The sequence below is a fragment of the Sphingorhabdus rigui genome, from assembly GCF_014196595.1.
In the GTDB taxonomy this organism is placed as follows: domain Bacteria; phylum Pseudomonadota; class Alphaproteobacteria; order Sphingomonadales; family Sphingomonadaceae; genus Sphingorhabdus_B; species Sphingorhabdus_B rigui.
The window spans coordinates 354191-408454 of the sequence record NZ_JACIEA010000002.1 but is presented as its reverse complement, the minus strand read 5'-3'; the positions used below and the strand labels follow the sequence as shown (position 1 = coordinate 408454).

The 54264-nt window shown below is 55.7% G+C and carries 70 protein-coding genes (2 of these 70 only partly in view); 45 read left to right on the top strand and 25 right to left on the bottom strand.

Going from position 1 to position 54264, the window contains the following annotated elements:
- The 28 genes from rplD to rplQ all read left to right on the top strand — a co-directional run.
- Positions 1 to 327: the 3' portion of a 50S ribosomal protein L4 gene (gene rplD, locus GGR91_RS09595; protein WP_183941964.1), read on the top strand. It extends 300 nt beyond the left edge of the window; the window shows 327 of its 627 coding nt (coding positions 301-627); its start codon lies beyond the left edge, outside the window; it ends in the stop codon at positions 325 to 327.
- Positions 320 to 628 carry a 50S ribosomal protein L23 gene (locus GGR91_RS09590; RefSeq protein WP_183941963.1) on the top strand — a complete coding sequence of 103 codons (309 nt, stop codon included), beginning with the start codon at positions 320 to 322 and terminating at the stop codon, positions 626 to 628. Before rplD ends, GGR91_RS09590 begins: the two co-directional genes overlap by 8 nt.
- A gap of 10 nt (positions 629 to 638) precedes the next feature.
- The gene (gene rplB, locus GGR91_RS09585) at positions 639 to 1475 is read left to right on the top strand and encodes a 50S ribosomal protein L2 (protein ID WP_183941962.1); all 837 of its coding nucleotides are present in this window, start codon (positions 639 to 641) and stop codon (positions 1473 to 1475) included.
- A 3-nt stretch (positions 1476 to 1478) separates the two neighbouring features.
- Positions 1479 to 1754 carry a 30S ribosomal protein S19 gene (gene rpsS / locus GGR91_RS09580; RefSeq protein WP_125229583.1) on the top strand — a complete coding sequence of 92 codons (276 nt, stop codon included), beginning with the start codon at positions 1479 to 1481 and terminating at the stop codon, positions 1752 to 1754.
- Complete coding sequence (rplV, locus tag GGR91_RS09575) at positions 1754 to 2134, top strand: 50S ribosomal protein L22 (RefSeq protein WP_183941961.1); 381 nt, start codon at positions 1754 to 1756, stop codon at positions 2132 to 2134. Before rpsS ends, rplV begins: the two co-directional genes overlap by 1 nt.
- A gap of 3 nt (positions 2135 to 2137) precedes the next feature.
- Positions 2138 to 2842, top strand: coding sequence for a 30S ribosomal protein S3 (gene rpsC / locus GGR91_RS09570; protein WP_183941960.1), 705 nt, complete (start codon positions 2138 to 2140; stop codon positions 2840 to 2842).
- 16 nt (positions 2843 to 2858) lie between these two features.
- Positions 2859 to 3293 (top strand): 50S ribosomal protein L16, encoded by a 435-nt coding sequence (rplP, locus tag GGR91_RS09565; RefSeq protein ID WP_125229586.1) that lies wholly within the window; start codon positions 2859 to 2861, stop codon positions 3291 to 3293.
- A gap of 1 nt (position 3294) precedes the next feature.
- A complete protein-coding gene (rpmC, locus tag GGR91_RS09560) occupies positions 3295 to 3504 on the top strand; it encodes a 50S ribosomal protein L29 (RefSeq protein WP_158902179.1) in 210 nt (69 codons plus the stop codon).
- A gap of 10 nt (positions 3505 to 3514) precedes the next feature.
- Positions 3515 to 3778, top strand: a complete 264-nt coding sequence (gene rpsQ, locus GGR91_RS09555) for a 30S ribosomal protein S17 (protein ID WP_183941959.1) — start codon at positions 3515 to 3517, stop codon at positions 3776 to 3778.
- A gap of 4 nt (positions 3779 to 3782) precedes the next feature.
- Positions 3783 to 4151 (top strand): 50S ribosomal protein L14, encoded by a 369-nt coding sequence (rplN, locus tag GGR91_RS09550; RefSeq protein WP_125229589.1) that lies wholly within the window; start codon positions 3783 to 3785, stop codon positions 4149 to 4151.
- A gap of 2 nt (positions 4152 to 4153) precedes the next feature.
- Positions 4154 to 4474, top strand: a complete 321-nt coding sequence (gene rplX / locus GGR91_RS09545) for a 50S ribosomal protein L24 (protein ID WP_125229590.1) — start codon at positions 4154 to 4156, stop codon at positions 4472 to 4474.
- On the top strand, positions 4467 to 5051 hold the full coding sequence (gene rplE / locus GGR91_RS09540; protein ID WP_183941958.1) for a 50S ribosomal protein L5: 585 nt from the start codon (positions 4467 to 4469) through the stop codon (positions 5049 to 5051). Before rplX ends, rplE begins: the two co-directional genes overlap by 8 nt.
- Positions 5051 to 5356, top strand: a complete 306-nt coding sequence (gene rpsN / locus GGR91_RS09535) for a 30S ribosomal protein S14 (RefSeq protein WP_183941957.1) — start codon at positions 5051 to 5053, stop codon at positions 5354 to 5356. The genes rplE and rpsN overlap by 1 nt, the downstream gene beginning before the upstream one ends.
- Before the next feature lie 11 nt (positions 5357 to 5367).
- Positions 5368 to 5763 (top strand): 30S ribosomal protein S8, encoded by a 396-nt coding sequence (gene rpsH, locus GGR91_RS09530; RefSeq protein ID WP_183941956.1) that lies wholly within the window; start codon positions 5368 to 5370, stop codon positions 5761 to 5763.
- On the top strand, positions 5763 to 6296 hold the full coding sequence (gene rplF / locus GGR91_RS09525; protein WP_183941955.1) for a 50S ribosomal protein L6: 534 nt from the start codon (positions 5763 to 5765) through the stop codon (positions 6294 to 6296). The genes rpsH and rplF overlap by 1 nt, the downstream gene beginning before the upstream one ends.
- Positions 6296 to 6649 carry a 50S ribosomal protein L18 gene (rplR, locus tag GGR91_RS09520; RefSeq protein WP_183941954.1) on the top strand — a complete coding sequence of 118 codons (354 nt, stop codon included), beginning with the start codon at positions 6296 to 6298 and terminating at the stop codon, positions 6647 to 6649. Before rplF ends, rplR begins: the two co-directional genes overlap by 1 nt.
- Positions 6650 to 6651: 2 nt before the next feature.
- Positions 6652 to 7341, top strand: coding sequence for a 30S ribosomal protein S5 (gene rpsE, locus GGR91_RS09515; RefSeq protein WP_183942066.1), 690 nt, complete (start codon positions 6652 to 6654; stop codon positions 7339 to 7341).
- A gap of 5 nt (positions 7342 to 7346) precedes the next feature.
- A complete protein-coding gene (gene rpmD, locus GGR91_RS09510; RefSeq protein ID WP_183941953.1) occupies positions 7347 to 7523 on the top strand; it encodes a 50S ribosomal protein L30 in 177 nt (58 codons plus the stop codon).
- A 39-nt stretch (positions 7524 to 7562) separates the two neighbouring features.
- Positions 7563 to 8099, top strand: a complete 537-nt coding sequence (gene rplO / locus GGR91_RS09505) for a 50S ribosomal protein L15 (RefSeq protein ID WP_183941952.1) — start codon at positions 7563 to 7565, stop codon at positions 8097 to 8099.
- Between the two features lie 172 nt (positions 8100 to 8271).
- On the top strand, positions 8272 to 9648 hold the full coding sequence (gene secY / locus GGR91_RS09500) for a preprotein translocase subunit SecY (protein ID WP_183941951.1): 1377 nt from the start codon (positions 8272 to 8274) through the stop codon (positions 9646 to 9648).
- Between the two features lie 35 nt (positions 9649 to 9683).
- Positions 9684 to 10328, top strand: a complete 645-nt coding sequence (locus tag GGR91_RS09495) for an adenylate kinase (protein WP_183941950.1) — start codon at positions 9684 to 9686, stop codon at positions 10326 to 10328.
- Between the two features lie 59 nt (positions 10329 to 10387).
- Positions 10388 to 11095: a hypothetical protein gene (locus tag GGR91_RS09490; protein WP_183941949.1), complete on the top strand. Its 708-nt coding sequence runs from the start codon at positions 10388 to 10390 to the stop codon at positions 11093 to 11095.
- Positions 11096 to 11572, top strand: a complete 477-nt coding sequence (locus tag GGR91_RS09485; protein WP_183941948.1) for an ATP-dependent zinc protease family protein — start codon at positions 11096 to 11098, stop codon at positions 11570 to 11572.
- On the top strand, positions 11569 to 12474 hold the full coding sequence (gene rimK / locus GGR91_RS09480; RefSeq protein WP_183941947.1) for a 30S ribosomal protein S6--L-glutamate ligase: 906 nt from the start codon (positions 11569 to 11571) through the stop codon (positions 12472 to 12474). The genes GGR91_RS09485 and rimK overlap by 4 nt, the downstream gene beginning before the upstream one ends.
- A 174-nt stretch (positions 12475 to 12648) precedes the next feature.
- Positions 12649 to 13017, top strand: coding sequence for a 30S ribosomal protein S13 (gene rpsM, locus GGR91_RS09475; protein ID WP_125229603.1), 369 nt, complete (start codon positions 12649 to 12651; stop codon positions 13015 to 13017).
- 57 nt (positions 13018 to 13074) lie between these two features.
- On the top strand, positions 13075 to 13464 hold the full coding sequence (gene rpsK / locus GGR91_RS09470) for a 30S ribosomal protein S11 (protein ID WP_125229604.1): 390 nt from the start codon (positions 13075 to 13077) through the stop codon (positions 13462 to 13464).
- Between the two features lie 100 nt (positions 13465 to 13564).
- On the top strand, positions 13565 to 14626 hold the full coding sequence (locus GGR91_RS09465; protein WP_183941946.1) for a DNA-directed RNA polymerase subunit alpha: 1062 nt from the start codon (positions 13565 to 13567) through the stop codon (positions 14624 to 14626).
- 112 nt (positions 14627 to 14738) lie between these two features.
- Complete coding sequence (rplQ, locus tag GGR91_RS09460; RefSeq protein ID WP_183941945.1) at positions 14739 to 15152, top strand: 50S ribosomal protein L17; 414 nt, start codon at positions 14739 to 14741, stop codon at positions 15150 to 15152.
- 65 nt (positions 15153 to 15217) lie between these two features.
- Here rplQ and GGR91_RS09455 read toward each other — a convergent pair whose 3' ends face one another.
- On the bottom strand, positions 15218 to 15778 hold the full coding sequence (locus GGR91_RS09455; protein ID WP_183941944.1) for a hypothetical protein: 561 nt from the start codon (positions 15776 to 15778) through the stop codon (positions 15218 to 15220).
- 88 nt (positions 15779 to 15866) lie between these two features.
- Between GGR91_RS09455 and GGR91_RS09450 the strand changes: the two genes are divergently transcribed.
- From GGR91_RS09450 to rarD, 5 genes are all read left to right on the top strand, one after another.
- On the top strand, positions 15867 to 16934 hold the full coding sequence (locus tag GGR91_RS09450; protein WP_183941943.1) for a winged helix-turn-helix domain-containing protein: 1068 nt from the start codon (positions 15867 to 15869) through the stop codon (positions 16932 to 16934).
- A 111-nt stretch (positions 16935 to 17045) separates the two neighbouring features.
- Entirely contained in the window at positions 17046 to 19202 is a 2157-nt protein-coding gene (locus GGR91_RS09445) for a prolyl oligopeptidase family serine peptidase (RefSeq protein WP_407698406.1), read from the top strand.
- Between the two features lie 135 nt (positions 19203 to 19337).
- Positions 19338 to 19892, top strand: coding sequence for a hypothetical protein (locus tag GGR91_RS09440; protein ID WP_246337133.1), 555 nt, complete (start codon positions 19338 to 19340; stop codon positions 19890 to 19892).
- Between the two features lie 143 nt (positions 19893 to 20035).
- Complete coding sequence (locus tag GGR91_RS09435; protein ID WP_183941941.1) at positions 20036 to 20257, top strand: hypothetical protein; 222 nt, start codon at positions 20036 to 20038, stop codon at positions 20255 to 20257.
- 27 nt (positions 20258 to 20284) lie between these two features.
- Positions 20285 to 21181 carry an EamA family transporter RarD gene (gene rarD, locus GGR91_RS09430; RefSeq protein ID WP_183941940.1) on the top strand — a complete coding sequence of 299 codons (897 nt, stop codon included), beginning with the start codon at positions 20285 to 20287 and terminating at the stop codon, positions 21179 to 21181.
- A 9-nt stretch (positions 21182 to 21190) separates the two neighbouring features.
- On the opposite strand, the gene pyrC is transcribed toward rarD, so the two are convergent.
- A complete protein-coding gene (gene pyrC, locus GGR91_RS09425; protein ID WP_183941939.1) occupies positions 21191 to 22234 on the bottom strand; it encodes a dihydroorotase in 1044 nt (347 codons plus the stop codon).
- 38 nt (positions 22235 to 22272) lie between these two features.
- On the opposite strand from pyrC, the gene ygfZ reads away from it, so the two are divergent.
- Positions 22273 to 22995, top strand: coding sequence for a CAF17-like 4Fe-4S cluster assembly/insertion protein YgfZ (gene ygfZ, locus GGR91_RS09420; protein ID WP_183941938.1), 723 nt, complete (start codon positions 22273 to 22275; stop codon positions 22993 to 22995).
- On the opposite strand, the gene GGR91_RS09415 is transcribed toward ygfZ, so the two are convergent.
- Complete coding sequence (locus GGR91_RS09415; RefSeq protein WP_183941937.1) at positions 22992 to 23357, bottom strand: septal ring lytic transglycosylase RlpA family protein; 366 nt, start codon at positions 23355 to 23357, stop codon at positions 22992 to 22994. The two genes, ygfZ and GGR91_RS09415, sit on opposite strands and share 4 nt — an antisense overlap.
- A gap of 82 nt (positions 23358 to 23439) precedes the next feature.
- Positions 23440 to 26025, bottom strand: coding sequence for a DNA topoisomerase (ATP-hydrolyzing) subunit B (gyrB, locus tag GGR91_RS09410; RefSeq protein WP_183941936.1), 2586 nt, complete (start codon positions 26023 to 26025; stop codon positions 23440 to 23442).
- 193 nt (positions 26026 to 26218) lie between these two features.
- On the opposite strand from gyrB, the gene GGR91_RS09405 reads away from it, so the two are divergent.
- Positions 26219 to 27778, top strand: a complete 1560-nt coding sequence (locus GGR91_RS09405; RefSeq protein ID WP_183941935.1) for a class I adenylate-forming enzyme family protein — start codon at positions 26219 to 26221, stop codon at positions 27776 to 27778.
- Positions 27768 to 28277: a DUF2721 domain-containing protein gene (locus GGR91_RS09400; RefSeq protein WP_183941934.1), complete on the top strand. Its 510-nt coding sequence runs from the start codon at positions 27768 to 27770 to the stop codon at positions 28275 to 28277. The genes GGR91_RS09405 and GGR91_RS09400 overlap by 11 nt, the downstream gene beginning before the upstream one ends.
- Here GGR91_RS09400 and coaD read toward each other — a convergent pair whose 3' ends face one another.
- The 6 genes from coaD to GGR91_RS09370 form a co-directional block, all read right to left on the bottom strand.
- On the bottom strand, positions 28278 to 28790 hold the full coding sequence (gene coaD / locus GGR91_RS09395; RefSeq protein ID WP_183942064.1) for a pantetheine-phosphate adenylyltransferase: 513 nt from the start codon (positions 28788 to 28790) through the stop codon (positions 28278 to 28280).
- Positions 28787 to 29692, bottom strand: coding sequence for a polyprenyl synthetase family protein (locus tag GGR91_RS09390; RefSeq protein WP_246337158.1), 906 nt, complete (start codon positions 29690 to 29692; stop codon positions 28787 to 28789). The genes coaD and GGR91_RS09390 overlap by 4 nt, the downstream gene beginning before the upstream one ends.
- A 5-nt stretch (positions 29693 to 29697) precedes the next feature.
- Positions 29698 to 29937, bottom strand: a complete 240-nt coding sequence (locus tag GGR91_RS09385) for an exodeoxyribonuclease VII small subunit (protein WP_183941932.1) — start codon at positions 29935 to 29937, stop codon at positions 29698 to 29700.
- A 53-nt stretch (positions 29938 to 29990) separates the two neighbouring features.
- A complete protein-coding gene (locus GGR91_RS09380) occupies positions 29991 to 30866 on the bottom strand; it encodes a LysR substrate-binding domain-containing protein (RefSeq protein ID WP_183941931.1) in 876 nt (291 codons plus the stop codon).
- 301 nt (positions 30867 to 31167) lie between these two features.
- Positions 31168 to 32472 carry an MFS transporter gene (locus GGR91_RS09375; RefSeq protein ID WP_183941930.1) on the bottom strand — a complete coding sequence of 435 codons (1305 nt, stop codon included), beginning with the start codon at positions 32470 to 32472 and terminating at the stop codon, positions 31168 to 31170.
- Positions 32469 to 32792, bottom strand: coding sequence for an antibiotic biosynthesis monooxygenase family protein (locus tag GGR91_RS09370; RefSeq protein ID WP_183941929.1), 324 nt, complete (start codon positions 32790 to 32792; stop codon positions 32469 to 32471). Before GGR91_RS09370 ends, GGR91_RS09375 begins: the two co-directional genes overlap by 4 nt.
- A 131-nt stretch (positions 32793 to 32923) precedes the next feature.
- Between GGR91_RS09370 and GGR91_RS09365 the strand changes: the two genes are divergently transcribed.
- A complete protein-coding gene (locus tag GGR91_RS09365; RefSeq protein ID WP_183941928.1) occupies positions 32924 to 33550 on the top strand; it encodes a class I SAM-dependent methyltransferase in 627 nt (208 codons plus the stop codon).
- Here GGR91_RS09365 and GGR91_RS09360 read toward each other — a convergent pair whose 3' ends face one another.
- Positions 33551 to 34732, bottom strand: coding sequence for a phospholipase D-like domain-containing protein (locus GGR91_RS09360; RefSeq protein WP_183941927.1), 1182 nt, complete (start codon positions 34730 to 34732; stop codon positions 33551 to 33553).
- A 119-nt stretch (positions 34733 to 34851) separates the two neighbouring features.
- On the opposite strand from GGR91_RS09360, the gene rpoZ reads away from it, so the two are divergent.
- Together rpoZ and GGR91_RS09350 are read left to right on the top strand one after the other, a co-directional pair.
- Positions 34852 to 35196 (top strand): DNA-directed RNA polymerase subunit omega, encoded by a 345-nt coding sequence (gene rpoZ, locus GGR91_RS09355; RefSeq protein ID WP_183941926.1) that lies wholly within the window; start codon positions 34852 to 34854, stop codon positions 35194 to 35196.
- A gap of 87 nt (positions 35197 to 35283) precedes the next feature.
- Positions 35284 to 36372 (top strand): DUF3667 domain-containing protein, encoded by a 1089-nt coding sequence (locus GGR91_RS09350; RefSeq protein ID WP_183941925.1) that lies wholly within the window; start codon positions 35284 to 35286, stop codon positions 36370 to 36372.
- Between the two features lie 50 nt (positions 36373 to 36422).
- Here the strand turns inward: GGR91_RS09350 and GGR91_RS09345 are convergent, their stop codons facing one another.
- The 7 genes from GGR91_RS09345 to GGR91_RS09315 all read right to left on the bottom strand — a co-directional run bounded on the left by GGR91_RS09345 (position 36423) and on the right by GGR91_RS09315 (position 44067).
- Positions 36423 to 36770, bottom strand: coding sequence for a hypothetical protein (locus tag GGR91_RS09345; RefSeq protein WP_183941924.1), 348 nt, complete (start codon positions 36768 to 36770; stop codon positions 36423 to 36425).
- A 77-nt stretch (positions 36771 to 36847) separates the two neighbouring features.
- Positions 36848 to 38794 carry an ATP-dependent zinc metalloprotease FtsH gene (gene ftsH, locus GGR91_RS09340; RefSeq protein WP_183942063.1) on the bottom strand — a complete coding sequence of 649 codons (1947 nt, stop codon included), beginning with the start codon at positions 38792 to 38794 and terminating at the stop codon, positions 36848 to 36850.
- Between the two features lie 113 nt (positions 38795 to 38907).
- Positions 38908 to 39855, bottom strand: a complete 948-nt coding sequence (tilS, locus tag GGR91_RS09335; protein WP_183941923.1) for a tRNA lysidine(34) synthetase TilS — start codon at positions 39853 to 39855, stop codon at positions 38908 to 38910.
- Complete coding sequence (locus GGR91_RS09330; RefSeq protein WP_183941922.1) at positions 39846 to 40805, bottom strand: tetratricopeptide repeat protein; 960 nt, start codon at positions 40803 to 40805, stop codon at positions 39846 to 39848. The genes tilS and GGR91_RS09330 overlap by 10 nt, the downstream gene beginning before the upstream one ends.
- Positions 40806 to 40935: 130 nt before the next feature.
- The gene (locus GGR91_RS09325; protein ID WP_183941921.1) at positions 40936 to 41457 is read right to left on the bottom strand and encodes a helix-turn-helix domain-containing protein; all 522 of its coding nucleotides are present in this window, start codon (positions 41455 to 41457) and stop codon (positions 40936 to 40938) included.
- Positions 41458 to 41572: 115 nt separating this feature from the next.
- Positions 41573 to 43837, bottom strand: a complete 2265-nt coding sequence (gene ptsP, locus GGR91_RS09320) for a phosphoenolpyruvate--protein phosphotransferase (RefSeq protein WP_183941920.1) — start codon at positions 43835 to 43837, stop codon at positions 41573 to 41575.
- Between the two features lie 59 nt (positions 43838 to 43896).
- A complete protein-coding gene (locus GGR91_RS09315; RefSeq protein WP_183941919.1) occupies positions 43897 to 44067 on the bottom strand; it encodes a YdcH family protein in 171 nt (56 codons plus the stop codon).
- Positions 44068 to 44236: 169 nt separating this feature from the next.
- On the opposite strand from GGR91_RS09315, the gene GGR91_RS09310 reads away from it, so the two are divergent.
- On the top strand, positions 44237 to 44434 hold the full coding sequence (locus GGR91_RS09310; protein ID WP_183941918.1) for a YdcH family protein: 198 nt from the start codon (positions 44237 to 44239) through the stop codon (positions 44432 to 44434).
- A 124-nt stretch (positions 44435 to 44558) separates the two neighbouring features.
- Positions 44559 to 45008 (top strand): DUF1465 family protein, encoded by a 450-nt coding sequence (locus GGR91_RS09305; RefSeq protein ID WP_183941917.1) that lies wholly within the window; start codon positions 44559 to 44561, stop codon positions 45006 to 45008.
- Here the strand turns inward: GGR91_RS09305 and GGR91_RS09300 are convergent.
- Complete coding sequence (locus GGR91_RS09300) at positions 45005 to 46723, bottom strand: ABC transporter transmembrane domain-containing protein (RefSeq protein ID WP_183942062.1); 1719 nt, start codon at positions 46721 to 46723, stop codon at positions 45005 to 45007. The genes GGR91_RS09305 and GGR91_RS09300 overlap by 4 nt on opposite strands.
- Positions 46724 to 46983: 260 nt before the next feature.
- Between GGR91_RS09300 and GGR91_RS09295 the strand changes: the two genes are divergently transcribed.
- Together GGR91_RS09295 and GGR91_RS09290 are read left to right on the top strand one after the other, a co-directional pair.
- Positions 46984 to 48219, top strand: coding sequence for a polyhydroxyalkanoate depolymerase (locus tag GGR91_RS09295; RefSeq protein WP_183941916.1), 1236 nt, complete (start codon positions 46984 to 46986; stop codon positions 48217 to 48219).
- A gap of 24 nt (positions 48220 to 48243) precedes the next feature.
- Positions 48244 to 49239 carry a dipeptide epimerase gene (locus GGR91_RS09290; RefSeq protein WP_183941915.1) on the top strand — a complete coding sequence of 332 codons (996 nt, stop codon included), beginning with the start codon at positions 48244 to 48246 and terminating at the stop codon, positions 49237 to 49239.
- Positions 49240 to 49335: 96 nt separating this feature from the next.
- Here the strand turns inward: GGR91_RS09290 and GGR91_RS09285 are convergent, their stop codons facing one another.
- The 6 genes from GGR91_RS09285 to GGR91_RS09260 form a co-directional block, all read right to left on the bottom strand.
- Entirely contained in the window at positions 49336 to 49629 is a 294-nt protein-coding gene (locus GGR91_RS09285; protein WP_183941914.1) for a putative quinol monooxygenase, read from the bottom strand.
- Positions 49630 to 49649: 20 nt separating this feature from the next.
- On the bottom strand, positions 49650 to 50828 hold the full coding sequence (locus GGR91_RS09280; RefSeq protein WP_183941913.1) for an acetyl-CoA C-acyltransferase: 1179 nt from the start codon (positions 50826 to 50828) through the stop codon (positions 49650 to 49652).
- A gap of 24 nt (positions 50829 to 50852) precedes the next feature.
- Positions 50853 to 51311 (bottom strand): MaoC family dehydratase, encoded by a 459-nt coding sequence (locus GGR91_RS09275; RefSeq protein WP_183941912.1) that lies wholly within the window; start codon positions 51309 to 51311, stop codon positions 50853 to 50855.
- Positions 51312 to 51427: 116 nt separating this feature from the next.
- A complete protein-coding gene (locus GGR91_RS09270) occupies positions 51428 to 52588 on the bottom strand; it encodes a mechanosensitive ion channel family protein (protein WP_183941911.1) in 1161 nt (386 codons plus the stop codon).
- A 49-nt stretch (positions 52589 to 52637) separates the two neighbouring features.
- Positions 52638 to 52940, bottom strand: coding sequence for a hypothetical protein (locus GGR91_RS09265; protein WP_183941910.1), 303 nt, complete (start codon positions 52938 to 52940; stop codon positions 52638 to 52640).
- On the bottom strand, positions 52937 to 53143 hold the full coding sequence (locus GGR91_RS09260; RefSeq protein WP_183941909.1) for a hypothetical protein: 207 nt from the start codon (positions 53141 to 53143) through the stop codon (positions 52937 to 52939). Before GGR91_RS09260 ends, GGR91_RS09265 begins: the two co-directional genes overlap by 4 nt.
- A gap of 117 nt (positions 53144 to 53260) precedes the next feature.
- Between GGR91_RS09260 and GGR91_RS09255 the strand changes: the two genes are divergently transcribed.
- Both GGR91_RS09255 and GGR91_RS09250 read left to right on the top strand, forming a co-directional pair.
- Positions 53261 to 53902, top strand: coding sequence for a S24 family peptidase (locus GGR91_RS09255; protein WP_183941908.1), 642 nt, complete (start codon positions 53261 to 53263; stop codon positions 53900 to 53902).
- Positions 53903 to 53942: 40 nt separating this feature from the next.
- Positions 53943 to 54264: the beginning of an MBL fold metallo-hydrolase gene (locus GGR91_RS09250; protein WP_183941907.1), read on the top strand. Its footprint extends 365 nt past the window's final position; 322 of the gene's 687 nt are visible here — the first part of the coding sequence; the start codon lies at positions 53943 to 53945; its stop codon lies beyond the right edge, outside the window.

Below are 54264 nucleotides of genomic sequence, written 5' to 3'. Positions count from 1 at the left end.
AACAAGAAGATCCGCTCATTGGGTCTGAAGATGGCGCTTTCGAGCAAAGCTAAGGCTGGTTCGCTTATCGTTCTTGAAGATCTTGATCTGGCTGCTGCAAAGACTGCGGCGCTTAAGGGTCAGGTTGGCAAGCTCGGTTTCGGCAAGACGACGCTGGTTATCGACGGCGACACCGTAAACGACAATTTCCGTATGGCTTCGGCTAACCTGGTCGGCATCAACGTGATGCCTGCTGTTGGTGCCAATGTTTATGACATTCTGAAGCATGACACGCTGGTCTTGACCCGCGCTGCGGTCGAGAAACTGGAGGCCCGTTTCAATGGCTAAGGATAAAGCAATCGACGTGCGTCATTATGACGTGATCGTTGCACCGCACATCACCGAAAAGGCGACCCTGCTGTCGGAGCACAACGCTGTTGTGTTCAAAGTCACGGGTAGCTCGACCAAGCCACAGATCAAGGCAGCTGTTGAAGCCTTGTTCGACGTCAAGGTCCTGAACGTGAATACGCTCGTGCAAAAGGGCAAAACCAAGCGCTGGAAGGGCAAGCCTTACACGCGTTCGGATGTCAAAAAAGCAATCGTCACTTTGGCCGAAGGCCAGAGCATTGACGTGACCACCGGTATTTAAGGGCAGGATAATGGCACTCAAAAGCTACAAACCAACTAGCCCCGCCCGTCGCGGCCTTGTGCTGGTTGACCGGTCGAGCCTCTACAAAGGCGGTCCTGTTAAGGGACTGACCGAAGGTAAGAGCAAGACCGGCGGCCGTAACAACAAGGGTCACGTGACTTCGCGCGGTATCGGCGGCGGTCACAAGCAAAAATATCGTCTGATCGACTTTAAGCGTCGTAAATGGGATATGCCTGCAACTGTTGAGCGTCTGGAATATGACCCCAACCGTTCGGCCTTCATCGCACTTGTAAAGTACGAAGATGGTGAACTGGCCTACATCCTTGCACCACAGCGTCTTGCCGTAGGCGACGTTGTTGTTGCCGGCGAAAAGACCGACGTTAAGCCAGGCAACGCCATGTTGCTGAGCCAGATGCCGGTTGGTACGATTTGCCACAACATCGAAATGAAGCCCGGTAAGGGTGGCCAGATCGCACGTTCGGCAGGCACATATGTGCAGCTGGTCGGTCGCGACGGTGGCCGCGTTATTGTTCGCCTGAACTCGGGTGAGCAGCGCTACATTCTCGGCACGTGCATGGGTACAGTTGGCGCGGTTTCGAACCCTGACAACTCGAACACGACCCTTGCCAAGGCAGGCCGCAATCGCTGGCGCGGCATTCGCCCGCTGACGCGTGGTGTTGCTAAGAACCCTGTCGATCACCCGCATGGTGGTGGTGAAGGTCGTACATCAGGTGGCCGTCATCCGGTTACACCTTGGGGTAAGCCAACAAAGGGTGCTCGTACCCGCAGCAACAAGTCGACCGACCGGATGATCATCCGTTCGCGGCATGCTAAGAAGAAGAGGTAACTCATGTCTCGTTCCGTCTGGAAAGGTCCGTTTGTTGACCTCTATCTGCTGAAAAAAGCAGAAACCGCTCAGGAAACATCGAAGGCTGCGCCGATCAAGACTTGGTCGCGTCGCTCGACAATCCTGCCTCAGTTCGTTGGCCTGACGTTCAGCGTCTATAATGGCCACAAGTTCATTCCCGTTTCGGTGAATGAGGACATGGTCGGCCATAAGCTTGGTGAGTTCGCTCCAACGCGTACGTATCATGGCCATGGCGCAGATAAGAAGGGCAAACGCTAATGGGTAAGGCATCCGCACCCCGTCGCGTCGCCGACAATGAAGCTCTGGCAGTGGGCACAACCATTCGTGGTTCGGCTCAGAAGCTTGGCCTCGTTGCCGCGCTGATCCGTGGCAAGAAAGCCGAAGACGCGCTCAACATTCTGAAATTCTCCACAAAGGGAATGGCAGAAGACGTGCGCAAGGTTCTGGCATCCGCCATCGCCAACGCCGAAAACAACCACAACCTTGACGTCGACAGCCTTGTCGTTGCCGAGGCAAGCGTTGGCAAGGCACTGACCATGAAGCGTTTCATGGCACGCGGCCGCGGCAAGTCGAGCCGGATCATCAAACCATTCAGCCGTCTGCGCATCGTTGTGCGTGAACAGCAAGAAGAGGCATAAGTCATGGGTCAGAAATCAAATCCAATCGGGCTTCGCCTGCAGATCAACCGGACTTGGGATAGCCGTTGGTACGCCGAAGGTGCGGAATATGGCCGCATGCTTCTGGAAGATATCAAGATCCGCAAGTTCATCTTTGAAACACTGCCACAAGCAGCGATTTCAAAGGTCGTAATCGAGCGTCCTGCCAAGAATTGCCGCGTTTCAATCTACGCAGCACGTCCTGGCGTGATCATCGGCAAGAAGGGTGCGGACATTGAGAAGCTGAAAAAGCAGATCAACAAGTTCACCACCGCTGAAGTGTCGTTGAACATCGTTGAAATCCGCAAGCCGGAAGTCGACGCGAAGCTCGTAGCGCAGGGTATTGCTGACCAGCTTATCCGTCGTATCGCATTCCGTCGTGCCATGAAGCGCGCGATGCAGTCGGCGATGCGTCTGGGTGCAGAAGGTATCAAGATTACCTGCGGTGGTCGTTTGGGCGGCGCAGAAATTGCACGCGTTGAATCGTACCGTGAAGGCCGCGTGCCTGCGCATACGCTTCGTGCCAACATTGACTATGCTGAAGCTGAAGCACTGACTGCTTATGGCATCATCGGCATTAAATGCTGGATCTTCAAAGGCGAAATCTTGGGTCATGACCCAATGGCAACTGACCGACTGATGATGGAAGCACAGACTTCTGGCGTCCGTCCGCAGTCTGACCGCCGCTAAAGGTTAGGAACTAGACATGTTGCAACCAAAGAAAACAAAGTTCCGTAAGCAGTTCAAGGGACGCATTAAGGGCGAAGCCAAGGGCGGGTCTGACCTGAACTTCGGTTCCTACGGCCTGAAGGCGCTTGAGCCAGAGCGGATTACCGCACGTCAGATCGAAGCGGCTCGCCGCGCGATTACGCGTCACATCAAGCGTCAGGGACGTTTGTGGATCCGTATCTTCCCGGACGTGCCGGTCACGAAAAAGCCTGCCGAAGTTCGTCAGGGTAAGGGCAAGGGTTCGGTCGAATATTGGGCAGCCAAGGTTAAGCCTGGCCGCATCATGTTTGAACTCGACGGTGTTCCTGGTCCACTCGCAGCTGTCGCATTCCAGCGTGCAGCCATGAAACTGCCAATCAAGACCAAGGTCGTGGCGCGTCTCGGCGACACCTCGCATCTGGGAGCATCATAAGATGAGCAAAACCGAAGATCTCCGCGTCAAGAGCGACGATCAGCTTGCTGTTCAGCTCGGCGAATTGAAGCGCGAAGCGTTTAACCTGCGTTTCCAATCGGCCACTGGCCAGATGGAAAAGCCGGCACGTGTGCGTGAAGTGCGTCGTGACATCGCCCGCATCAAAACCCTGCAGGGTGAGCGCCAGCGCGCCGCCGCAAAGACGGCATAAGGAGCTACCCATGCCAAAACGTATTCTCACAGGGACCGTGGTCTCCGACAAGAATGACAAGACCATTGTCGTTCTCGTCGAGCGCAAAGTGAAGCACCCGCTTTACGGCAAGATCATTCGTCGCACGAAGAAGTATCACGCCCATGACGAAAACAACGTCGTGAAAGAAGGCCAAGTCGTCCGCATCGAAGAGTGCGCGCCGATTTCCAAAAACAAGACCTGGCGCTTGGTAGCTGACGCTGCCGCCCCGGTCGCCGCAACGAAGGAGGATTGATTCCATGATTCAGATGCAATCCAATCTCGATGTTGCGGACAACAGCGGCGCAAAGCGCGTTCAGTGCATCAAGGTGCTTGGCGGTTCCAAGCGTCGCGTAGCTGGCGTGGGCGACATCATCGTGGTGTCGATCAAAGAAGCTGCACCGCGCGGTAAGGTAAAGAAGGGTGACGTGCACAAGGCCGTTATCGTTCGTACCCGCAAAGACATCCGCCGTGCAGACGGTTCGGTTATCCGCTTCGACTCCAATGCTGCCGTTCTTATCGGTAACAACAAGGAGCCGATTGGCACACGTATCTTCGGACCAGTGGTTCGTGAACTGCGCGCCAAGAACCACATGAAAATCATCAGCTTGGCACCGGAGGTGCTATAACAATGGCTCTGGCAAAAATCAAAAAGGGTGACACGGTCGTCGTGCTCGCCGGTAAAGACAAGGGCAAGTCCGGCGAAGTAACCGCCGTAATGCCTAAGGACAGCAAAGTCGTCGTCGCAGGCGTCAACATTGCTGTGCGTCACCGGAAAGCTTCGCAGGCAAACCCGCAGGGCGGTCTCGATCGCTTTGAAGCACCGCTGCACATTTCGAATGTGGCTTTGGCGGATCCGAAAACAGGCAAGGCAACACGCGTTCGCGTGGAAACCAAGGACGGCAAGAAGGTCCGCGTGGCCGTGAAGTCCGGGGAGACGATCAGTGGCTGATACCAAATATACTCCACGTATGAAGAAGTTGTACGACGACGCCGTCGTCAAAGGCTTGACTGAAAAGTTCGGTTACACAAACCGCTTCGCAGTGCCGAAGATCGAAAAGATCACACTCAACATGGGTGTTGGTGAAGGTTCGCAGGACAAGAAGAAGGTTACGACCGCTCTTGCTGAAATGGAACTGATCGCTGGTCAAAAGCCAGTCATCACCAAGGCGAAGAAATCCATCGCTGGCTTCAAGCTGCGTGAAGGCATGCCAATCGGCGTGAAAGTAACGCTGCGTGGCGCCCAGATGTATGAATTCTTGGATCGCCTCGTCACCATCGCAATGCCACGCATTCGCGATTTCCGTGGCCTGAACCCAAAGAGCTTTGATGGCCGTGGCAACTTTGCGATGGGTCTCAAGGAACAGATCATTTTCCCAGAAATCAGCTATGACGCCATCGATACGGTGCGCGGCATGGATGTGATCGTAACGACTTCGGCAAACTCGGACGACGAGGCGCGCGAACTGCTTAAGCTGTTCGGCTTCCCGTTCCCTGTAGAAGAAGCTGACGAAAAGGCGGCTGCATAATGGCTAAACTGAGCTCCATAAACAAGAACGAGCGTCGCAAGAAGCTGGCGAAGAAATACGCCGGTCGTTATGCGAAGTTGAAGGCGATGGCGAAAGACCAGTCGTTGGATGACAGCGAGCGTTTGATTGCACGCCTGAAAATGGCTGAAATTCCCCGCAATGGTAACCCGCACCGCGTGCGTAACCGTTGCGAAACCACCGGGCGTCCTCGCGGCGTGTACCGTAAATTCAAGCTGAACCGTATCGAACTGCGTAATCTTGCCAATAAGGGCATGATCCCGGGCGTTACGAAGTCGAGCTGGTAAGGATAAGATAGATGGCAATGACCGATCCTTTGGGTGATATGCTCACCCGTATCCGCAACGGCCAGCGGGCGAAGAAAGACTCTGTAGTCTCGCCAGCGTCCGGCCTGCGTACCCGCGTTCTCGATGTTCTGCAGCGTGAAGGCTATATTCGCGGTTACAGCGAAGAAGCTTTGGGTGCACATAAGGGCATCCGCATCGAGCTGAAATATTTCGAAGGTGCTCCTGCTATCCAGCATGTCGCCCGCGTTTCGAAGCCTGGTCGCCGCGTATATTCAGGAAGCCAAGAGCTTCCGATTATCCGTAACGGCCTTGGCATCACCATCGTTTCGACGCCAAAGGGCGTTCTGTCTGACGCCGAAGCGCGCGCACAGAATGTCGGCGGCGAAATCCTGGCGGAGGTATTCTAATGAGCCGCATTGGTAAGAAACCTGTTCCCATTCCTGCCGGCGTAACCGCCAGCATGGAAGCGGGCACGCTTTCGGTCAAAGGACCGAAGGGCGAACTGAAAATGCCTATGAGCGACCTTATCTCTTACGAGATGCAGGACGACGGCCTTTCGGTAAAGCCGGCCAATGGCAGCAAGGCAGCCCGCGCGTTTTGGGGTATGCAGCGTACGTTGGTACAGAACCTCGTTACGGGTGTGACCGAAGGCTTTACGAAAGTCCTCGAAATCACCGGCGTTGGTTATCGTGCAAACAGCCAAGGCAAGATGTTGAAGCTGCAACTTGGCTACAGCCATGATGTCGACTTCGCGATCCCAGAGGGCATCGAAATCAAGACACCTGACAACACCACGGTGGAAATTTCAGGTATCGACAAGCAGAAGGTTGGGCAGGTTGCTGCTGAAATCCGTCGCTGGAGGAAGCCGGAGCCATATAAGGGCAAGGGCATCAAGTACCGCGGCGAGTATATCTTCCGCAAGGAAGGGAAGAAGAAATAATGGCAAAATTGTCTCTCTTTGCAAGGCGCCGTCAACGCGTTCGTTCGAAATTGCGGGCGCAGGTTGCTGGACGTCCTCGTCTTTCCGTGCACCGCACTGGTCGCCACATCTATGCGCAAGTCATTGACGATTCGAAGGGCGCGACCATCGCGTCTGCTTCGACCCTCGACAAGGACGTGAAGGCTAAGAACGGCTCGACAACTGAAGCTGCGGCGGATGTTGGCAAGCGGGTAGCCGAAGCAGCTAAGAAAGCTGGCATTTCCAGCGTGGTTTTTGATCGTGGCGGGTTCCTGTTTCACGGTCGCGTCAAAGCGCTTGCTGATGCAGCGCGCGAAGGCGGATTGGAGTTCTGATGATGGCTGAAAACACTGAAAGCACTGTACCTGTGACTGACGGCGCAGCTCCTGAAGCAGCCGAAGGTCAACGTCGCGGTCGCGGCGGTCGTGGCGGCGGTGATAACCGTGGTGGCGGTGGCCGTGGTCGTAACAACGATCGTCGTCCTGCACAGGAAGAAGATGATGGCACGATCGAAAAGCTCGTTCACATCAACCGCGTTTCGAAAACTGTTAAGGGCGGTAAGCGCTTCGGTTTTGCGGCACTCGTCGTTGTTGGTGACGGTCAGGGCCGCGTAGGCTTTGGTCATGGTAAAGCACGCGAAGTGCCAGAAGCCATCAACAAAGCGACTGCCGCTGCCAAGAAATCGATGATCCGCGTCGCCCTGAAAGATGGTCGTACGTTGCATCACGACGGTAAGGGCCATTTCGGCGCTGGCAAGGTGACGTTGCGTTCGGCACCAGCCGGTACCGGCATCATCGCAGGCGGCCCAATGCGCGCTGTCTTCGAAAGCCTGGGCGTTGCGGACGTTGTGACCAAGTCGGTCGGTACGTCGAACCCTTACAACATGATCCGTGCTACTTTCGCGGCGCTGTCTGAACAGACCAGCCCCAAGTCGGTAGCGCAGCGTCGCGGCAAGAAAATCGCCGACCTTCTTGGTCGCGGTGGCAGCAAAACTGCTGAAGCCGACGCAGAAGCTATTGCGGAGTAATCGATATGGCGAAGATTAAACTGAAGCAGACCGGTTCGCCGATCCGCCGTCCAGCCTCACAGCGCGCAACTTTGAAAGGCCTCGGCCTTGACAAGATGAACCGCGTTGTCGAAATCGAAGACACAGCCGAAGTGCGCGGAATGATCCGCACAGTTCGTCACATGGTCCAAATTCAGGACTAATAACATCAGCGCGAATTAAAGCGAAAGCGAGTGCACGACATGAAATTGAATGACATTAAAGACAACGAAGGCGCCCGCCATCGCCGTATGCGCGTTGGCCGTGGTATCGGTTCGGGCAAGGGCAAGACCTCGGGTCGCGGCCAAAAGGGTCAGACCAGCCGTTCGGGTGTTTCGATCAACGGATTTGAAGGCGGCCAGATGCCACTTCACATGCGTATTCCAAAGCGCGGCTTCAACAACATCTTCGCCAAGGACCATGCAGAAGTAAATCTGGGCATGATCCAGAAGTTTATCGATGCCAAGAAAATCGACATCAAAGCTGTTGTTGACCATGCTGCGTTGAAGGCTGCTGGTCTTGCACGTGGTGGCAAGGACGGCGTCCGTTTGCTGGCCAAGGGTGAACTCACCTCCAAGGTGAACTTCTCTGTCGCTGGTGCTTCAAAGGCAGCCGTTGAGGCCGTTGAAAAGGCCGGTGGTAAGGTTGAAGTGCTGGTAAAGGTTTCTGCATCGGAAAAAGCCGCTGCGAAGAAATCATCAGTCAAGAACGCTGCTAAAGAAGCTGCGGCCAAGAAATAAGACGGGGGCGACGACTTCGCTCTTGTCATGCCAGCCCCGCTTCCCGATATGGGCTGGCGGGGTTTGACATTTCTGGGGTTCATCCAGATACAGTCAGGCGAAATTTTTGGGGTGAAGCCGTTGCGCGATTACAGCGCATTCACGGTTAATCCGGAACCAAGGAACGTATATCATGGCATCTAGGGCCGACCAAATGGCATCGAACCTCAATTTATCGAAGTTCGGGCAGGCAACAGAGCTTAAGAACCGCATTTGGTTCACTATCGGCGCGCTCATCATATTCCGGATGCTGAGCTTCGTGCCGCTGCCGGGCGTTGATCCCATCGCGCAAGCGGCCCTTTATGCGAACAACGCCGCCGGCGGCGTTCTTGATATCTTCAACACTTTCTCGGGCGGCAGCCTTGAGCGCATGAGCCTCATCGCGCTTGGCGTAATGCCCTATATTACCGCGTCGATCGTCGTGCAGCTCGCTGCATCGCTGTCGCCGACGCTTGCTGCCATCAAGAAAGAGGGCGAGAGCGGACGCAAGAAACTTAACCAATATACGCGCTACGGCACGGTTTTCCTGACCGCGGTGCAGGGATATTTCCTTGCCGCAGGGCTTGAAAGCCTCGCTGCGGCCAATGGCATTAGCGCGGTTGTTGAGCCGGGCATGATGTTCCGCGTCGTTGCGACTATCAGCCTTATTGGCGGCACCATGTTCCTGATGTGGCTGGGTGAACAGATTACGTCGCGCGGTATTGGCAACGGTATCTCGTTGATCATCATGGCGGGTATCGTCGCCCAAATGCCACGGTTGTTCGCACAGCTTCTTGAAGGCGGACGGACCGGATCGATCAGCGGATTTCTGATCGTCGGCTTTTTGTTGATGTTTGTCGGCCTGACTTTGCTGATCTGTTTCATGGAGCGCGGCCAGCGCCGGGTACTTATTCAATATCCAAAGCGTGCGACGCAGCGCGGCATGATGCAAGCTGACCGCAGCCATCTTCCGTTGAAGATCAACACTGCTGGCGTCATCCCGCCGATTTTTGCATCGTCATTGTTGCTGCTGCCTATCACTATTACGCAGCTTGGTGGAAACAAGGTTGCGGGTGAAAGCGCGATGGGTGACTTTGTCATCACGTTGAACCAATATTTGGCGCATGGGCAGCCGGTGTATCTGGCGCTCTATGGCCTCGGCATCATCTTCTTCTGTTTCTTTTACACCGCTGTGGTGTTCAATCCGGAAGAAACATCCGAGAATCTGAAGAAAGCCGGTGGCTTCATTCCGGGCATTCGTCCGGGCAAGAACACGGAATCTTATCTCGATTATGTTCTGACACGCATCACCGTGTTGGGCGCCGCCTATCTGACCTTGGTCTGCTTGTTGCCCGACTATGTCATGGGCCAAACTGGACAGCAGCAGTTCTTCGCTATTGGTGGTACCAGCTTGCTCATTCTGGTCAACGTCACCATTGATACGATTTCACAAATCCAGAGCCATCTGCTCGCCCACCAATATGGCGATTTGCTGAAGAAGGCCAAGTTGAAGGGTGGACGCGCCCGCTAAGGGACGCGACATCGAAACGAACAGGGAAACGTTTCATGAATATCATCCTTTTGGGGCCTCCTGGCGCAGGCAAAGGAACGCAGGCTGCATTTCTCGTTGAGAAATATGGCATGGTACAATTGTCGACCGGCGACATCCTGCGTGCTGCCGTAAAGGCGGGCACTGAAGTCGGTAAAATGGCGGATGAGATCATGAAGGCGGGGAAGCTTTTCCCTGACGAATTGATGGCCGAGATCCTTGGCGAGCATATGGATGCGATCCCTGCGGACAAGGGCCTGATTTTTGACGGCTACCCACGCACGGCTCCGCAAGTCGCGCTTCTCGATGGCCTGTTGTCCGCGCGTGAACGGACGCTCCATTATGTCATTGAACTGGTTGTTGACGAAGACGCGTTGGTCGAACGCGTTGTTGGCCGTTTCACCTGCGCCAATTGCGGTGATGGCTATCATGACGTTTTCAAAAAACCGGTCAAAGACGACACCTGTGACAAATGCGGATCACATGAATTTAAGCGTCGCCCCGATGACAATGAAGAAACCGTCCGTACCCGCATGGCGGAGTATCGCGCAAAGACCGAACCGATCTTGCCACTATATGATGCCCGCGGCCTTGTAAGCCGCGTGGATGGCATGGCACCGATTGACGACGTAACGAAGGCGATTGAAGCGATCATCGCCTGACCGCTGCTGAAGCAAGTTCAACGTGACGGAAATGGAAACGGTTGTTAGAAACCCCCTCCATGAAACATCTTGTCATCACGGCAGCTATATTGGCTGCAACAGCATCGCCGGCATTTGCGGACGTTAAAGCTGCGTCGGACACCGGGTTTAACATCATCCACATTGCGACCGTTCAGGCAACGCCCGACGAGATTTGGAAGCGCCTGCTTGCGCCAAAGGACTATTGGAACAAATCGCATAGCTGGTCGGGCTCTACCGCTGGCTTTTATATCGATGCGCAAGCCAATGGTTGCTTTTGCGAACTGTTTCAGGAAACCGACGCCAACGGGAAGGTCAAGACGGTCGGAAGCGTCGAGCATATGCGCGTTATTTTCGCGCAACCGGGCAAAGTCCTGCGGATGCAAGGCGCGTTGGGGCCGCTCCAGTCGGAAGCTGTGATTGGGACGCTGACTGTTGCCATGGAGCCGGCAAAGCAAGACGGCGCCACACGCGTCAGCTTCTCTTATGTTGTTGGCGGGTACATGCGCTACAAAGTCGCTGAAATCGCGCCAGCAGTTGATAAGGTGTTGGGCGAGCAATTTAAAAATATGCTGCTGCCGTTTACGCCGCCGGCAGATGAGCCACCCAAGGTTGACGGCTTTAATCTGGATATTGAGACGTTGGACATGGGCCCTGCGACTGAAGCTGCCGACCCGACTGAAACACAAGCGGACCCGGCAATACAAAATGACCCAGTCGCTGATCCGCCCGCAACGGAGCCAAACTAATTGGCTGCGGGGGGAAGTAAGCCACGTTCAGGCAGCAAATTAGAAATTGGCTGGTGCGAAATGGTCGATGTGCCGAGCCTTGGCCTGTCGCACGTGCACGCGAAAATGGACACGGGCGCAGCGACATCATCGATACATGCAACCCGGATTAAGCCAATCGTCCGCGATGGCAAGCCGTGGGTTGAATTTTGGTTCCGTTTGAATGCGGGCGAAAAGCCAAAGCGTTATGAAGCGCCCGTCATCGACCGGCGCATGGTCCGATCGTCCAATGGTGACACGCAAGAACGCTATGTCATCTCAGCGCAATTTTGTTTTGGTAAGCGGTGTTGGAACGGACAGCTCACCTTGGCTAACCGGCGTTCTATGGCCTTTCCCTTGCTAATTGGCCGACGGACGCTAAGGCGCGGCTTTCTGGTCAATAGCGGACGACGCTGGGTATTGGGCAAGCCAGCGAATCAAGGACATACGAGCACATGAAAATCGCCATGTTGGCACGCAACGCCAACCTATACTCGCATCAACGGCTCGTCGAAGCCGCGTTGGCGCGCGGACATGAAATCGACGTGCTGAATACGTTGCGGGTGACCATGAATATCACGTCGCACCGTCCCGAAGCATATTATCAGGGCGCGAAGCTCGGGAAATATGACGCGGTGATCCCGCGCATTGGCGCGTCCATCACATTTTACGGGCTCGCTGTGCTGCGCCAATTTGAGATGATGAACGTGTGGTCATTGAACGAGAGTGTGGCCATCGGCCGTTCCCGCGACAAGCTGCGGTCGTTGCAGATTTTGGCGCGCAAGGGGCTTGGCCTGCCGGTCACAGCGTTTGCGCATGACCCACGGCAGACCGACGAAGTCATCAAAATGGTGGGTGGCGCGCCTGTGGTCATCAAGTTGCTGGAAGGCACGCAAGGCATTGGCGTGGTTTTGGGCGAGACTGAAAAGTCTGCCCGCTCCGTTATTGAGGCGTTTCGCGGTGCTAACGTGAACATCCTTGTGCAGGAATTTATCAAAGAGGCAAATGCCACCGACATCCGTTGCTTTGTGATCGGCAACAAGGTTGTCGCATCGATGCAGCGCAAGGGCGCCGAAGGGGATTTTCGATCGAACCTGCACCGTGGCGGCTCGGCCGAAGCCATAAAAATCACGCCGGAAGAACGCTCAACCGCGGTCCGCGCGGCGCGCGCCATGGGGTTAAATGTTGCTGGCGTTGATATGCTCCGGTCCAATCATGGCCCAGTCATCATGGAAGTGAACAGTTCGCCGGGGCTTGAAGGAATCGAGAAAGCCAGCGGCAAGGATATTGCGAGCCGGATTATTGCGTTCATCGAAGAAAACGCAATTGCCGGCAAAACCAAGACCAAAGGCAAGGGATAGCGCGCCGCTAGCCTTGACAGTTTGTGCGACTCACCGTAAGGCGGCCTCAATTCCGATCATCTGGTGCAGCCAGCAGCGCTTTAACGCGTCCGCTGGTTTTGTGCGTTTCGGAATATCATCAGCGTTGAGATAGGGTTTGTCTTTCGGGACACCTGTGGAGCAGGAGTAAATAAATTGGCACGTATTGCCGGAGTTAACATTCCAACCAACAAGCGCGTGATCATTGCGCTTACCTACATTCACGGTATCGGCCGCACTAAAGCCGTCGAAATCGCGACAAAGCTGGGAATTGATCATAGCCGTCGTGTGCAGGACCTTTCGGATGCCGAAGTTCTGCAAATCCGCGAAACCATCGATGCGGGCTACACCGTAGAAGGCGATCTTCGCCGTAACACATCGATGAACATCAAGCGTTTGATGGATCTCGCCTGCTACCGTGGCCTTCGCCACCGTAAGGGTCTTCCAGTCCGTGGCCAGCGTACGCATACCAATGCGCGCACCCGCAAGGGCAAGTCCAAGGCAATCGCGGGCAAGAAGAAGTAATCACCGGCCTCGGCCTGATTATTTTTTCTTCGCATTTTCGAATAGGATACACATTATATGGCACGCGAACCACAACGCATTAAAAAGCGGGAGCGTAAAAATATTTCGGCAGGCGTCGCGCACGTCAATGCCAGCTTCAACAACACAATGATCACGATCACCGATGCCCAGGGCAACGCGATCAGCTGGTCATCCGCAGGAACCATGGGTTTCAAGGGCAGCCGCAAGTCGACGCCTTACGCAGCACAGGTTGCAGCGGAAGACGCAGGCAAGAAGGCTGCTGAACACGGCGTTCGTACGCTTGAAGTCGAAGTTAAGGGTCCCGGTTCGGGTCGTGAATCGGCACTTCGCGCATTGCAGGCAGTGGGTTTCACCATCACCTCGATCCGTGACGTGACATCGATCCCGCACAACGGCGTCCGTCCTTCCAAGCGTCGGCGCGTCTAAGCATTCGTTTCAGGGACGGCTGTTCAGCCGTTCCTTCTTTTACCCGCGAACCGGCACGGTGCACCAAATTGCCGGTCCCGCAAAACCCAAGGGGAAATCCATGTCCGTCAATATTAAGAACTGGCAGGAACTGAAAAAGCCCAACGCACTTGAACTCAAGTCAGGTAGCGATGCGAAGCGTAAGGCAACTTTTGTTGCAGAACCGCTGGAGCGTGGCTTTGGTTTGACTCTCGGCAATGCGCTGCGTCGCGTATTGCTTTCATCGCTGCAGGGCGCAGCGATTACATCGATCAAAATCGAAAACGTGTTGCACGAATTCTCGTCGCTCGCGGGCGTTCGTGAAGATGTCACCGACATCGTTCTGAACATCAAGCAAGTTGCGTTGAAGATGGAGGGCGAAGGTCCAAAGCGTCTTCAGCTTTCGGCAACTGGCCCCGGCGCGGTAACCGCTGGTGACATCGCTGTTTCGGGCGACATCCAAGTGATGAACCCTGATCTTGTCATCTGTCATCTCGACGATGGCGCGACGCTGAATATGGAAATCACTGCCGACATCGGTAAGGGTTATGTTCCTGCAGTCGCCAACCGTCCAGCGGATGCGCCAATCGGCCTCATCCCGGTCGACAGCCTGTATTCGCCTGTTCGTCAGGTTGCGTACAAGGTGGACAATGCACGCATCGGTCAAGAACTTGACTATGATAAGTTGTCGCTGACCATTGAAACCGATGGCACCGTAACGCCAGAAGACGCCGTGGCTTATGCCGCACGCATTCTTCAGGACCAGTTGCAAGTGTTCGTCCACTTCGAAGATTCGATGTCTGCATCGTCGCCAATGATTGGCATGGCTGCACCATCCGCTTCTTCGGAAGAATCCGATGCAAACCAGCTCAATCGTTACCTTCTCAAGAAGGTCGACGAATTGGAATTGTCGGTCCGCAGCGCAAACTGCCTCAAGAACGACAACATCATCTACATCGGCGACCTCGTGCAAAAGAGCGAAGCCGAAATGCTGCGTACGCCTAATTTCGGTCGCAAGTCGCTGAACGAAATTAAGGAAGTGCTCTCGTCGATGGGCTTGCGCCTTGGCATGGACATCCCCGGATGGCCGCCAGAAAACATCGAAGAGATGGCAAAGAAGCTTGAGCAAGAACTGCTTGGCTAAAGAATATTGGGCCGAGGCAGTGCTTCGGCCCAACCAAAAGGGAAATGGCCGCCCTTAAACGGCCAGGATCGGGGTACCTGATACGGCCCCCCTACGAACGAAGGAATGAAATATGCGCCATAAAGTTGGCCACCGTAAGCTGCAACGCACCACGTCGCATCGTACCGCGATGCTTCGCAACATGGCAGCGTCGCTTATCAAGCACGAACAGATCAAGACGACTTTGCCAAAGGCGAAGGAACTGCGTCCTTACATCGAAAAGCTGATTACGCTTGCGAAGAAGGGTGGCTTGTCCAACCGTCGTCTCGCGATGAGCCGTTTGATGGACGACAAGCAGCTGGTAAAGTTGTTTGACGAACTGGCAACGCGCTATGCCGACCGCAGCGGTGGTTACAGCCGCGTGATCAAGGCTGGCTTCCGTGGTTCCGATGCCGCACCAATGGGCGTCATCGAACTCGTTGACCGCAATGTCGACGCCAAGGGTCAGGACAGCGGCCCAGTTGAAGTATTGGACGACGCTGAATAAGCACGTCTTACCTTAAGAGTTTCAAAAGGGCGGCATCCGAAAGGGTGCCGCCCTTTTTCATGGGTTTATGATTTCGTCTGAGCGCTTCGATTGGCCAACCAAAAGAGTAGGCTGGAAATCAACCATGCCACCGAAAGCACAATCGTAAACCGTCCGCCGCGCGCGTCGTTGCCCAATATGCCGGCAAAGACGCCAATGTTAATCTGCACGATGCCGGCAACCAGCATGGCCTGCGGCAATATGCGCCTGCGAAACCGCGACGCGATGCTGCCGGCAATTGCGATGAGCAAAACCAGCCCGAACCATAAATTGGTCGGGTTATCTTCATTCCCAATCATGCCGACAGCCAAGTTGGACCAGATGACCATGAACCCGGCCAGCACAGCAAACATTGACCCGAGGCGGAAATACCAGTTGGATGACAGGCGTACCGCGAATTCAATCAGGCCGCCCAGTATCCCGAAAATGATAGCGGCGACGATGAAGTCGGTTTCGTCCCAGTTAACTTCTGTTGTGAACTGCATCGCGACCAACGGCGTCAGGATAAGCGCAACAGCGCCGCCCCAGCCCAAGATCCGCCAGATATTCCGCCGCGGCCTTGATGGCCCATTATTCTCTGCATGCATAGCATTGCCCTTTTCCGTGAATGAGAGCTATGCACATACGGCGCAGCGACATTGCAGGCATGAGCAGGACATGAGCATTTGGTGAAAAATGAAATCAGATAGTCTCCGGTTCGGCCGCTTCACGCTTCAGATTAGCAGCCGACGCCTGCATTGCGATGGCGTGGTCGTCGATGTCTCTAGCCGCTATTTTGATGCGCTTGTTTTGCTCGCAACCAATGCAGGTGCGCTTGTCTCGAAAGACCAGTTCATGGACGATGTCTGGCGCGGTGTTCCTGTCACCGACGAAGCATTGACACAATGTATTCGCAGCCTGCGCCGTGTGCTTGCGGATGATGCCACCCGGCCGATGTTTATCGAAACCGTCCCAAAGCATGGCTATCGCTTCATCGCCCCTGTCGAACGCGACGTGGGCCCAGCAGCCACGACTTCGGTCGCAACGGCGACCACGACCGATTGGGCGACATTTTGGGTACTGGGCGGCGCGGGCGTTGTCGGTGGTGGCCTGGCGGGGCTGTTGGGTGGTTTGTTTTACGGTTTTGCCGGGGCCTCGCAGCCAATGGCATCGGGCATGGGCGCGACATCAATCGTCCTTGTCCTGACCGCGATTACGGTGTTGGTTGCGTTATTGGGCGCTGCGGGCGTGAGCTTCGGCATTGCTGCGGTTGGCCTGTGGAATTCAGCGCGTTGGTCCGCAACGATGGCAGGCGGCGCAGTGGGCGGTTTCCTAATCGGCGGTATTGTGAAGCTGCTTGGCTTGGATGCGTTTAATTTGGTGCTCGGGCAATCGCCCACGCAAATGACGGGCGCGCTGGAAGGCGCGGTTATTGGTGCCGCTGTCGGCCTTGGGCTATGGTTTGGCCGACGGCAGGTGCGCCACATGCCGCTGCGTTTCGCGATACTGCCGGCCGCTTTGATCGGTGGCCTTGGCGGTGCAGGCATTGTTATGGCCGGTGGGCGCTTGCTTGGCGGCAGCATATATGAGCTGGCCCGGCTTCTTCCCCAATCGCGGCTGCGGTTCGACCAAATCGGTGGCTTCTTTGGCGAAACGGGCTTTGGCCCCATCAGTCAGATCGTCACCGCCGGTCTGGAGGGCATGTTGTTTGCCGCAGGCGTTACCGCTGCCATCTTGCTGGCACAGCGGCAGCGCGGTGCATGATTTCGACGAAAATGCGAAATATTCTTGCGGGCGACGGCGGGAATAGTTGGCGTTCAAGCGTCGACGCTATAGTCGGATCGCAGAGATTTTGAGAGTTGGGGAAATGATAATATGCGAAGTGTATTTTTGGTCGGTGCAGCCTTCATGATGGCGCCGATTCCGTCGGTCGCTATGGCCGCAAATTCAGCCACCGCCGATGTCGCAGTCAAATTGACTTATCCCCAAACCAAAACCGTCAATGTGGTCGATGAACAATTCGGCGTGAAGGTTGCTGACCCCTATCGCTGGCTGGAAGATGATGTGCGCGTCAATCCCGAAGTCGCCGAATGGGTGAAGGCGCAGAATGCTGTTACCGATGCATATTTGGAAACATTGCCCGGCAAGAAAATACTCGCCGAGCGCATGAAGAAGCTTTTCGATTACGAACGCTTTGGCCTTCCTGAAAAAGCCGGCGGCTATTATTTCTTCACAAAGAATGACGGCCTGCAAAACCAGTCGGTCTTATATGTCCGCAAAGGCCTGACCGGCGCGGATCGTATTTTGATCGACCCCAACCTATGGGCAAAAGACGGCGCCACTGCGCTCGATAGCTGGGTACCATCGAAAAATGGCAAGCTGCTGGCCTATTCTGTTCAAGATGGCGGTTCGGACTGGCGGACGATTAAAGTCATCGACACCGTGACCGGCAAGGTGCTCGCCGACGAAATCAACTGGGCAAAATTCACCAACATAAGCTGGGTGGGCAATGACGGGTTTTTATACTCGCGATTTGCCGAACCAAAAGAAGGCGCCGCATTCCAGCAGCTGAATTATAACCAGACCATCTATTACCACAAAATCGGCACGCCCCAGTCGGAAGACAAGGCAATATACGCAACGCCGGACAAGCCCGAATATGGACATAGCGCGCAAGTGACGCATGACGGCAAATGGGCGGTCATTACGACGTCGTCCGGAACCGATGAGAAGTATGAACTGCACGTGATGCCACTTGGCAAAAAGCCAACATGGAAACCGCAGCCGCTCGTCACGGGTCTGGAGCATGATTGGGGCCTGATCGAAGGCATGGGCAATACTTTGTGGTTCACCACCAACAAGGATGCCGCAAAGCTTAAGGTTGTGACGGTTGATTTGGGTGCGAAAACGCCCGTGTTTACCGACGTTATAGCGGAGCGGGCGGAAACCCTGTCGCGCGCGCAGATCGTCGGCGACCGGCTGATCCTGTCATATATCAAAGATGCCAAATCGATGGCGCTGATGACTGACCTCGCAGGCCAGCCTGTGCAGGAAATCAAGCTCAGCGCGATTGGGACGGCCAGTGGCTTTTCAGGGACGCCGGGTGATCCAGAAACATTTTACGGATTCTCCAGCTTTAATCAGCCAGGGGCCGTGTATCGTTTCGACAGCAAGACGGGGGCTTCGGCGCCCTTCGCGCAGCCAAAGCTGAGCTTCAACCCAGCCGACTTCACGGTCGAACAAGCGTTTTACCCGTCGAAGGATGGCACGAAGATCCCGATGTTCGTCGTGCACAAAAAAGATATCGATCTGACCAAGGGCGCGCCGACATTGCTCTATTCCTATGGCGGGTTCAACATTTCGCAGACGCCCACTTATTCAGCGACGCGTATGGCTTGGCTGCAATCGGGCGGTGTATTCGCCCTCGCCAATATTCGTGGCGGCGGTGAATATGGGAAGCCGTGGCATGATGCTGGTCGTTTGATGAACAAACAAAATGTCTTTGACGATTTTGCTGCCGCAGCCGAATATCTTATATCCAGCGGCGTTTCGGCCAAGGGCAAAATTGCCATTGAAGGACGGTCCAATGGTGGATTGCTTATCGGTGCCGTTGTGAACCAGCGTCCTGACCTGTTCGCGGCAGGCCATGCCGCAGTGGGCGTGATGGATATGGTCCGCTTCGACCGTTTCACCGCTGGTCGTTATTGGGTCGATGATTATGGCTACCCCAGCAAGGAAGCCGACTTTAAAATGCAGATGACCTACTCCCCTTATCACAACATCAAATCGGGGATCGAATATCCAGCGGTCATCGTCTCGACCGCAGATACCGATGACCGTGTGGTTCCGGGGCATAGCTTCAAATATATCTCCGCCTTGCAAGCTGCAGAAACCGGCAACAAGCCCAAGATCATCCGCATCGAAAGCCGTGCGGGCCATGGTTCAGGCAAGCCGACCGATAAGGTTATTGACGAATATTCGGACATTTATGCGTTTCTCGCCAAATGGACGGGGCTGACCCTCACCGAATAGTTGTTCATGAAAAAGGCGATTTAGATGAATGGACGCTGACAAGTCAATTCAGCATCCGGTCAACCCGAATCGCATATTTGCTCTCCAGCGGCACAGAATAAATGGGCCGGTTCAAGGAGAACGAAGATGAATGTCATGACCAAAACTTTGCTTGGCGCCGGGGCTGCTGCTGCAGCTTTGGTGAGTGTAGCCGTTCCCGCACAAGCGCGTGATCGCTATGATCGGGACCGCGATGGCATCAGCGCTGGCGAGATTATTGCTGGAGCGGTGGTGCTCGGTGGTCTTGCCGCTGTGCTTTCAAGCGGCAACAATGGCCGCAACGATCGCTACGGTTATGATGATCGCTATGATGGTAACCGCGCAGGCTATAATTATGACAATCGTGGCGGCGGCGGCCGTGCTGCTGTAAACCAGTGCGTCGCCAGCGTTGAACGTTGGGCCAATCGCTATAGCCGTTCAGACGTCACGCAAGTGCGCAGCATCGAACGGACGCGTTTTGGCTATCGGGTCACAGGCAATGTCGTTGTTCAAGACGGCGGACGTGGCCGTTACGAGAATAATTATTACGGCAATGACCGATTTGGCGGCAATGGGTACCAGCGCGGTTATGACAAGGGCCGGTTTACCTGCTTTGTAGAGCGTGGCCGTGTGGTCGACATTGACTATCGCGGACTGGAACAGTGGCGTTAAATTTCAGATGTGCTTGGGTGCAATGAGGCTCAATCTGGTGACAGGTTGAGCCTCTTGTCATTTCGGTACTGCGATATTCGCGGGACCGATTGCGAAGGCTGGCTGTGCTTGCCACAATCCTAAAAACCCGCCACAGTCGTCTCATGGCAAATATCCTCGCATTTCTGTTCGGCCTGATTGCACTCTTGCTGGCTATTATCGGGTTCATACCGTTGCTGGGATGGCTGAACTGGCTCATTATTCTGATCGCTGGCGTCGGCGCGGCCTTTGGCTTCGCGTCGGAAAAGGACAGCGGCCGCAACTTCTGCTTGGTCGTTATAGCCATTTGCGCGCTGCGCCTCTGGATCGGTGGTGGGATCATCTGATCCCCGCGCGAAGGCTTAGCACAACATATGACAGACAAATCTGAAACCGCGCAGCCAAGTGGCTTGCCTTATGCCATTTCGGCATATCTCATCTGGGGCTTTGTCCCCGTTTATTTCAAGCTGCTGAGCCACGTCTCGCCGATCGCGGTCGTTGCGCAGCGCGTCTTGTGGTCCATTCCGCTGCTTTTGGTCATTATGGCCTTTCGCAAACAGCTTGGCGAATATGCCGCCATTTTCCGCCACAAGGCGCATCTGCGCAATTTGCTCGCCTCTGCCACGCTGGTCGCCATTAACTGGCTGATCTACATTTGGGCCGTTTCCACGGACCATATTTTGGCCGCGAGCCTTGGCTATTATCTCAACCCCTTGGTGAATGTCTTGCTGGGGCGTCTGTTTTTAGGCGAGCGATTGCGACCACTTCAGATGGTCGCCGTTGCCGTTGCCGCCATTGGCGTTGCCATCCTCATCGGTGATGCGCTTGATACCTTATGGGTATCCATATCGCTCGCCTTCAGCTTTGGCCTTTATGGCCTTATCCGCAAGATTACCCCCGTTGGCTCTGTTCCCGGCCTTGCGACCGAGACGACATTGCTCGCGCCGCTGGCATTGGGCGCGGTACTCTATTTCGCGCAAGTTGGCGGCGGCGGATTTGGCGACGATGTGACGACGTCGGGGCTTTTGATATTGGCAGGTGCGGTCACCGCGATCCCGCTGTTGATGTTCGCGACCGCCGCCCGCCGGATGAGCTATGCGAGCCTGGGCTTCGTGCAATATACGGCACCGTCCATTGCTTTCCTGCTGGGTGTGTTCGTGTACGGTGAGCCATTGAGCACGACGAAGCTGGCGTGCTTCATCCTGATCTGGTTCAGTATCGCGATTTTCTGCGCCGACGCGATTAAAACCTACAGGGCATCAAAAGCTTAGGTCCTGACCCTAAGCCTTCAACCGCCAGCGCAATGTTTCCCCTGCGTGGAACGGAACGACATTAAGCCCTTCCAGCGCGAGCAGCTCGGGTACGACGATATCGGCGCGTTCCAATATTATGCGTTCCTCGTTCAACGGCAGACCATAGAAACGCGGGCCGTTTTCCGAAGCAAAGGCCTCAAATCTCTCCAGCGCGCCTTCTTCTTCAAAGACGGCGGCGTAGCTTTCCAATGCGAATGGCGCATTAAATATTCCCGCGCAGCCGCAGGCGCTTTCCTTGGCAGATTTGTCGTGCGGCGCGCTGTCGGTGCCGAGGAAATATTTGCCGCTGCCCGATGTCGCAGCCTTGCGGAGCGCAAGCCGATGCACTTCACGTTTGGCGACGGGCAGGCAGTAGGCATGCGGACGGATGCCGCCTGTAAACATGGCATTGCGGTTGATGTGCAAATGTTGCGGCGTGATGGTCGCCGCGACATTGGGACCGCTGGCATCTACAAAAGCGACAGCATCAGCGGTGGTGATATGTTCAAACACGATCTTGAGCTCAGGCAGATCGCGGACCAGTTTCGACAGCGTCCGTTCAATGAACACAGCCTCACGGTCAAAGATATCGACGTGCGAGTCTGTGACTTCGCCGTGGATCAGCAATGGCATGCCAATCTGCGCCATATGCTCAAGCGCGGGCATGATGTTGGTTACGCTCGTGACGCCGTGTGCGCTTCCGGTGGTGGCGTGCGCGGGGTATAGCTTTGCCGCTGTAAACACAGCTTCGGCGTGACCGCGTGCGAGTTCATTCCCATCGGTTGCGTCGGTAAGATAAGCCGTCATAAGCGGCGTGAACGTGATGCCTTCGGGCACCGCCGCCAAAATCCGGTCACGATAGGCTGCGCCTGCTTCAACCGTCGTTACAGGGGGCGACAAATTGGGCATGACAATCGCGCGCGCAAACTGTTTCGCGGTGAAGGGCACCACGCTGCGCATCGCTGCGCCGTCGCGAAAATGGAGGTGCCAATCATCAGGGCGGCGAATGGAAAGAATCGTCTGGTCGGTCATGTCTTCCCTTTAAGCGCCTCTCCCCCTATCTGTCACCTATGCCAAACACCCGTCTATTCGACCGCTGCGTTATCCGTCTGTCGCCCACCGAGGCAGGAGAGGACGTGCGGCAATTTTTGCAGGGGCTGGTGACGCAGGATAGCGCGGCCGAAATGCCCTTATGGGCGGGCTTGCTGAGCCCACAGGGAAAGGCGCTGTTTGATTTCATCCTGTGGGCTGACGGCGAAGATGTGCTTATCGATTGCGAAGGCACGCAAGCCGACGCATTGGTCCGCCGCCTGTCGATGTACCGGTTGCGCCGGAAAATCGCCATTGCCATTGATCCGACATGCGGCGTGTTCTGGAAAGGCGAAGGCAGCACAGACCCGCGCCATGCGGAGCTTGGGACACGCTGGCTGGGCGCGCCCGCCGACGATGATGTCGACGCGAGCGCCGCCTATCGCGCGCATCGGCTTGGGCTCGGTATCACCGAAGGCGTACATGAGCTGGGCAGCGAACAGACGTTGTGGCTTGAGGCGAATGCCGCCGAACTGAACGGGGTATCCTTCACCAAGGGCTGCTATGTCGGGCAGGAGAATACCGCGCGTATGAACTGGCGGCAAAAGGTGAACCGACGGCTGGTGGTGGTTCCGTTGGCGCAAGCCGACGAGAGCCGGCAGCGCTGCGTCTATCCAGAACTTGATATATCGGTGGAGTTGCGCCGCGTGGAAGATTTGACGGCGCTTGCTCTGCCGGACTGGCAGCGCGCTGCGCTCGGTTAATCGAGCAACTCGAGCTTAACTTTCGCGGTCCCGCTGCGGTGCATGCCGATCTGTTTGGCCGCAGCATAAGATATATCCATGATGCGTGATTTGCTCCACGGTCCGCGGTCGTTAACCCGTACGATAACTTCCTGACCATTGGCCAGATTGGTAACCACCACCCGGGTGCCAAAGGATAACGTCCGGTGCGCCGCCGTCATCGCGTTGGGATCAAAACGCTCACCGCTGGCCGTGCGATTGCCGCTGAGTTCGGCGCCATAATAGCTGGCCAATCCGGTGCCGATTTCGACACGACTGTCACCAGCCTGCGCCAAAACCGGCAAGACGATGAGCGCGAGCGCAAGATAGTGACGTTTGTGCATAACATTCCCCCCGAGGCGTGCGGCTACAGCAAGCGTCGCACGCTTCCAATTGTCGAAGCGATAATGTGCACAGGCTTTGCGTTCAAACGTCCAGATTGGCGACGTTGAGCGCGTTTTCGACAATGAAATCACGCCGTGGCTCAACAACTTCGCCCATCAGCTTGGTGAAGATGTCGTCCGCAAGGTCTGCCTGGTCAATTTCAACACGCAGCAGCGACCGGTGATTAGGGTCAAGTGTCGTTTCCCACAATTGCTCCGCATTCATTTCGCCAAGACCCTTGTAGCGCGAAATTGACAGGCCCTTTCGCCCTGCAGCGAGAATGGCCTCAAGCAATTCCGATGGACGCGTGATCGCGCCTTTATTGCCCACACTGACGGCGGTCGTCGCGCGCTTGGCTTGGTCGCCAACGGCATCAGCCGCTTCTGCGTCGCTGTCTGCTTCGATGTCTTCGGAGGCATCTGCTGCTGCAGCGGCCGTGACCTTCACCAATCGGGCAGGGGTCTCGTAACTGGCGGTTTCTTCGCTGGCGAGCTTGTGCAGCTTGCGCGCTTCTGCCGACATTAGGAATGCCGCGTCGATGATGTGGTGATCGGTTACACCGCGCCATAGGCGTTCGAAATGATAGCCACCGTCTTCGGACACGCGGCCGGACCATTTGCCCTCAACATCCTGCGCACCCATCCATGCGGCAGCCTTGGCCACCGCAGCAGCGCGGTCCGTTGCCTCAGGGTCAAGTGCGCCGGTGAGCGCCATTGCCTCGACGATTGTGGGGTCGTAGCGGCGGGGCACAAATGCCATCAGGCTGCGCATCCGGCGTGCATGATCGACCAATGCGCCCAAATCGGCACCGGCGCGTTGTCCGCCGGCACCTTCAAGCACAACGCCGCCAAGACCCAATTCCGCGAGATGGTCGTCGAGCGCCTTGTCGTCCTTAACGTAAATTTCGCTGCGGCCTTTCGCGACCTTGTACAAAGGCGGCTGCGCGATGAAGAGATGGCCGTTTTCGATAATTTCCGGCATCTGGCGATAGAAGAATGTCAGCAACAATGTGCGGATATGTGACCCGTCGACGTCAGCGTCGGTCATGATCACAATCTTGTGGTAACGCAGCTTTTCAATGTTGAAATCTTCGCGGCCAATGCCCGTGCCCATGGCTTGAATGAGCGTGCCAACTTCCTTGGACGAGAGCATCCGGTCAAAACGCGCACGTTCGACGTTCAGGATTTTACCCTTGAGCGGCAAAATCGCCTGATAATGCCGGTCGCGACCTTGCTTTGCCGAACCACCTGCGGAGTCGCCTTCGACCAGGAACAGTTCGGATTTGGCAGGGTCTTTTTCCTGACAGTCGGCAAGCTTGCCGGGCAGAGACGCAACGCTCATCACCGATTTGCGGCTGGCCTCGCGCGCCTTACGTGCAGCTTCGCGGGCGGCGGCCGCGTCAATGACCTTTTGGATCACGGTGCGGGCATGGCCGGGATTTTCTTCAAGCCACTCGCTCATCCGGTCGGCCATCAGGCTTTCCAGCGGCTGGCGCACTTCCGACGACACCAACTTGTCCTTGGTCTGTGACGAGAATTTTGGATCGGGCAATTTCACCGACACAATCGCGGTCAGGCCTTCGCGCATGTCATCGCCCGTGAGTGTGACCTTTTCCTTTTTCAACACGCCCGATTTTTCGGCGTAGTTGTTCAGCGTGCGCGTCAGTGCCGAACGGAATGCCGCCAAATGGGTGCCGCCATCGCGCTGCGGAATGTTGTTGGTGAAGCACAAGACGTTTTCGTAATAGCTGTCGTTCCATTCGAGCGCGACATCAATGCCGATGCCGTCACGGTGCGACGAGATCGCAATCGGATCGGCGAGCAACGCCGTTTTGTTGCGGTCCAGATATTTAACGAACGCGCCAATGCCGCCCTCATAATACAGGTCATGTTCTTTGACTTCCGAATGGCGGTTGTCCCGCAGCAGGATGCGGACGCCGGAATTCAGAAATGCGAGTTCGCGATAGCGATGCTCAAGCTTGTCAAAATCAAATTCGAGCACGTTTTTGAACGTGTCGGTCGACGCCATGAAGGTGACGCGTGTCCCCTTTTTGGGTTTGCCATCGGCCACAGGCGCATCGCCACGAACGATCAACGGCGCAACGGCGTCGCCATGTTCAAAGCGCATCCAATGCTCTTTGCCTTCGCGCCAGATGGTGAGCTCAAGAAATTCAGACAGCGCGTTGACGACGGATACACCGACACCGTGCAAACCGCCCGATACCTTGTAAGCGTTGTCGTCCGAGGTGTTTTCAAACTTACCGCCGGCGTGCAGTTGGGTCATGATGACCTCAGCTGCGGAAACGCCTTCTTCTTTGTGCATGCCCGTCGGGATGCCGCGGCCGTTGTCTTCGACCGATACCGATCCGTCGGCGTTCAATTCGATCAGCACCAGATCGCAATGTCCGGCGAGCGCTTCGTCGATCGCGTTGTCCGATACTTCGAACACCATGTGGTGCAGGCCGCTGCCATCATCGGTGTCGCCGATATACATTCCCGGCCGCTTGCGAACCGCGTCTAGGCCCTTGAGAACCTTGATGCTGTCGGCACCATATTCGTTCTGATTTGGGTTGGCTGCGCTGTCCGCAGACGGGTTATTTTCGGAGTTTTCCGGGATTTGATCTGTCATCAGTGGACTATAGGCCGCAAGGCCGAAAAGCCCAAGGGAAAGCGGCAATAATGCCCTATTTTTCCACAATCTTTTGCGCCTGTCGCTTGTCGCGTTTTTGGGTGGCGGGGTGCGGCGAAAAATTAAGCGGTGAAAGTTTTCGATATCGCGCTAAATCATCACATGCGCATCTAAGGGATAGGCACAAAACGTGATGAATATCGAGACTGAACTGGAAAAGAGCTTTGGTGACTTTGGCGCACTTATCGGTGCTTGGGGTACAGAAAAACCCGACGCGCACGCGCTCGCAGACAAGTTTACCACGGTTTCTTGGAGCCAAGTTGCGCAGCTAACGTCACGCATTGCCGCGCAGCTTCAGCGCGATGGCCTTCAGCATGGTCAGGCGGTCGCCATTTTGGGCATGAGCAACATCAATTACGCATTGGTCTATTTGGCTGCAGTGCGTGCAGGCGGCTGCGCTGCGCCGCTGACGACATCGGCTACCCCGGCGCAATTGTCCGCGATGTTGCGGGACTCAGGGGCGATGCATCTTTTTGTCGATGCGGCAAAGCTGGCCGATCTTGGCGGTATAGACTTGGGCGATGTGCGCATTGTCATATTGGATAATGGCGACGCACCGCACCCAAGCCTTGAAGCTTGGATGGCCGAAGAGGGCGCGACATTTGCATCGGCTGCACCTGCGCCGACTGACCCGTTCAACATTATTTATTCGAGCGGAACGACAGGCACGCCAAAGGGCATCATCCATTCGCACGCCATGCGCTGGCACCAGATGGCGGGTGGTTTCAAATCCATTTACAGTCGTGATACCCGTTCGTTGGTTTCCACGCCCTTATATTCGAATACGACGCTTGCTGTGTTCCTGCCGACCATGTGCCATGGCGGATTTGCGCGGATTATGGATAAATTCGATGTCACCGGCTATCTTGACCATGCACAGTCCGACCGGACAACGCATACCATGCTGGTGCCCGTCCAATATCAGCGGATCATGGCGCATGATGGTTTTGCCAATTACGATCTTTCGCATTTCATCATCAAATTTTGCACCAGCGCGCCATTCCCGGCGGAGTTAAAGGCGGATGTTGTCAAACGCTGGCCCGGCGGGCTCGTCGAAATTTATGGGATGACCGAGGGCGGGGTGGTCTGCATGCTGCAGGCGCATAATTTCCCCGACAAGCTGCACACCGTGGGTCAGCCCGTGACGGGCCATGAACTAATCGTCCTTGATGACGACGACAATCGTCTTCCTGCTGGATCAAAAGGCGTTTTAACGGGCCGGTCACCCACGATGATGTCCGGCTATAAGAACCAGCCTGAAAAAACGCGCGAGATGGAATGGCGCGATGAGGATGGCAATATCTGGCTCAAAACCGGCGACATCGGGATCGTTGATGAAGACGGCTTTGTCTCCATCGTCGGGCGCGCGAAGGATATGATCATCTCCGGCGGGTTCAACATTTACCCCAAAGATCTGGAGGAGCTGCTGGAGGCGCAAGCGGAGGTCGCTGAGGCTGCTGTGGTCGGCATGCCGTCGGATGCATGGGGCGAGACGCCGGTTGGCTTTGTGCGGTTGCATCCCGACGCCAGCAGCACGCCCGACACTATCTTGGAACGGGTGAATGGACAGCTTGGCAAAACCCAACGCATTTCGGTGCTCTATCCCATCGACGAAATGCCGCGCAGCCATATCGGCAAGCTGCTGAAAACCGATTTGCGGACATTGGCGGCAGAATTGCAAAATGGACGGTAAATTTGGCCCGGATCTGGCGGCGGTCATTTCCGTTCTGCAGACGGCACTGACCCCCGCATTTTTGCTTGTTGCGGTGGGCAGCCTGCTCAATGTCCTCACCGGCCGACTGTCGCGCATTGTGGACCGGTCACGCGACCTGCAGCGGCAATATGCCCAGACCGACGGGAAAGCGCACGAACGGGTCGTCACCGAACTGCGTATCATTGAAAAGCGCATGCGTGTGGTGGGAAGATCGATCTTGTGCGCGGTTCTGTCCGCGATTTCGGTGTGCATCATGATCGTGGTGCTGTTTGTGATGGGGCTCACCAATATTTCGGCAGCATGGATAGCCGTGGCTATATTCATGCTGGCACTGGCGCTGTTGTCGGCTTGCCTGTTTCAATTCGTGCACGAGATCCGCTTGGCAACTTATGCCATATATGTGCCGGAGGAATATCTTGAGCTGCCGGCGCCTAAGGAACGCAAGCGGCGTAAGGCTGTGGAACGCGCAGGCGCGTAATTAGCTTGCCTTGCTGGCCAATAATTGAACGCGTGCGACAACTTCATCGCGGATCGCAGGCGTCACAAACTTGCCAATTTCGCCACCGTACATCGCGATTTCCTTCACCAACCGTGACGCGATGGGCTGAAGCGAGACATCTGCCATCAGGAACAGCGTTTCGACGCGGTCATTCAGCTGGCGGTTCATACCCGTGAGCTGATATTCATATTCGAAATCCGTGACGCCGCGAATACCGCGAATGACCGTGCTTGCGCCATGTGCTTCGGCAAAGTCCATCAGCAGTGAATTGAACCCGACAACGCGGATATGACCTGCGCCAATTGTCGCAACTTCGCGCTCGACCATCGCAATACGCTCTTCATCGGCAAACATCGGCGATTTTGACGCGTTGGTGGTCACGCCAATGATGAGTTCGTCAACCAACTTCGCGCCGCGCCGGATGATGTCCATATGGCCCAAGGTGATTGGGTCAAAAGTTCCGGGATATACGCCAATCCGGTGGGTCATCAGCGATCTCTTTCCGTGATATAATTCGCAATGGCGCGCAACAAATCTGCCTCTGCGCCATAGCTTGATAGATAATCATTGGCTTGCTGGACCAGCATTTCGGCCTGTTGCTTGGCGCGATCAAGCCCCATCAGCGACACAAATGTGCCCTTGCCGGCCTCGGCATCTTTCTGCAGCGCCTTGCCAGCCAATTCGGGGTCACCTTCGACATCCAAAATGTCATCGGCAATTTGAAAGGCAAGGCCAATGTCGCGGGCATAGCCCCGCAAATGCGTGCGGCCTTCGGGCGGGATATGGCCCAAAATGGCGCCCATTTCGACGCTTGCAGCAATAAGTGCGCCGGTTTTCAACGCCTGCAGGCGCATGACCGTTTGCAAATCGAACGCTGCGTTCTCCGCCTCAATGTCCATCATCTGGCCGCCCGCCATGCCTTCAGGACCACTGGCCAGCGCCAGCGTCGACACCAGTTCGCCACGCACAAATGGGTCGCTATGGGTATCTGGATTGGCCAAGATTTCAAAGGCAAGCGCATGCAGCGAGTCACCGGCCAAAACCGCCGTCGCTTCGTCAAACGCGCGATGCACGGTGGGCTTGCCACGGCGCATATCATCATCATCCATGCAGGGCAGGTCGTCATGCACCAGCGAATAGACGTGAATGGCCTCAACCGCCGTACCCACGCGTAACGCCGTTTTGCGGTCGACATGGAACAAGGCTGCGGTGGCCGTCACCAGCAACGGACGAAGACGCTTGCCGCCGCCAATAGTGGCGTGCCGCATCGCTGCATATAAACGGTCGCGTGCGTCCCCGGGTATTTTCAGCAGCGTGTCGAATTCTTGGTCAACATCTGCTGCAATATGGCTCAGCGCATCTTGAAGCAGCGAAGATGTCGATACCGGCGACATCACATTCATCCGGCGTCGAACGATGTGGTGCCCGTTGGCGCACCGTCAGGGCCAAGCGTAATCGCTTCAATCCGTGCCTTCGCCATATCAAGCCGTTGCTGGCACAACGCCCGCAGCGTGTTGCCGCGTTCATATAGCGCAATGGATTCATCAAGCGGCGCTTCACCGCTTTCCAGCTTGTGGACGATATCCTCAAGCGCGCGTAGCGCCTGTTCGAAATTCAGTTCAGAAACGTCATCAGTCATCACACTGCAATGACGGCGGGCGGGCGATGGGTCAAGTGTTCGCGCTACCGAATTTATACGCCCGACTTTAACAGCCAGTCGTGGAAAATCTTGACGGCGCGCTGCTTCAGCGCGCGCGGGCGGCACACGAACCAGTAGCTATAGGGGCTTTCGACCTCTGTATCGAAAAGACGCGTCAGGCGTGGATCACGCGCGTCAGAAAAATGGCTTCCGTGCATGATCGCGACGCCCAGCCCATTGGCGGCAGCTTCAAGCATCAACGGGCCGCTATCCAAACTATCAATGGCGGCGGGTTTTAAACGGGGTGCGCCCATGGCCTGACGCCAGGCATCGAATATCATGGGCATATCGCTGTGGACCATGACCGTATGCTTGGCCAGATCTTCTGGCTTTTGCACATTATGCTCTTTGGCCCATTGTTCCGAAGCAATCGCATAGACAAGGTTACGGTCGAGACGAACGCTGTAGAGTTTTGGGTCAACCTCGGCAGCGATGATGATCGCGGCATCAATCACGTCGCCCAACAGATTTTCCGCATGGCCAGAGGTATCAACGTCGATATGCAATTTCGGGAAAGCTTTGCGCAATTCGGGGAGGCGCGGGATAAGGCGTTGTGAACCAAAAAGCGGAAGCAAGCCGAGGCGTAGGCGATATTCGCCGCCACGGCCAGCAAGCTCTTCAACAGCTTCGGCCATCGCATCCATTGCCGGCTCGACAGCCGCCAGTAAGGTTTCGCCATCGGCGTTAATGACCATGGCTTGGGCGCGGCGGTCGAACAGCGATTTGCCGATAAAATCTTCAAGCGCTTTAATGCGGCGGCTTAAGGCAGGAGGTGACAGCGCCAGTTCACTGGCCGCGGCTTTGGCCGAACCCAATTTGGCGACGCGCAAAAAGGCTTCCAATGACCGTAATGGTGGCAATCTGCGCATATCATCTCCTTTTTTGTCGCACTGCAACAAAAGTGATTTGATTCTGCGATCGTGAAAATGCCGCGGAATTCAGTTTAATCTTATAAATAGCAGTTGCATGATATGCAACTGCTATTGCACTGTTCGCACTTGCACAAAAAATGAAATATCGCGATAGGGGACAAGCCTTATAGGCATCCTCTCCTAAAGACTTTTTCAGGGTCGACTTCGGTCGGCCCTTTTTTTGCGTAAAACCTGCTTCGGTTAGGCGAGCGTGCGAAACGATATGATGTGGTGACTTAGCAATGATGCGGAATGCGCGTTACGCTTCGTCGGGAACAATCAACGCCCGTCTGCCCCAAATGATCAGAAAAACCAATGAGGCAGAGATGAGAATGAAGGTTGCTGGCTCCCACCAGTTCAATAGGGCGACGCCGACGGCTGGTGCAAAAATATAGGCGGCGCCATTGATCGATGCGATTTTACCGGCAACATCGCCTTGCTCATGCCGCCTGACAGCCAATGAGGCGCCGGCGGTAAATCCCGGCCGGAACAGTCCAAAGCCCAAAGATGCAATCGCAAAGCCTGTGCTGATGCCGTAAAAATCATGGCTAACGCCGGTTAATATGGTGCCAATCAGCGCCAGTATCGAACCCCAAAGCACTGAACTGCGTGCGGCGAGCGACAAGATCGGGATGAGGCCCCATTGCGCCAATAACGTGGCCATCGCGCCAATGAGCATGACTGAGCCACTGGCCTGCACCGCTTCCCAAGGGCGATCATGCAGCCCAAGGCGATCGCGGACGAGGAAACCGACCACGCCCAGGATGATTGCCTGCGCGTGCCCGCCAATGAGGCCCGCAATAAGCCACGACGCCAATCTTTCATCGCGCCATGGCAAGCGGACTTCGGCATCGGGTACGGAGCCGAGCGCTTCGCCGTCCACGTCTTCGGTATCGAGCGCGTTCATGGACGCAGAGTTGGGGTAGGCTGCAACCGAGCCACGCGCGGCAAAGCGCGGGGTGTCGTTCGGCAACTGCACATGCAATGCGATTAGGACCGCGACGCCAAATATCGCAAACATGATCAACGGTCCGGCCAGTCCAAAGGGCGGGAACAACAAATAATGCGCGGTCGCCGGGCCTATGACTGTGCCTACGCCGAATGACGAGGCAAGCATCGACAATGCCTTCGTCCGCTCGGCGCGTTCGGTTCGTGCGGCAACATATGCCTGAACAGCGGGCGGAGCCGCGGAACCAAAACCGCCATAAAGGCTGCGGAAAATCGCAAAGAGTATGAATGTAACGATTGGCCCGATCAGGCCGGCAAGGCCCAGCCATAATACCAGCCCGCAAAGGCCCATTGATGAGATGAAGCCAATGATGCCGACACTCATCAATTGTTTGCGGCCCCGACGGTCGGACAAGCGCGCCCATTTGGGGGCGGTGATGACCCATAAAAGTGCAGACCAGCTAAACGCTAGGCTGACCAACACATCGGGCATATCCAGTTCGCTTGCGATGGCAGGCAATGCCGACTGCATCGCCGTATTGCCCGCGGCGGCAACGAGCATGACGAGGAAAAGGACGACGACGCGGCTGTTGGGTATGGCCTGAACTGCGCTCATGGTTTTTCCCAATCATAGCTGCGCGTGACTTCTGCGACATGCAGGCTGTAATCGCTGTACCAAAGATCGCGTCCTGAATCGCGCACAGCGGTGTGTTCGGGGTGATCGCGCCATGCCTTCGCGCTGGCTTCATCAGTCCAATAGCTGACGGTTATGCCAAGCCCGTCTGACCCTCGCACTGAATCCATGGCGATATACCCCTTTTGTTGCACAGCCAGCGCTTCCATCATCGCGGCTGCGCGCGCATAGCCCGCTGCGTCAGCATCGGTCCGCTGCGCCACGAAAATCACTGAAATTGTTCCTCGGGGAAGCTGTGCCATATCTGTGGCATTAGAACCGATATGCAAAACAATGCAACCGTGGGGAACAGATTATTAGTTAATGCGTTTGCATAAACGGAGTCCAATCGTGACTGTAAGAAACGCGCAACAATTGTCCCCGGACCCATCGCATGACATCTTCAACTTTGGCTAAAGCGACGGTGCGTGACCGCATCAAAGCCTGGGCCAGCCGCTTTTTTGGTCCGTGGGGCATTTTCTTCAAAGGCTTTATCAAGCATCCTGTGATGGTCGGGTCGATCATTCCGTCCTCATCCAAGACCGTCAAAAAAATGCTCGCACCGGTCGATTGGGACAATACACAGCTGTTCGTTGAATATGGGCCAGGCATCGGTACATTCTGCCAGCCTGTGCTCGACCGCATGCGTCCCGACGCGACCTTGTTGGTCATCGACCTGAACGAAGATTTCATCGACTATTTGCGCCGCACTATATGCGACAGCCGCTTTATCGCGGTGCATGGGTCGGCCGCTGACGTAAATGAGATTATCAGCCATTTCGGATTTGCGCATGCGGACTATATTTTGTCGGGATTGCCTTTTTCGACACTGCCCAACAATCTGGGGCCGGTGATTGCAGCGGAAACAGCAAAAGCCATTCGGCCCGGCGGCGCATTTCTGGTGTACCAGTTCCGTGCCCGTGCGCGCGATTTTATGGCACCGCATTTTCGTAAAATCGATAGCGGGTACGAATTCTGGAATATTTTGCCATGCCACCTTTTTTGGGGCTGGAAAGAGTGATTACCGGTTGCGCAGCAGGCTGAACTTAATCCGCCGACCGATGGTGTAGTCCACCGAATTCACGAGGAAATATGCAATTGCAGCCTTGAACCGGCTCCAAACAGTGTCGCGCGCTTTTAACAACACGGGCGTTTGCTCTTCGGACTGGGCAACCAGCCCATCGATCAACGTGCGCATATACAGCGCCAGCGCCTCATCCTTGATACGGACCATGATCTCGAGATTGATGAACATGCTGCGGACGTCGAGATTGGCCGAGCCAATATACACCGCGTCATCGATAACCATCAGCTTCATGTGCAGGCGGCGCGGCTGGAATTCGTAAATCTTCGTTCGGCGCCGCAGCAGGTAACGGTAGAGCAACCGTGCCGCGGGAATGGTGGCCCCATTGTCTGTTTTACCAGCCATGATGAGCCGCGATCCCTTGTTCCGTTTCGATACCTTCGCCAATCGGCGCAATATTGTTTGCGACGGGGAAAAATAGGCCGATGCAATGTCGAACCGTTTCCCGACCTCCAAAGACCGTTTGAACGTAAGCGCCCATGGCGAGATCCGGTTTGTCGGTCCGCCCAACAGCCATTGGACTTCGCCTATGCCCGGTCGCCATTGCCGGATAATCGAACGGATTTTACGATAGCGCACCTTTCCGCCGACCGATGCGCTTGCCATGTCGTCGAAGTAGCGCGCCAGTCTTGGCACCTCCGGGCCGGTTATAATGATGCCCAAATCTTCCCAGTCATCGTCACCTGCTCGCCCGAAATATTGATCGGTAATGTTAAATCCGCCCACCAGTGCGTGCTTGCCATCGGCTATGAGGATTTTTTGATGGTTGCGGATGATATAGCCCAAGCCCTTGCGGGTGCTGAAGCAATGATATCTTCCGCCCGCATCGGTCAGTGCGTCAAAGAAACGGTCGCTAATTTCGGCAGAGCCAAAGCTATCGATGATAAGCTGTACCTGCACACCGCGGTTTGCCGCTTCGACCAACGCCGTCCGCACGTCGCGTCCAGCCGAATCGTCGGCAAACATATAGAAAAACATTTGGATGGAGTGTTCCGCCACCCCGATCAGGCGCAACACCGCATCAAGCCTGTCGTTCGGGGCATGAACCAGATGGAGCTGATGGCCAGCAACCTGAAACTGCTTTCCGGGGAACCCCGGGGTGCCTGATTGCGTTGCCATAACTCAGTTTACCGCTTTGCGCAGGCTACGGCAAGCTGCCTGCCCTTTTCATTGACATTTTCGCTGGTTGTCTTTAGGCGCGAGCAACTTCCCGAAATTCCGAAGAATCAGGAGCCAAGATGGCACGCGTTACTGTTGAAGATTGCATCGACAAGGTCACCAACCGGTTTGACCTCGTATTACTCGCCGCAGAACGCGCGCGTGAAATCTCTGGTGGTGCTGAACTGACTGTTGATCGTGATCGCGATAAAAACCCCGTTGTGGCTTTGCGCGAAATCGCTGAAGAGACGGTTCGCCCAGACCAGCTGAAAGAAGGCCTCGTGCAGTCGCTTCAGAAGGTTCAAGTTGACGAAGATGAAGAAGCCGATGCCGTCGGCTCGATCAGCCTTTCGGCAGAAGCACTTCGCCTCACGGCCGCTGCTCCCGCACGCGGCGCAGGTATGCAGCGCGATTACGACCGGTAATATCGCGCACATATATTGAAGAAAGAGGCCCGGCTTGTCCGGGCCTTTTCTTTTGGCATTCCACCGCACCGCTGATACATGAGCCAAATGAGTGGAGAACTGGCAGCCGCAGCGGATATCATTACTGGTGCAGCAGTCGCACGCGCTGTTGAGCCGAATGCTGGCGAGGGCAAAGATCCATCTGATATGTGCCTGAACTGCGGCACAGCCCTGCATGGACCACATTGCCATATATGCGGTCAAAAGGCGAAGGCGCACCGCACATTGAGTGCGTTTGGTCACGATATCCTGCACAGTGTTCTGCATTTCGACGGCAAGATTTGGCGCACATTGCCCATGCTGTTCTGGAAGCCTGGGGAGTTAACGCGGCGCTATGTGCATGGTGAACGCGCCAAGTTTGTTTCTCCACTCGCGCTGTTTTTATTTTCGGTGTTCCTGACCTTTGCGGTATTTAACTGGATGTCGCATGGCGACGAAGCCGCCGTCGATTTGGGCGCCGGAAGCACCAAAGCAGAGGTCGCCACACCCGAATTTGCGGCCGAACAACGCAAATCGCGGGACGATATCGCCCGGCTGGAAAAGGACGTTCTTGCGGCCCGTAAAGCAGGCAAGCCGACGCAAGCGTTGGAGCAAGAGCTGAAATCCGACAAGTTGGGCCTGACGCTCATGGGAACCGCGGCGAACAGCTTCGGCAACGGAACCAATGATGCCGACGGGTACCAATTTACCGACTTGGAATTTCCGGGCGCAGCCTATCTGAACAAGGCAGCGGAAACGGCGAAGAAAAATCCGCAGCTGCTTTTCTACAAGATGCAATCCAATGCCTATAAATACAGCTGGGCACTTATTCCGATATCGGTCCCCTTTGTCTGGCTGCTGTTTTTCTGGCGCCGGCGGTTCAAGATGTTCGATCACGCAGTGTTCGTGACCTATTCACTGACCTTCATGATGCTGCTTGGCCTGATTTGCGGCATATTGATTAGCTTTGGCCCGACAGAACCCATTGGTGGATTATTACTCACATTTTATCCGCCCATTCACATGTACCGGCAATTGCATCAGGCATATGAAACATCGCGTTTTGGCGCCTTTTGGCGGATGTGCTTGTTATCCGTTTTTGCCATGACCGCGCTGACTTTATTTGCTGTGCTCGTTGTCGCCATCGGTGTCAGCTGACAGCACACGCACTTTAATTTTGCCGCTCTCCGGCGCGATCTAGGATCGGCCTAACAAGGAAAACGACGTATCACGATCTCGCGCCAGGCATCCCGAACGGTTTGAATACGCCTGCGTTCTTGGGGAATGCTCGCGAAACCCTCCAGAAATTGCTCGGCGGTTAGACGATATTTTTTGGGCGCGCAAAACAAGGGCTTGCCCGCAGCATGCGCTTGTTCATTTTCTGCTTTGACGGAAGCTGCGGCGGCTTGAAACAGCCGTGCCATCGGCTTGATCTCTTTTGAAAATACCGCGCCCATGCCCTTTTTCTTAAGGGCCAGTGCCTTCACATAAAATGTTTCCGCATCCATGGCTTGGGCGGGAACGGCACACAGCAGCGCACCGCTGGCAATCAGCACAGCGAATTTCATATTTGCGACCTCAACTCTCTCGTCAACCGGACTAGAGCGTTGAGGTTATCTTGCAAAGATGAAAATCAGACGCCTTGTGGCGTTACGTCACCAACGGATGAGGATTTGCGACGACCTGCTTTGGGAATGGCCGTCCCGACGGTCGGGATGGACGATGGTTGCGCAACCTTGCCATCGTCGCGTTCGAATTTGCCGGTTTCAAGCAGCTGCTTGATCTCATCACCGGACAGCGTTTCGAACTCCAGCAATGCGTTTGCCAAAAGATGGAGCTGCTTGTCGTGCTTTTTCAAAAGGTCGGTGGCACGCTTATGGCCACCTTCCACCAGCTTGCGAATTTCAGCATCTATCTTGCGTGCTGTCTCGTCCGACATCGCCGACCGCTGCGACATGCCATAGCCAAGATAACCTTCCTGCCGCTCTTCATATTGCAGCGGGCCCATTTCGTCGGACATGCCCCATTGGGTCACCATGTCCCGCGCAAGGCTCGTGGCATATTGGATATCGCTTGAGGCACCGGAGCTGACTTTGTCGTAGCCGAAGATCAGCTCTTCCGCCACGCGGCCACCCATCGATACCGACAGGTTGGCGTGCATCTTGTCGCGATGATAGCTGTAATTATCACGCTCCGGCAGGCGCATGACCATACCCAGCGCACGACCGCGCGGAATGATGGTCGCCTTATGGATTGGGTCCGACGCCGCTTCATGGATCGAAACAATCGCATGTCCGGCTTCGTGATAGGCGGTCATTTTCTTTTCGTCTTCGGTCATGACCATGGACTTGCGCTCGGTGCCCATCATCACCTTGTCTTTCGCGTCCTCAAATTCGCGCATGGCAACCAGGCGTTTGCCACGGCGTGCTGCCAACAAGGCCGCTTCGTTGACGAGGTTAGCAAGGTCGGCGCCGGAGAAACCGGGCGTGCCACGTGCAATGACACGGCCGTCAACATCAGGTGCCAAAGGCACTTTTTTCATATGAACGTCGAGGATTTTCACGCGGCCATCAATGTCAGGACGCGGCACGACGACTTGCCTGTCGAAACGACCGGGACGCAGCAGGGCAGGGTCGAGCACATCCGGGCGGTTGGTGGCGGCAACGATAATGATGCCTTCATTCGCCTCAAAACCATCCATTTCAACCAGAAGCTGGTTGAGCGTCTGTTCGCGCTCGTCATTTTGGTTGCCAAGGCCAGCGCCACGGCTGCGGCCCACGGCGTCGATTTCGTCGATAAAGACGATGCACGGTGCATTCTTCTTTGCCTGTTCAAACATGTCGCGCACGCGGCTTGCGCCGACGCCGACGAACATTTCAACGAAGTCCGAACCCGAAATGGAAAAGAATGGAACGCCTGCTTCACCCGCAATAGCGCGTGCCAGCAAAGTCTTACCGGTACCCGGCGAACCCACCAGCAATGCGCCCTTGGGAATCTTACCACCCAGGCGGCTGAATTTATGCGGGTCTTTCAAAAACTCGACAATTTCCTGAAGCTCTTCACGCGCTTCGTCAATGCCGGCAACATCTTCAAAAGTGACCTTGCCATGCTTTTCGGTCAGCAGCTTTGCCTTGGACTTGCCAAAGCCCATCGCGCCGCCAGCACCGCCGCCCTTTTGCATTTGGCGCAACACGAAAAATGCGATGCCCAAGATCAGCAGGAATGGCAGTGCCTGATATATGAGGAGTAGCAGCAGGCTTGGCTGTTCCGCAGTTTTCACTTCAACCACTACGCCTTTTTCAGCAAGCAGTGGGGGGAGGCTGGAGTCATTCGGCAGCGGCACTGTTGCGAAGGTTTCATCATTCTGAAACTTGCCATTGATTCGGTCTGGCGCGATGGCAACATACTTGACTTCGCCCGCTTCAACTTTGTCGCGGAATGACGAATAAGTGATACCGTTGGTCGGCGTGGATGAGCCGTTGAAAATGGAGGCGACGACCAGAAGCGCCACAATGATGGCCGACCAGATGGCCATATTCCGCAGCATCGGGTTGCTCTTTGGTTCCTGTTCGTCGTTCATCATCACTGCCTTGATTTCAGCTCCGCGCCAAACGCGCAGAGATACCTCGTCAATGTAGGTGCGATTATGTGAATGGCAATATAGCGATTGGCAAAATTCCAGCCGGTGTAAACTTAGTTCCGCCGCGGCGGTGCCATGGTAAACCGCCAATTGTCGCCGCCTTCGCATTTGACAGCACCCATGGTGGCGGTGCGCCCGTCCGAAAGTTCGGAAAGCAAGCGGTCAATGGCATCGCCGCGCGGGCTCAGTTCGGGCTCCATCAGCTGCAGGCAATGGATCAACAGGCGGCGCTGTATCTCGCGCGGGACATTGCGTGCATCGCAGATGATAGCGTCCGTTTCGCGCTGGACCCTTTCTTGCGTGAGTGTCTCGGTCATCCAATTTAGCGCTTCTGAGGCATCTGCCAGTGCGCTGGCAGTGCGTCCGGCACGGTCGGCGCGAAAGGGATGCTGTGTGTTCGCCAGCCAATGGCGCATCGCGACCCGTTCAAAGTCGGTATTTGCGTTGCTGGGGTCCTCCACCGGATTGAACCCAGCGGCAGCGCAAATGGAAATCAACTCGTCTTTCGTGAACCCCAATAAGGGGCGCAGTATCTTCCCATTATTCGACCGGATAGCCGATAGCCCGTCAACGCCGCTGCCGCGCGCAAGCCGCATCAATAGGGTTTCAAGCTGATCATCGGCATGGTGGGCGGTAGCGATATACGCACAATCATGCTGCTCTGCTGCCTGCGCCAATAACGCGTATCTTGCGGATCGTGCAGCGGATTGAATATTTCCGCTGATTTTTTCGGCCGGCGACAAAATGACGTGCGGCACCTGCATGTCTTTGCAAATACGCTGCACATATAATGCTTCGTCGGCGGACTCTGGCCTTAACCCATGATCGACGGTCGCCGCGACAACGCGATCGGGCATCGTTTTGTACAACAATATAAGCAGTGCCAGACTATCGGGCCCGCCGGATACCGCGCACAATATGCGCGCACCCGCCGCGACATGCAGCGCATTTACCGCGCCGTTAAAGCGGTCGAGAAGCGCAGCGTCGACGGTTACTTGCACTTCGCGCGCGTTTTACCGGCAGTGACCCGATCCGCCAAGCGACCGCTGGCAACGTCTGGATACGCTTTTGTAAGCTCACCATATGCTTCGCACGCCTCAGCCGTTTTGCCGAGGTCGGTTAAAGCTGACCCTAAGAAAAACAAACTGTCGGGTGCACGCTCCCCACGCGGGTCTGCTTTGTAGTTATCGTAGAAAACTTTAACGGCGGTTGCAGGTTTTTTGTCGTCCAGCCACGCCCGTCCGAGCAAGTTTCGCAGGAAGCTTGCACGTCGGTGCTTTGGATATGTTTTAAGCGTTTCTTCCAGCGTGGCTTGCGCTTCTGGGTAGAATTTCGCTTCCCACAATCTGAAGCCATAAGTGTAACCATCTTCAAAAGCGTCGCCAGTGGCTGGCCGTTCAATGGCAGCAACTGCGGCAACGCGGGCAGCACTTGGCTTAGCCGCCGTAGCCACCGGCTTGGCTGCTGCTACAACGGGTTTTGGCTTGACGGTCACTGCTACGGGCACAGGTGCTGCGGCAGGTAAGACGCTTGGAGCGGTTGTGGCCTGTGCGGTTGCCGGCACTTCGGTTTCCTGCGGTGCACTCGCCATCTGCGCGCTCGCCAGTTGCGCCTCCAAGATTTTCAAACGCGCTTCGAGGCCACGCATATTGTTGCCCTGCTGCTCGACCTGGCCCGTCAAAGTGGCCAGTTGTGCTTCCAACGCGTCTACACGCATCAACAGGTCCGACGTTGCTGACGTCGTCGTGGTGTTCTCGGGCTTTGTCGCGGTGGGTGACTGGATGTCAGGTGCGATAAATTTTCCGGCACCTGCGGGAAAGACCTGACGCTGGACAGCGCGCATTTCCTTTTCAAGCTTGCCCACGCGTCCGTCAATATTTGCATCTTGCGCAACTGCGGATGCGCTGAGTGCAAATGCTGCGCCGCTTAACAAAGCAAGCCGAAATTTCATTGCTCATTCCCCTTAAACTGACAAGTTTGGACGTACCGCTGATTGGACCAACGCAATAAATAGCCATCACACCATTTCAGTGCAAAGAAAACCTGATTTTATTTAGATTTGTTCCGCGTTGTCGGGTGCTTTACTGCGCAGAATTAGCACTATTTGCCGGCAGAGGCGCGATCGGTGCTGTGGCGGCTGGCTTTACCGAGATCGGTGACGTGACCGGTTTATCGGCTGGCGCAGCATTTGTGAGTGTTAGGCTTCTGAATATAAAATATGCCGCCAGCGCAACCGCCGCGATTGCGGCCGACGTCCATGCGAGTGTTTTCGAAGGTACCCGTGCGGGGTCAGCTGGTTCGTAGTTTTGAGCTGGTGGCTGATAGCCTTCATGGCCACTGCGCGCCAATTCCAAGCGCATCGCCTCACTTATTGTGGCGGCATCCATTTCGACCGCATTTGCATAAGATCGCGCGAAACCGAGCGTGTAGGTTTGGCCCGGGAGGGCGTCAAAATTTGATTGCTCGATAGATTCGAGATGGCGAGTCGGCACACGCGTTTTTGCGGCGATATCGGATAGGCTAAGGCCCAGCCGTTCGCGGCCTGCTTTCAGCTGGCTTCCTACGGATCCGTGCTCTTCGTCAACAGAAGCTAATAAGTCCACTGCAATCTCCACGCCCCGTTTATTCCGCCTCTTTGTGCAGTTATCCGGACAATGGTCATCTTCCTGATAAAGTCAACGGCGATAACAACTTTTCACCTTTGGGAAATCCCGCAATTTAGCCGGTTTCAATGCCTTGGCTTGCCGCCCATATTGCCAGTTCCTCACGCAAATTTCCGGTGGGATTTTTCAGCAGCTCGTCCATCTTGTTGCGGATGTCGGCATGGTTGGTTGACCGCACCATCGCTTTTATGGGTCCCACGGCCGCTGGCGTGATCGACAAGCGATGGATGCCCAAGCCAATCAACGCGAGCGCTTCAAGTGTCCGTCCACCCATTTCGCCACATACCGCGACGTCGACGGGATAGCCGTCCGTTGTCTGAACCACGCGCCGAATGAAACGCAAAATGGCGGGGCTTAGCCAGTCATATCGTTCGGCCAGGCGCGGGTCCGCACGATCCGCTGCAAATAGGAACTGGGTGAGGTCATTTGTGCCAATCGACAGAAAATCGATTTTAGGCAGCAAAATATCGAGTGTTTCGGCCAGTGCTGGCACCTCAAGCATTGCCCCATAACGGATTTTCGTCGGCAGCCTTTTCTTCCGACGGCCCAAAAATTCCATCTGGCCTTCAAATATTTCTCGGGCCGCGTCAAATTCCCACGGCTCGGACACCATGGGAAACATGACGTTCAATGTACGGCCTGCTGATGCCTCAATGAGTGCGCGGGCCTGCGCCTTCATCAGCCCTGCATGGTCCAAAGACAGGCGCAGTGCGCGCCAGCCAAGCGCGGGGTTTTCTTCCTCGCTCGTTTCGTCTTTCAAATAAGGCAGGGGTTTGTCGCCACCGATATCGAGCGTACGAAAAATGACCGGCTTGTCGCCCGCCGCTTCAATGACATCGCGATAAAAACGTTGCTGACGTTCACGTTGAGGCAGCGTGGCCGATATCAGGAACTGGAATTCTGTACGGAACAGGCCAACGCCCTCCGCGCCGGTGGTGGCCAAGGCGGACATATCGTCGCGCAATCCGGCGTTGATCATTAACGTCACCGGCACGCCATCATTGGTGACCGATGCCGCGTCACGCATCGCTGCATAGCGTGCTTTTTTCTTTTGCCGATCGACCAGATCATGCTGGAAAAGCTCTTCGGCAGCCGACGATGGCCTGACGATGACGCTTTTTTCGTCGGCGTTCAGCAGCAGCATGTCGCCATCGCGCACCTTGTGGCGAATGCCTTGTACGCGGCCCAGCACGGGGATACCCATTGCGCGCGCGACAATAACGACATGCGCGGTGAGCGAACCTTCTTCAAGCACCACGCCGCGCAGACGCCGTTTGTCATATTCGAGCAACTCGGCCGGGCCCAAATTGCGCGCAATCAGGATCGAGTCTTTTTTCAGACCGAGTTGCGCCGCGGTGCTCATCTGACCTGACACAATCCGCAGCAACCGGTTGGATAGATCTTCCAGATCATGCATGCGGTCCGCCAGCAGCGCATCGTCAATCTGGCGCATACGCATACGGGTGCGTTGCTGGACGCGTTCAATAGCGGCTTCCGCGGTCAGGCCGCTATCGATGGCCTCGTTAATGCGGCGGCTCCAGCCTTCGTCATATGCGAACATCTTATAGGTCGCGATAACCTCTTCATGCTCGCCGCCCGTGCCGAAATCAATTTGGCTGGCCATGCGGTCGATTTGTTCGCGCATTTTGTCAAAGGCGGAATAGACACGGTGGCGCTCGGCTTCGATATCCTCAGCGACGGTATGTTCAATGCGGACATTGGGTTGGTGGAAAATAGCAACGCCAGCCGCCGCGCCCTTTACGAGCGGCAGGCCCGTGAGGCTAATGGTGCCGGTGTCATTCCCGCCCCGCGCGCTGGGCTCGTCGACAAGGTCTGCATTGGCGATCAGTTCTGACAGCACCATGGCCACGGTTTGAAGCGCCTCAATTTCGACCTCTTCATATTTCCGTGGCTCGACATGCTGCACCGCCAATACGCCAACCGCGCGTTCGGAACGGACAATCGGCACGCCTGCAAAGCTGTGAAAGCGTTCTTCGCCTGTTTCGGGCACATAACGGAAATTCGGGTGGGCTGCCGCCTCATCCAAGTTCAATGTTTCGACATTTTCCGCAATCGTGCCGACAAGGCCTTCGCCTAAGCCGAGGCGGGTGACATGGACCGCCGCCTCGTTCAATCCGCGCGTCGCAAATAATTCAAGCGCACCATCGCGCAACAGATAGATCGAGCACACTTCGCTCGACAGCGCTTCACCAATGATATTGACCACATGGTTCAGCTTGCCTTGCGCATGGTTTCGCGAGGCCATCACTTCGTGAAGACCGGTCAATATGTTGCGGGCAGAACGGGTAGCGCTTTCCATCAGTCCCATCTAGCAGAGACACAAAAGGCAAGCGATACCCCGCTTGAAATTATTCGTAGTCAGCCAGTTAGGGCCGATTCCTGCATAAGTACGTCCTTAAGATGCAGCTTTTGCTTCTTCAGGTTGAGAATGATGTTGGTGTCAGGAAAAGGTCTATGTTCTTCGCGCTGCAACTTTTGCTCAAGATCAGCATGTTTGCTACGAAGTGCGGACAGATGATTAATATTCACATCATTCTCCTTCAGCGTGAGACTCGGTGGTCCAACAGCCAAAGTAAATCACGAAATATTGCGCGAGTCTCGTGATAATTTTGCGTTTGGCGTGCGCGAGAAACATGCCCCCGCGATCATGCCCGCTTTTAACGATGACTTGTTTGCAGGAGTCTGGTTAGAAGGGGGAATGAACGACGACGGCTACCAGCAACAGCTTGAACAACTGAAGATTGAACATCGCGACTTGGATGACGCTATTACGGCGCTGACCATGCAGTCGGTCGTTGATCAGCTTCAGATTGCGCGTCTGAAAAAGAAGAAGCTGATATTGAAAGACCGAATCATGCGTCTTGAAGATCAGCTTGTGCCGGACATCATTGCCTGACCCGTTACCGTCCTTAGCGTTCACAACCGCGCGATGATTGTTTCATACCGGCACACTCGCAATATGTTGCCGCGATGGGATTGTTTGCACTAACATCGGGGCATAGGCCGTGCCATAAAGGCGCATGCGCAACGCACAACTCGAACTGACTCCGTTATTAGTGGATTCTCTGTACACAGAAGCGATGCTGCTCGCCGATGAAGCGCGCGCCTGTTTTGACCGCAGCTTTGATGCGGGGCATTTGTCTCCGGAGATTTCGGTCGCTTTCTCCTGCGAGTCTCTCAAGGTCACCACACGCCTGATGCATAGCATTGCGTGGTTGTTGAACCAAAAGGCATTGCGGGCTGGCGAAATAACCGAGAGCGAAGCGCGAAACGAAACCAACAATCTGGGCTATGCGCCGGCCAGCGATGGGCCGCTGGTGTTGCAATTCCCACCAGAGACGCAAGCGCTGATCGGCGCGAGCGAAGAATTATATGTCCGGCTTCAACGGCTCAGCGAAAAAATGCGCGCCCCTGTTCCGCAGGCGTCGGAACCACATGCCATGCGCGACCGTTTGCGCGCCTCGTTTTAAGCGTCGAACTGCAGACTGGCCAAACGCGAATATAGGCCGCCAGCCGCGCTGAGTGTCGCGTGGTCGCCCTCTTCAACAATCTGGCCTTGGTCCATCACAATGATGCGGTCTGCGGACCGCACGGTCGCGAGACGGTGGGCAATGACAATTGTCGTGCGATCCTTCATCAGCATGTCGAGCGCGTCCTGAACAAGGCGTTCGCTTTCGGCATCCAGCGCGCTCGTCGCTTCGTCCAATAACAAGATGGGTGCCTGCCGCAGCACGGCGCGCGCGATGGCAATCCGCTGCCGCTGCCCGCCCGAAAGCCTGGCCCCGCCTTCGCCCAAATATGTATCGAGGCCTTGTGGAAGTTCGCGCAGAAAATTGGCTGCATTGGCCTGTTCTGCCGCTGCCCAAATGGCATCGTCATCGGCCAGCCAGTTGCCGTAACGCAGATTGTCGCGGGCCGAAGATGCAAACAGCACCGTCTCTTGCGGAACATAGGCCATGCGTGCCCGCACTTCCGCTGGATCGGCGCTGGTGAGTGCGACGCCGTCGATACGGATGGCACCTGTTTCTGGATCATAGAACCGCTGTGCAAGCTGAAACAGCGTCGATTTTCCGGCACCTGACGGGCCGACAACAGCAACCGTCTCGCCCGGGCTCACTTTCAGGTTGAAATTGCTGAGCGCCGACACTTCTGGGCGTGTGGGGTAGCGAAAACTAACATTCTGAAACTCCAGCTGTCCGCGCGGTGGCACCGGCAACGCTATAGGCTTAGCGGGCGGAGCGATGTTTGGTTCTGCGGCAAGAAGTTCGGCGAGCCGTCCCGACGCACCTGCGCCACGCACCAGATCGCCATAGACTTCGGTAAGCGCACCAAACGCGCCCGCCACTAAGCCTCCGGTAAGCACAAAGGCTGCAATCGTGCCGCCGGTCAACCGGCCTTCGACGACGTCAATTGCGCCCTTCCACATCAGCAATGTGATCGCGCTGAAAATGAGGGCCATGACGATGGCGGTCATAAATGCACGTAGGCGAATACGCTTCTTGGCGGTGCTAAAGGTAGCTTCGACGCTGCCGCTAAACCGTTCGCCTTCGCGAAGCTCTTGTCCAAAAGCTTGAACGATCCGCATGGCACCAAGCGTTTCCGAAACCATTGCGCCAACATCGGCAATCCGGTCCTGACTTGCCCGAGACGCAGACTGCAATTTTCGGCCAATCAGCACGATGGGCAGAACGATGACGGGAATGGCAATCAAAAGGCCGATGGCCAACTGTGGTGCAAGGGTGAACAAATATACGACGCCGCCAATACCCATCACGATGTTCCGAAGCGCGACCGACACCGTTGTGCCGACAACCTGTTCGATAACGGCTGTATCGCTTGTCATCCGACTGGCGATTTCCGCTGGACGGTTATGTTCGAAAAAGGCGGGGCTTTGGCGCAACAGGTTGCGGTTCACAGCGAGCCGGATATCAGCAACCGTGCGCTCCCCGAGCCAGGACACAAAGTAAAAGCGAAACGCAGTGGCAACGGCCATCACGGCGACGATTATCAGAAGATATTCGAACCAGCGCGCAATATTGGAAGAGTCACCGCCGGCGGCAAATCCGCGATCGATAACTAAGCGGAACCCTGCAGGTATGGCAAGCGTGGCAAGCGCAGCGACGGTGAGCGCCAGCAAAGCAAACATAATTTGCTTTGGATAGGCCGAGGCATGTTGCCAGACCATACGCAGATTCCCGAGTTTTTTGGCATTCGCTGGTTTGGCGGTGTCTGCCGTTTCAGCTGCAACGGAAGTGACGTTAGCGTTTGGCAAATCTGCGGATGTTTCATTCATGCTATGCCGCGTAGCAGTGCGCCGCGACACTCACAATTGCAGACAGGAAAACGGCTTCACTTTTTTATGGTGCAATGCACAATAAACGCTTATGGATTCCACGAGAATGCCCTATTTTTCGGGGCAGAAAGACGGAAATCTAAGGATTGCAGATGCTTTATACCGGTTATGATATGCAACGGAGCTGGTTAGCAGGTGCGGGAAAAATTGCACAGGCGCAGGCAGATGTGCTCAAGAATTTCACCGGGCCATTTAGTGTGGGCGGTCTTGCCCCCATCGCCGCGTCGGCATTGGATGTTTTTGCGCATTCGGTTTTGCCGCGCGGAAAGCCTGCATTTGGATTGGATAATGTTACTGTCGATGGCAAGACGTTGCCGGTTCAAGAAGAGAATCTGGCGCGCAAGCCCTTTGGCCAGCTGAAGCGGTTCGTCTATGAAGGCAGCAGCACGAAACCACGGTTGCTTATTTGCGCGCCGATGTCCGGCCATTTCGCGACGCTGTTGCGCGGCACGGTCGAACGCATGATCCCAACGCATGATGTTTACATCACCGATTGGAAAGATGCGCGCGATGTGCCGTTGACGGGCGGCGGTTTCGATCTGGAAACTTATATCGATTATCTCATCGAATGGCTTGAATTCATCGGACCCGATGCCGGCGGACGCGGTGCCCATATGTTGGCGGTATGTCAGCCCTCTGTCCCTGCTTATGCCGCTGCTGCAGTGATGAGCGCCAAGGACCATCCGTTGCGGCCACGCACCTTGACGATGATGGGCGGTCCAATCGACACCCGCGAAGCGCCGACCGCGGTCAACGACCACGCCACACGCCGCCCGCATGAATGGTTCGTACAAAATGTCATTGCGACCGTCCCGCCTTATTATAAAGGGTCGGGGCGTCGGGTATATCCCGGTTTTCTGCAGCTTTCGGGCTTTATGTCGATGAATATGGGCAACCATATGATGAGCCACTGGTCGATGTTCTCCGACCTCGTCAAAGGCGACGGCGAAAGCGCGGATCGGCACAAAGAATTTTATGACGAATATCGCTCCGTCTGCGACATGACGGCGGAATTCTATCTGCAGACCGTAGACACCGTATTTCAGCGTCATTTGTTGCCTAAGGGCGAATTCAACTATCGCGGTAAGCTCGTTGATCCCGGTGCAATTACGGACATCGGTCTGCTGGCGATTGAAGGTGAACGCGACGACATCAGCGGCCTTGGGCAAACCAAGGCGGCGCTCAACATTGCGACCGCTTTGCCTGATGCGCTCAAAAAATATCATATGGCGCCAGAAGTTGGCCATTATGGCATCTTCAACGGCAGCAAATGGCGCGAAAAAATTGCACCTGTCGTGGAAGACTGGATTGTCAGCCACAATGGCTAGAGCCATTCGTGCCATGTCGCGCTTATGACATTGCACATCACTGCCACTGTTGAACGCTGGCCCGTCGATGGGCAGTTTATCATCGCGCGCGGTGCAAAGGAATATGTCGACCTGTTGGTGGTCGCAGTCAGCGATGGCCAGCATATTGGCTATGGCGAGGGAACCGCCATTTATTATTGCGGGGAAACCGTCGAAAAATGCCTGGCGCAGGTCGAGCATGTCCTCCCGCTGCTATGCGATAAAACCCCGCGTGATGCGCGAGACATAATCCAGTCCGCACTTTCGGCTGGTGCCGCCCGCAACGCGCTCGATTGTGCGTTATGGGACTTGGACGCCAAGCAAGCGGGCGTACCGCTGTCGGAACTTTTGGGCATGAAATCGCCTCCTGCGCCGCTGCGAACAGCATTCACCATATCATTGGGCGCGCCAGAGACGATGCAGGCCGATGCCCGAGCCGCGGCGCAAAATGGATATAGCCTGCTAAAGCTGAAGATAAATGGCGAAGCGGACCGAGACCGCGTCGCCGCTGTCCGTTCGGGCGCGCCAAAAGCGGATATCATTGTCGATGCCAATGAAAGCTGGGGCGCGATTGATATAGTGGCCGAGGCAGAGGCGCTAAAAAATCTGGGCGTAGCGCTCATCGAACAACCGCTTCCGGCCGGGAATGATGCGGCGCTGGGCGGCATCAGCGCGCCGCTGCCCATTTTTGCCGATGAAAGCTGCCACACCGCGCAGGACGTTGCGCGGCTGGTGGGGCTATATCAGGGTGTGAACATCAAATTGGATAAAGCGGGCGGCCTAACCGAGGGCGTAGCGCTTTTGGCGGCCGCAAAGGACGCTGGCTTGCAAAGCATGGTTGGGTGCATGTTGTCGACCAGCCTTGGCATTCGGCCCGCCTTTGTGTTGGCGCAGAGCGTGCAATGGGCCGACCTGGACGGGCCTGCATTGCTGTCAGGCGACCGTCCGGATGGGTTTATATTCTCGAATGGATTTATTAACGAGGCACAGCCAGACCAATAGCCGGACGTACGCGACTATGTTCTTGTAATCCCGCGTCGGTGCTAAACCTATCAGCGCCCGTTCCGGCACTGTGAGACTTAGTGCCGGGCGGTACTCTTATAGCGCGTCGAGATACTCGATATCGGGCGCACCCGCGAGGCAGGGCGCTAGCTTTGGACCAGCGGCCTTAAAATAGTCGCTGGCACCATGTGCGGTGAGCGCGTCTTGATCGACATATTGCTCGAGCACTTTGTAGACCTGTGGGTTCGACCGTGACCGGGTCAACGTATAAAATACGTTCCCCGGTTCATTGGCCCGAACGGCAGCCGCAAGCTCTGCAAACACCGCCTCAAAGGCTTCGTTTTTGCCGTCGGCGACGGTTAAAGTTGCGATGACACCAATAGCTGACATGCGGCTGCTCCGTTTCGTTTTTAGAAGATTTCAAAAAGGCCGGCTGCGCCCATGCCGCCGCCAACGCACATCGTAACGACGCCATATTTCGCACCGCGACGCTTGCCTTCGATCAACGCATGGCCGGTGCAACGTGCGCCCGTCATACCATATGGGTGACCGATTGAGATCGAACCGCCATTGACGTTTAGCAACTCGTTTGGAATGCCAAGCTTGTCGCGGCAGTACAGAACTTGCACAGCAAATGCTTCGTTCAATTCCCAGATGCCGATGTCGTCCATCTTCAGGCCAAAGCGCTGCAGCAATTTTGGAATTGCGAACACGGGGCCAATGCCCATTTCGTCTGGCTCTGTGCCTGCAACGGCCATGCCGACATAACGGCCAAGCGGGTTCAGGCCCTTTTTCTCGGCAACCTTGGCTTCCATCAAGATGGACGCCGAAGAACCGTCGGACAATTGGCTGGCGTTACCGGCCGTGATGGTCATGTCTGGACCAAGCACCGGCTGAAGCGATTGCAAACCTGCGAGCTGCGTATCGGCGCGATTGCCTTCGTCCTTGGCAATGGTCACTTCTTTCTGGCTGACTTCGCCCGTTTCCTTGTTCACGACATTCATCATCGTGGTCACGGGGACGATTTCAGCATCGAAGTAACCGGCTGCCTGAGCAGCTGCGGTGCGCTGCTGTGATTGCAGGGCATATTCGTCCATCGCATCGCGGCTGATGTTGTAGCGCTTGGCCACGACTTCAGCGGTTTGAAGCATCGGCATGTAAATCGAATTGTGCATGGCAACCAATGCAGGGTCGGCTTGAACGCGCATTTCCTTGGTTTGCACCAATGAGATCGAGTCCTGACCACCGGCTGCCATCACATCGACGTTGTCGACGATGATTTGCTTGGCTGCAGTTGCGATGGACATCAGGCCTGACGAACATTGGCGATCCATGGTCATGCCAGAAACAGAAATCGGCAGGCCAGCGCGCAACGCAACCTGACGTGCAAGATTGCCGCCCTGTGTGCCTTGCTGCAGTGCGGAGCCCCAAAGGACGTCATCAATTTCGCCGCCTTCAATGCCGGCACGCTCCACAGCGGCCTTCAACGAATAGCTGCCGAGCGTTGGCCCGAGCGTTGCGTTAAATCCGCCGCGATAGGCTTTGCCGATGGCGGTACGGGCGGTTGATACGATTACTGCGTCACGCATGGTAATGGTTCCTTGAATTAAAAATTATACGAAAAACTGGCTGATCCATTCAGCCTGAAGTGCTGGTTTGTCTTCACCCTCAATCTCGACAGTGAACTCAAGCGTCTGCTGCCATTGGCCAGGGCGCTTTTCAACGAGTTCCAGAAGCTTGAAATGTCCGCGCACCCGCTTGCCCGAACGGACAGGGGCCAGAAAACGCGTTTTGTTGCCACCATAATTGACGCCCATTTTGACGCCTTCGATCTTGGGACAATCGGACTTCGCGCTGAGTACGGGAAAGAGCGACAGGGTCAGAAATCCATGCGCAATGGTGCCACCGAACGGTGTCATCTTGGCCATTTCTTCATTGATATGAATGAACTGGTGGTCACCGGTTGCATCTGCAAATTTGTTGATCATGTCCTGATCAACCAAAATCCATTCAGAAGTGCCGATTTTTTCGCCGACCTTCGTCGCGAATTCCGCCGGGGTAATAGTGGTCATGGGTGTTTCTCCTGCAAACTATTTGGCCGCACCGTGCCGGTTTCGAACGTTCAATACAAGCCCCGGCGATTTGCCGTTACGGCAAGCTTGCGCCCCAGCAACCCAGTATCCGCGAATCAGGCTTTAGGCGCTGGAGCAGGCGGCGCATAGGGCATGACCATATGGCCATCGGGGGCTGCGGTGAATGTCGTTTGTGTGGGATAGGCAAAGGAAATGCCTTCACGGGCAAACCGGTCGATGATCGCAATGCCGATGTCATGCCGCGCCCGAAACATAACCTCCACGTCGTCACTTTCGATATCGAAAACGAGATGGAAATCGAGCGAGCTTGCGGCAAAGTTATTGAACCCTGCGCGGATAAATTGCGCGCCGTTTTCCTGGACGACTTCACGCAAAATTTCCGGGATCCGCTTCGCAAGGGCGGGCCGGGTTTGGTACACAAGTGTCAGGACGAAGGTGACCCGGCGATAGAGCGTCAGCGTGTTGTTCGTGATTTCCTTTTCAAGCAATTTGCTGTTGGAGATTATCTTCTCTTCGCCCGTCAGCGCGCGCAGCCTTGTGCTTTTCATGCCGATGACTTCGACCCGGGCGACGGTGTTGTCATAAGACACCGTGTCGCCGCGGCGGAATGGCTTATCAAAAATGATGGATATGGCAGCGAACAGGTCAGAGAAAATCCCTTGGGCGGCAAGGCCAATGGCAATGCCGCCAACACCTAAACCAGCAACAAGGCCAGTGACGTTGACGCCGAGATTGTCGAGAATGACGATTGCTGCGACGGCAAACAAAGCAAAGCTGACGAGCAGCCGGATTAAGACCATCGCGCTTTGAAGCGTCTCATGTTCGTGCAGCCCTTCGCCGGCGCGCCGCTCAATCATGCCCAATATGATTTCACGCAGCCATATTGCCACCTGCGTAACGATCGCGATGGTGAATAAGATATCGATGGCATGGGTAAGCGCCGCCGGCGCATTTGCAATCTGGTTCACCAGTTCAATCGACACCATGACCCGGAAGAACTTGCTCGTGCGCGCCAATGTGCGGGCGACGATTGATTTCACATGGGCGCGATGTTCGCTTTCACGCGCAATTTTGGACGCAATGCGTTTAAGCCAGCTGAGCGCGACGAAAACGATAATGGCCGTGCCAACGGCTACGCTCAGTTCAAAGACATTGCCTTGCACCCATGTCACTGTTGCGTCCCAATAATATTGGAAACTTGGAATGACCGCGTCTGGTTGAATGCGCTGTATCACGGGTGCTGATTTTGCTGTCATATTGTATGTGTAAGGCCGAATGCGCCGCTTAACAACCTTTTGGCATGCGCTAATCCTCCAGTAAGAGCGCGTCGATTATCAGGCGGTATTGGCCGTCGAATATCGCGGTCTCGGTTATGGCGATGTCTGCCACCAGTTGGCTCGGTAACGAAAATTCATGATCTTCTAACAGCTGTGCGACGGCCGAACGCTGTTCTGCGGCGGTTACGGGCAATGCAACGGACAGACATATTTGGGCGCCGCTAAATGTAAGGCTGTGCCAGGGCCGCTCGTGCAATATCGCGATGCGTGCTTGGGGCAGTAGCGCTTGCAGCGCACGAACAAGGCTGCGGGACTTTATCTGGCGCGTCATTGTCGATGTCTCGCTTGTGCGTCGGGCCTCTCGCCATAGCTGCACATGAATGCGCGCAGTTTTTCCTCCATTTCGGGTCGGATTTCACGACCCATTCTGATGTCGAGCACGAGTCGCGGATCGCGCGCTGCCAAGCGCCCGAACTTGGTGGGAGGTAGGCCCTGATCACGCAGAAACCGTTCAATCAGGCGTTTAATGTGCATAATGTCTCCTCCATGTTCGACCCGGATTTGCTTGCCCGAATCAGCTAGAACAAATATAGAACAAACCTGATAGGATAAATCCTACAAGTCTAGGATATTTCCAACCGAAGCGGAGGGATGACGATGGAGGAAGAACCAAGAGCTGCTCTGGAACGGCTCATTTCGGAAAGCGGCGAAGATTTTGCCGGATTGTCAAAGCTGGTGGGTCGCAACCCGGCTTATATCCAGCAGTTTATCAAACGCGGAACGCCCAAAAAGTTGCCCGAAACCGAGCGCGGCATATTGGCCCGATATTTTGGTGTTGATGAGGTTTTGTTGGGCAAATCCGCAGACACTGAGGTGACGTCTGGAATTCGTCTCATTCCGAAGCTCGCTGTCGGTGCTTCTGCAGGTGCCGGCGCTATCCACGATGGGGAGGCGCTTGCCGGCAAGATAGGCTTTGATGAAAAATGGCTGCGCAGGATGGGGCTTGATCCAGCCAAGCTCTCTCTCATCCGCGTGGACGGCGAATCGATGTCACCCACGCTGAACCATGGTGACGATATCATGGTCGACAACCGCGCGGCGGCCCAAGCGGTGCGTGATGGCATCCATGTTATCCGGCTGGACGATATGTTGATGGTCAAACGTCTGGCGCAAGGGCCGCGGGGGCGACTGTCGGTACTTTCCGACAACCCCAATTATCCGGACTGGCCAGATGTTGACGGCGCAACTGTTACCGTCATCGGCCGCGTGGTTTGGGCAGGGCGTCGTCTCTGAAGGCTTGCCTCACGCGCATCAGTCCGCCACATAGTGCCGCATGTCGAACGTCACATCTGCTGCACCCAAAGCACCGCCCCTAAAAGCCGCCATCATTCCGGTGACGCCGCTTCAGCAAAATTGTACGCTGTTTTGGTGTACCGAAACGAACAAGGCGGCACTGGTCGACCCAGGTGGTGACCTGGATAAGTTGAAAGCCGCGGTGGCGCAGACGGGGGTTGAGCTTGAAAAGCTATTGGTAACGCACGGCCATCTTGACCACTGCGGCCAGACTGGCATGCTCGCAAAAGAATTAGGCCTGCCGATTGAGGGGCCGCACGAAGATGACCGCTTCTGGATTGCAAAGCTCGACGATGACGGCG

Coding starts and splice junctions, on each gene's coding strand:
- GGR91_RS09380 (WP_183941931.1), bottom strand. CDS start 30,866: ATGCGCAGATTGCCACCATTACGGTCATTGGAAGCCTTTTTGCGCGTC.
- ygfZ (WP_183941938.1), top strand. CDS start 22,273: ATGCCAAACACCCGTCTATTCGACCGCTGCGTTATCCGTCTGTCGCCC.
- rplB (WP_183941962.1), top strand. CDS start 639: ATGGCACTCAAAAGCTACAAACCAACTAGCCCCGCCCGTCGCGGCCTT.
- GGR91_RS09275 (WP_183941912.1), bottom strand. CDS start 51,311: ATGACCACTATTACCCCGGCGGAATTCGCGACGAAGGTCGGCGAAAAA.
- GGR91_RS09285 (WP_183941914.1), bottom strand. CDS start 49,629: ATGTCAGCTATTGGTGTCATCGCAACTTTAACCGTCGCCGACGGCAAA.
- rpsQ (WP_183941959.1), top strand. CDS start 3,515: ATGCCAAAACGTATTCTCACAGGGACCGTGGTCTCCGACAAGAATGAC.
- GGR91_RS09455 (WP_183941944.1), bottom strand. CDS start 15,778: ATGCATGCAGAGAATAATGGGCCATCAAGGCCGCGGCGGAATATCTGG.
- GGR91_RS09310 (WP_183941918.1), top strand. CDS start 44,237: ATGAACGACGACGGCTACCAGCAACAGCTTGAACAACTGAAGATTGAA.
- ptsP (WP_183941920.1), bottom strand. CDS start 43,837: ATGGAAAGCGCTACCCGTTCTGCCCGCAACATATTGACCGGTCTTCAC.
- GGR91_RS09495 (WP_183941950.1), top strand. CDS start 9,684: ATGAATATCATCCTTTTGGGGCCTCCTGGCGCAGGCAAAGGAACGCAG.
- GGR91_RS09265 (WP_183941910.1), bottom strand. CDS start 52,940: ATGACGCGCCAGATAAAGTCCCGCAGCCTTGTTCGTGCGCTGCAAGCG.
- GGR91_RS09305 (WP_183941917.1), top strand. CDS start 44,559: ATGCGCAACGCACAACTCGAACTGACTCCGTTATTAGTGGATTCTCTG.
- gyrB (WP_183941936.1), bottom strand. CDS start 26,025: ATGACAGATCAAATCCCGGAAAACTCCGAAAATAACCCGTCTGCGGAC.
- GGR91_RS09415 (WP_183941937.1), bottom strand. CDS start 23,357: ATGCACAAACGTCACTATCTTGCGCTCGCGCTCATCGTCTTGCCGGTT.
- rpmD (WP_183941953.1), top strand. CDS start 7,347: ATGGCGAAGATTAAACTGAAGCAGACCGGTTCGCCGATCCGCCGTCCA.
- ftsH (WP_183942063.1), bottom strand. CDS start 38,794: ATGAACGACGAACAGGAACCAAAGAGCAACCCGATGCTGCGGAATATG.
- GGR91_RS09365 (WP_183941928.1), top strand. CDS start 32,924: ATGACATCTTCAACTTTGGCTAAAGCGACGGTGCGTGACCGCATCAAA.
- GGR91_RS09375 (WP_183941930.1), bottom strand. CDS start 32,472: ATGAGCGCAGTTCAGGCCATACCCAACAGCCGCGTCGTCGTCCTTTTC.
- rpsE (WP_183942066.1), top strand. CDS start 6,652: ATGGCTGAAAACACTGAAAGCACTGTACCTGTGACTGACGGCGCAGCT.
- GGR91_RS09490 (WP_183941949.1), top strand. CDS start 10,388: ATGAAACATCTTGTCATCACGGCAGCTATATTGGCTGCAACAGCATCG.
- GGR91_RS09260 (WP_183941909.1), bottom strand. CDS start 53,143: ATGCACATTAAACGCCTGATTGAACGGTTTCTGCGTGATCAGGGCCTA.
- GGR91_RS09360 (WP_183941927.1), bottom strand. CDS start 34,732: ATGGCAACGCAATCAGGCACCCCGGGGTTCCCCGGAAAGCAGTTTCAG.
- GGR91_RS09440 (WP_246337133.1), top strand. CDS start 19,338: ATGACCAAAACTTTGCTTGGCGCCGGGGCTGCTGCTGCAGCTTTGGTG.
- rplF (WP_183941955.1), top strand. CDS start 5,763: ATGAGCCGCATTGGTAAGAAACCTGTTCCCATTCCTGCCGGCGTAACC.
- GGR91_RS09435 (WP_183941941.1), top strand. CDS start 20,036: ATGGCAAATATCCTCGCATTTCTGTTCGGCCTGATTGCACTCTTGCTG.
- GGR91_RS09270 (WP_183941911.1), bottom strand. CDS start 52,588: ATGACAGCAAAATCAGCACCCGTGATACAGCGCATTCAACCAGACGCG.
- GGR91_RS09385 (WP_183941932.1), bottom strand. CDS start 29,937: ATGACTGATGACGTTTCTGAACTGAATTTCGAACAGGCGCTACGCGCG.
- rpsC (WP_183941960.1), top strand. CDS start 2,138: ATGGGTCAGAAATCAAATCCAATCGGGCTTCGCCTGCAGATCAACCGG.
- GGR91_RS09405 (WP_183941935.1), top strand. CDS start 26,219: ATGAATATCGAGACTGAACTGGAAAAGAGCTTTGGTGACTTTGGCGCA.
- rpsS (WP_125229583.1), top strand. CDS start 1,479: ATGTCTCGTTCCGTCTGGAAAGGTCCGTTTGTTGACCTCTATCTGCTG.
- GGR91_RS09350 (WP_183941925.1), top strand. CDS start 35,284: ATGAGTGGAGAACTGGCAGCCGCAGCGGATATCATTACTGGTGCAGCA.
- GGR91_RS09590 (WP_183941963.1), top strand. CDS start 320: ATGGCTAAGGATAAAGCAATCGACGTGCGTCATTATGACGTGATCGTT.
- rpsN (WP_183941957.1), top strand. CDS start 5,051: ATGGCTAAACTGAGCTCCATAAACAAGAACGAGCGTCGCAAGAAGCTG.
- rpsH (WP_183941956.1), top strand. CDS start 5,368: ATGGCAATGACCGATCCTTTGGGTGATATGCTCACCCGTATCCGCAAC.
- rarD (WP_183941940.1), top strand. CDS start 20,285: ATGACAGACAAATCTGAAACCGCGCAGCCAAGTGGCTTGCCTTATGCC.
- secY (WP_183941951.1), top strand. CDS start 8,272: ATGGCATCTAGGGCCGACCAAATGGCATCGAACCTCAATTTATCGAAG.
- rpoZ (WP_183941926.1), top strand. CDS start 34,852: ATGGCACGCGTTACTGTTGAAGATTGCATCGACAAGGTCACCAACCGG.
- GGR91_RS09465 (WP_183941946.1), top strand. CDS start 13,565: ATGTCCGTCAATATTAAGAACTGGCAGGAACTGAAAAAGCCCAACGCA.
- GGR91_RS09290 (WP_183941915.1), top strand. CDS start 48,244: ATGACATTGCACATCACTGCCACTGTTGAACGCTGGCCCGTCGATGGG.
- rplN (WP_125229589.1), top strand. CDS start 3,783: ATGATTCAGATGCAATCCAATCTCGATGTTGCGGACAACAGCGGCGCA.
- GGR91_RS09450 (WP_183941943.1), top strand. CDS start 15,867: ATGAAATCAGATAGTCTCCGGTTCGGCCGCTTCACGCTTCAGATTAGC.
- rplP (WP_125229586.1), top strand. CDS start 2,859: ATGTTGCAACCAAAGAAAACAAAGTTCCGTAAGCAGTTCAAGGGACGC.
- rplQ (WP_183941945.1), top strand. CDS start 14,739: ATGCGCCATAAAGTTGGCCACCGTAAGCTGCAACGCACCACGTCGCAT.
- GGR91_RS09255 (WP_183941908.1), top strand. CDS start 53,261: ATGACGATGGAGGAAGAACCAAGAGCTGCTCTGGAACGGCTCATTTCG.
- GGR91_RS09370 (WP_183941929.1), bottom strand. CDS start 32,792: ATGGCACAGCTTCCCCGAGGAACAATTTCAGTGATTTTCGTGGCGCAG.
- rpmC (WP_158902179.1), top strand. CDS start 3,295: ATGAGCAAAACCGAAGATCTCCGCGTCAAGAGCGACGATCAGCTTGCT.
- GGR91_RS09280 (WP_183941913.1), bottom strand. CDS start 50,828: ATGCGTGACGCAGTAATCGTATCAACCGCCCGTACCGCCATCGGCAAA.
- pyrC (WP_183941939.1), bottom strand. CDS start 22,234: ATGACCGACCAGACGATTCTTTCCATTCGCCGCCCTGATGATTGGCAC.
- GGR91_RS09390 (WP_246337158.1), bottom strand. CDS start 29,692: ATGTCGCCGGTATCGACATCTTCGCTGCTTCAAGATGCGCTGAGCCAT.
- rplR (WP_183941954.1), top strand. CDS start 6,296: ATGGCAAAATTGTCTCTCTTTGCAAGGCGCCGTCAACGCGTTCGTTCG.
- rimK (WP_183941947.1), top strand. CDS start 11,569: ATGAAAATCGCCATGTTGGCACGCAACGCCAACCTATACTCGCATCAA.
- GGR91_RS09300 (WP_183942062.1), bottom strand. CDS start 46,723: ATGGTCTGGCAACATGCCTCGGCCTATCCAAAGCAAATTATGTTTGCT.
- GGR91_RS09330 (WP_183941922.1), bottom strand. CDS start 40,805: ATGAAATTTCGGCTTGCTTTGTTAAGCGGCGCAGCATTTGCACTCAGC.
- GGR91_RS09400 (WP_183941934.1), top strand. CDS start 27,768: ATGGACGGTAAATTTGGCCCGGATCTGGCGGCGGTCATTTCCGTTCTG.
- rplO (WP_183941952.1), top strand. CDS start 7,563: ATGAAATTGAATGACATTAAAGACAACGAAGGCGCCCGCCATCGCCGT.
- GGR91_RS09295 (WP_183941916.1), top strand. CDS start 46,984: ATGCTTTATACCGGTTATGATATGCAACGGAGCTGGTTAGCAGGTGCG.
- rplV (WP_183941961.1), top strand. CDS start 1,754: ATGGGTAAGGCATCCGCACCCCGTCGCGTCGCCGACAATGAAGCTCTG.
- GGR91_RS09445 (WP_407698406.1), top strand. CDS start 17,046: ATGCGAAGTGTATTTTTGGTCGGTGCAGCCTTCATGATGGCGCCGATT.
- rplX (WP_125229590.1), top strand. CDS start 4,154: ATGGCTCTGGCAAAAATCAAAAAGGGTGACACGGTCGTCGTGCTCGCC.
- rpsK (WP_125229604.1), top strand. CDS start 13,075: ATGGCACGCGAACCACAACGCATTAAAAAGCGGGAGCGTAAAAATATT.